The sequence below is a fragment of the Paraburkholderia acidicola genome (genome assembly GCF_002362315.1).
GTDB lineage: Bacteria > Pseudomonadota > Gammaproteobacteria > Burkholderiales > Burkholderiaceae > Paraburkholderia > Paraburkholderia acidicola.
The window spans coordinates 1,310,937-1,368,607 of sequence record NZ_MTZV01000004.1 but is presented as its reverse complement, the minus strand read 5'-3'; the positions used below and the strand labels follow the sequence as shown (position 1 = coordinate 1,368,607).

Here is a 57,671-nt window from a genome sequence, read left to right as displayed (position 1 = left end):
CGTCGCAGCAATCAGAAACGCCAACATCACGCCCTTCAAAATGGACTATTCGGGCGTGACTCACGTGCACGTCATCAACGGAATGGGCGTCGCGTTAGGCGATTCGATCATGGGGCTCACCGCGCTGGCCGCCATCAAGAAGCAGCATCCGGGCTTGTCTTTCACGATCTATCGTCCCAACCAGGCGCCGACGTACGTGAAGCAGCTATACGAACTCGCAGCGCCGGTTTTCGGTTCGGTAGTCGATCTTCCGGTTCCCCTCGCATCGCTTCCCAAGGACGAACTCCAGCTCGACATCGGCAATCATCTGTTCTGGGTGAACTTCGCGTCGATGCCGATGATCGACTTCTTCTTGTGGGCACTCGGCATCGAGCCGGGAGATATCGCCGCACAAGACAAATCGAATGACTGGCTCAAGCAGGCCGCTGTGCCCGCACTGAAAAGCGCATGGGCGCCGCAAGAGTACGTGCTGCTATGCCCGACAGCCAGCACACCGGTACGCAGCATTCCCGATTCATTCCGCGCTGAAGCGGTAGATCGTCTGTGGGAAAAATTTCATCTTCCGGTGCTGGGGTTCGGCGCGATCGCGCATGAGCGCTACACCGACATCACATCGCTATCGCCCGACACGGCGCACTTCCTGACGTGGGTAAAGAATGCGCGTTTCCTCCTCACGTCGGACACCGCGGCTGTCCACATTGCAGCTGGATTCGATGTCCCCACCGCGGCCTTCTTCACGACGATCCCCGCCGACATGCGCGTTCGCGACTATCGGCACTGCACGTCCGTCGATCTCGATCTCCCCGAGCTTCAAGGCATGCACGCGAGCGGTCGCGCGCACGACCTGGAGACCGTCGATCGCGCCTATGCCAGGTTGAAGGCGACAAAATGGGCTGAGCGGATGCTCGTCGGTTAGAGCCGATCATCCCGCAAGCATAGGCAGGAAAAATAACCCGCCCCGATTGAGCCGATACCGCAGAATCGACCGATACCGGCCGCCGCCTCTACGAGCGGCCAGATTGGCCGAACTAGCCAGAAACATTGCCGATTTTCGATAACACCTCGATTTATGGCTCTCTACCATCGGTAAAAGCCTGTCTGCTGGCCCGCCTCGTGCGGCCGCGATGGGCTGCCTACCTCAGGAGAGTCCGGTGAAATCAGAGTCGAAGGGTCAGCATGTCGGCAAGGTGACGCACCACGAGTTGCAGCAGACGCTCGGCACCTGGCAGTTATGGGGCATTGCGGTGGGTCTCGTCATTTCCGGCGAGTATTTCGGCTGGAGTTACGGTTGGGCGACCGCCGGCACACTCGGTTTCGTCGCGACGGCGGTCTTCATCGCGGCGATGTACACGACCTTCATCTTCAGTTTCACCGAACTCACCACCTCGATTCCGCAGGCCGGCGGCCCGTTCGCCTATGCGCGGCGTGCGTTCGGCCCGACCGGCGGCTTTATCGCCGGCGCGGCGACGCTCGTCGAGTTCGTGTTCGCGCCGCCCGCCATCGCACTTGCCATCGGTGCCTATCTGCATGTGCAGTTTCCCGGGCTCGAACCCAAACACGCGGCGATGGGCGCGTATCTCGTGTTCATGGCGCTCAACATCGTCGGTGTGCAGGTCGCAGCGACGTTCGAGCTTTGCGTGACGCTACTCGCAATCTTCGAGTTGCTGGTGTTCATGGGCGTCGTGTCGCCGGGCTTCGAGTGGGCGCATTTCACGAAAGGCGGGTGGTCCGGGTCCGATCATTTCAGCTTTGGCTCATTCCACGGCATGTTCGCGGCGATTCCGTTCGCGATCTGGTTCTTCCTCGCGATCGAAGGCGTCGCGATGGCCGCCGAGGAAGCAAAGAACCCGAAACGCTCGATCCCGATCGCCTACGTGACGGGCATCCTGACGCTGGTCGCGCTCGCGGTCGGCGTGATGGTGTTCGCGGGCGGCGCTGGCGACTGGACCAAGCTGGCCAACATCAACGACCCGTTGCCGCAAGCGATGAAGTACATCGTCGGCGAGAACAGCGGCTGGATGCACATGCTCGTGTGGCTCGGGCTGTTCGGCCTCGTCGCATCGTTTCACGGCATCATCCTCGGCTATTCGCGGCAGATCTTCGCGCTGGCGCGTGCCGGCTATCTGCCCGAATGGCTCGCCAAGGTTCATCCGCGCTTCAAGACACCGCATCGCGCGATTCTCGCGGGCGGCGTGATCGGCATCGCGGCGATCTATAGCGATGAGCTGATCCAGTTCGGCGGCCAGACGCTGACTGCGAACATCGTGACGATGTCGGTATTCGGCGCGATCGTGATGTACATCATCAGCATGCTGGCGCTGTTCAAGCTGCGTCGCTCGGAGCCGCAGATGGAGCGGCCGTTCCGCGCGCCACTGTTCCCGTACTTTCCGGCATTCGCATTGGTGGCCGCGGTGATCTCGCTTGCGACGATGGTCTACTTCAATTTCCTGGTCGCCGTGGTGTTCGCCATCTTCGTGGCGCTCGGCTACGTCTACTTCCTGTTGACGCGTCATCAGCGCGAGATCGCGCCCGCCGATGCGTTGCTCGAAGAGTGACGCAACCGTGATAGACGCACACAGGACGGCAGCCGGAACACGCTCATGAGCTACGCCGAAACCATTGGTAGCCGCGTCTACCGCTTCGCCGACCTCAAGGCGTTGCTGGCGAAGGCCAGCCCGCTGCGCTCGGGCGATCAGCTCGCGGGTGTCGCCGCAGCGAGCGAGGAAGAGCGCGTTGCCGCGAAAATGGCGCTCGCACAGGTGCCGTTGCGCGCATTTCTCAACGACGCGTTGATTCCGTATGAAAGCGACGAAGTCACGCGTCTGATCGTCGACAGTCATTCGCTCGGAGCGTTTGCCGAAATCGCCCATCTGACGGTGGGCGATTTTCGCAACTGGTTGCTGACCAGCTCAACCGATGCGGCCGCGCTCACGCGCATTACCGCGGGATTGACGCCGGAAATGGTCGCGGCCGTATCGAAGTTGATGCGCAATCAGGATCTGGTTGCGGTCGCACGCAAGCGACCGGTGGTCACGCGTTTTCGCAACACGGTCGGATTGCCGGGCCACATGTCGGTGCGGCTGCAACCGAACCATCCCACCGACGACGTCAAAGGCATCGCCGCATCGATGCTCGACGGTCTGATGTACGGCTGCGGCGACGCGATGATCGGCATCAACCCGGCCACCGACAGCCTCGCCGCCATCACATTGCTGCTGCGGATGATCGACGATTTCCGCGAACGCTACCAGGTGCCGACGCAGTCGTGTGTTCTGACACACGTCACGAACACCATCGCCGCGATCGAGAAAGGCGCACCCGTCGATCTCGTGTTCCAGTCGATCGCCGGCACGGAACAGGCGAACGCGGGCTTCGGCATCTCGCTCGCGCTGCTGCAGGAAGCACACGAGGCCGCGTTGTCGCTCAAGCGCGGCACCGTGGGCAACAACGTGATGTATTTCGAAACCGGGCAGGGCAGCGCACTGTCCGCGAACGCGCATCACGGCGTCGACCAGCAGACCTGCGAGGTGCGCGCGTATGCCGTCGCGCGCCGCTTCGATCCGTTTCTCGTCAATACGGTGGTTGGCTTCATTGGCCCGGAGTATCTGTACGACGGCAAGCAGATCACCCGCGCGGGACTCGAAGACCACTTTTGCGGCAAGCTGCTCGGCGTGCCGATGGGTTGCGACATCTGCTACACGAATCATGCAGAAGCCGATCAGGACGATATGGACAACCTGCTGACGTTGCTCGGCGTCGCGGGGATCAACTTCATCATGGGCGTACCGGGTGCCGACGACGTGATGCTGAACTACCAGAGCACGTCGTTTCATGACGCGCTCTATGTGCGCGACGTGCTTGGCCTGCGACGTGCGCCGGAATTCGAAGAGTGGCTGGAATCGATGCAGATCGCCGATGCGCGCGGCGTGCTGCTGAGTGCATCGGCGGCGCGGCAACCGTTGCTCGAAGGAGCACGCGAATGGATGGATTTCCCATGAACGCCACAAACGATTCAATCGAAAAGAACCCATGGCACACGTTGCGTCAATTCACCGACGCGCGGATCGCGTTGGGCCGCGCCGGCAACAGCCTGCCGACTGCACCGTTGCTGGCGTTCAATCTCTCGCACGCGCAGGCGCGCGACGCCGTGCATCAGCCGCTCGATGCCGACGCGCTGCATGCGCAGTTGTACGCGAACGGCTATACGACGCTCGATGTACATAGCGCAGCACCGGATCGCGAGCACTATCTGCGGCGGCCGGACCTCGGGCGGCGGCTGTCGGACGATAGTCGCGAGGTGCTGTCGCGCGTCGATATCGAGCCGCCCGACGTCGTGTTCGTGATCGGCGACGGGCTATCGGCTTTTGCCGCATCGAAACAGGCGATACCGCTGCTGCAGGCGGTGTGCCCGCGGCTGGCGGACTGGCAGATCGGACCGGTGGTGGTGGCACGGCAGGCGCGTGTCGCGCTCGGTGACGAGATTGGCGAGCTGCTTGGAACGAAGCTCGTCGTGATGTTGATCGGCGAGCGTCCGGGGCTCAGTTCGCCGGATAGTCTCGGCGTTTATCTGACGTATGCGCCGAAGGTCGGGTGTAGCGACGCGCAGCGTAACTGCATTTCGAATGTGCGGCCGGAAGGGCTTGGTTACGACGCGGCGGCGCACAAGCTGCACTATCTGCTGACGCATGCGCGAAGGTTGGGGCTGACGGGCGTGGGGCTGAAGGACGATAGCGATGCGTTGCTAGAGGCGCCTGTCGCTAGTGTGCCGCTGACGGTGGAATAACGACCGACGCGGTACAGACAAACACGCAGGTTCACCCCGCCCGCTCCACCGGATGCGCATCCAGCCACACATTCTCGGCATCCTCGAAAAGCCGTGACCGCGTCAGAAAACGCAACCCTGTCGGCCGTTCAAGCGAAAACATGCCGCCGTTGCCCGGCACAGCATCGATGATGAGTTGCGTGTGCTGCCAGTATTCGAACTGCGATTCGCTCATATAGAACGGCACGCCCGCGATCGTGCCGAGCCGCACGTCCGAGCCACCCACCATGAATTCGCCGGCCGGGAAACACATCGGCGCACTGCCATCGCAGCATCCCCCCGATTGATGAAAGATCATTGGCCCATGTTGTGCCGCGAGCTGCTGGATCAACGCCACTGCCGCAGGCGTCGCGATAACGCGCGCTACATTGGGTTCTGTCATATGAGCATGCCTCGCTTAAAAAGCGGGCGAGCCGCGTACTGCGACCCGCCCGGCAGGAACAACTGGAACAAGGGAAGCAAAAACCTCAGGCTCAGAAGAAGCCCAGCGGTTTCTGACCATAGCTGACGAGCAGGTTCTTCGTCTGCTGATAGTGGTCGAGCATCATCTTGTGATTCTCGCGGCCGATCCCCGATTGCTTGTAGCCACCGAACGCCGCATGCGCCGGGTACGCGTGATAGCAATTGGTCCACACGCGGCCTGCCTGGATCTGCCGACCGAAGCGATAGGCGCGTGTGCCATCGCGTGTCCAGACACCGGCGCCGAGGCCGTAGAGCGTGTCGTTAGCGATCTCGAGCGCTTCGTCTTCATTCTTGAAGGTCGTCACCGATACCACCGGCCCGAAGATCTCTTCCTGGAAGATGCGCATCTTGTTGTGTCCGCGGAACACGGTCGGCTTCACGTAGTAGCCCTTGCTCAATTCACCGGTCAGCGTGTTGCGCTCGCCGCCGATCAGGCATTGCGCGCCTTCCTGCTTGCCGAGATCCACATACGACAGAATCTTTTCGAGCTGTTCCTGCGATGCCTGTGCACCGATCATCGTCGACGTGTCGAGCGGATGGCCCTGCTTGATTGCGCCCACACGCTTGATGGCGCGTTCGATGAACCGGTCGTAGATCTTCTCCTCGATCAATACACGCGACGGGCACGTGCACACTTCCCCCTGATTCAACGCGAACATCGCGAAGCCTTCGAGCGCCTTGTCGAAGTAGCTGTCGTCGGCATCCATCACGTCGGCGAAAAAAATGTTCGGGCTCTTGCCGCCCAGTTCGAGCGTGACGGGGATGATGTTCTGGCTCGCGTACTGCATGATCAGGCGGCCAGTTGTCGTCTCACCGGTGAACGCGATCTTCGCGATGCGCTTGTTCGATGCAAGCGGCTTGCCGGCTTCGAGGCCGAAGCCGTTCACGACGTTCACCACGCCAGCCGGCAGTAGATCGTGAATCAGTTCGAGCAGCACGAGGATCGAGGCGGGCGTTTGCTCGGCCGGTTTCAGCACGACGCAGTTGCCGGCCGCGAGCGCGGGTGCGAGCTTCCACGTCGCCATCAGGATCGGGAAATTCCACGGAATGATCTGGCCCACCACGCCGAGCGGCTCGTGAAAGTGATACGCGACCGTGTCGTCGTCGATCTCGGAGATCGAACCTTCCTGGGCGCGTATGCAGCCGGCGAAATAGCGGAAGTGATCGATGGCGAGCGGGATGTCGGCGGCCATCGTTTCGCGTAGTGGCTTGCCGTTGTCGATGGTTTCGGCGACCGCGAGACGTTGCAGGTTCGCTTCCATCCGGTCGGCGATGCGGTTCAGGATATTCGCGCGCTCCGCGGCCGGGGTCTTGCCCCATGCGGTTTTCGCGCGATGTGCAGCGTCGAGCGCCAGTTCGATGTCGGCTTCGCGCGAACGCGGAATCGAGGTGAACGGCTCGCCGGTAATCGGCGACACGTTGTCGAAGTATTCGCCGCTTACCGGCTTCACCCATTCGCCGCCGATGAAATTCGCATACTGCTTTTTGTACGGGAATTCAGTGGTCAGGAATTGCATCTCCGCGTGATTCATCTGTGTGCTCCTCACATGTGTCGAATGGTGTCGAATGATCGGTTGTCGGCGCGATGCTGACGCTCCGCAGGCCGTCTGATGCATACGCCAGAAGCGTGCCAATCCGCAGCGCCGATGACACGTCACGGTGCAGCGGGCACAGCGGTGAGGCATCGGTTGCCGATGTGTTCAATATTGTTCAGCGCGGGCGCGCCGTTTCTGCACAGGGCGTGCGAAGCTGTTCAGGATTTGAACAGGGCGGGTTGGCGCCGCGCGGGTTTGCGGTGCGGTGATCCGATCGGCATGGGACTTGCGTTGGGTTTGTGTCCTTTCTGTGTTTTGTTCCAGCGCGCGCGACGTGCTCCACCGGACTCACCGTTTTCTGGCCGATCCCGTATGACGAGCAATTCCTCCCGCATGGCGGCGCCCGCTGAGCGCGTCGCGCGCACCGCGACGCCGGGCCAGCCGCGCGGTTTCAGCGTGCAAACCTGCGTTGCGCACGATGCCGACGAGCAGGCGCGCAACCTGCACGGCTGGCGCCAGACTTACGATCAACTCACGGCGGGCCGCTTCGTCGGCACGTTGACCGAGCTGCGGCTCGATCACATGCAGGTCTTCTGCGAGACCACGAGCCATTCGCTGCGGCAGACCTGCGAAGTGCAGGCGGACGCGTACTGGTTCGGCATTCCAGTGCGGGTTGACGGCACGGGCCGGATCGATGCGCAACCGATCTTCGGCGACGCGCTGGCGTTTCGTCCCGGCGGTATCGAATTCGAATTGCTGACGCCGGCCGGCTATGAAATTCTCGGTGTCGTCGTGAAGGGTACGGTGCTGCGTCGTTACGCAGCGGATGTCGAACAGATCGGTCTCGCCGATCACGTGCCACGCACGGAGGTCGTGCCGATCGACAGCATGCGCAAGGCGCGACTCTGTGCGTCGTTGCGGCAGATTCTCGATGACGGTGCGCACGGTACTGACGGCGCCGACCATGCCGGCGATGGCGCGACACCCACTCGTGCACCGTTGTCCGCATTCGCACGCAACAACCTGCAGGCATCGGTGCTGGCGTCGCTATTCGACGTGGCGCCGTGGCCCGCCGAACCGGTGGCGATGCCGTCCCGGCCGCGCCGGCAATGGATCGTCTCCGAAGCGCGCGACTACGTGCTCGCCAACCGCGAGCGCCCGGTCAACGTGCCGGAGCTGTGTGAGCGTCTGCATGTGAGCCGGCGCACGCTGCAATACTGCTTTCAGGACGTGCTCGGCATGGCGCCGGCCGCCTATCTGCGCGCGATCCGTCTGAACGGCGCGCGCCGCGAACTCGGCGAAGCGGGCCGCAGCCCGTGTTCAGTTCAGGACGTTGCGGCCGCGTGGGGTTTCTGGCATCTGAGCCAGTTCGCTACCGACTACCGGAAGCTCTTCGGTATTCGTCCGTCGGAGACGTTGAAGGCTGCGCTCAGTAGCTACGACGAACACGTTATTGCGCATTGACGCGGATCGGTGCTGAGAAAGCTCCTTCGCTTACGTGTGCCGCTACTGAGCAAGCCCCCCGCTTACGCGGACCGGTACTGCGCAAGCCCCTTCCGTTTCACGCGGCCGCTTTCCCACATTGCGCACAGAACTTCGCACCAACTGGTCGCGCCGTTCCGCAGCCGTCGCACGCAGCCGGTGTCAAAGCGCCGCCGCATTGCTGGCAGAAACGCGCCCCGGGTGCGCCGAGCGTGCCGCAGGCCGCGCAGGCAATGCTCGCGGCTGGTGCTGCCGGCGGATTGCGATAGCGGCTGCCATCGTCGCGTGAATCGTGATGGTTGCGACTGCCCCAGCCGTCGTGGCTGCGTCCATGGCTGCTGCCTCGACCGCCGTGATGACCGCCGAGCATTTTTTCCCAGATTCCCATTTCGTTGCTCCTCAGTTGCGTGGGCGAGTACGCCGTCGCCCGAGCGGGGTGTTATTTACGCAGCAGCCTCAAACCGTTCGCGACAACCAGCAGACTCGCGCCTGCATCGGCGAATACGGCCATCCACATCGTGCCGAGCCCCATCACCGTCAGCGCGAGAAACACGGCTTTCACACCGAGTGCGAGCGCGATGTTCTGCACGAGCACCGAATGCGTTGCCTTCGATAACCGGATAAACAGCGGAATCTTGCGCAGGTCGTCGTCCATCAGCGCGACGTCCGCGGTTTCGATGGCGGTGCCGGTGCCCATCGCACCCATCGCGAAGCCGATGTCAGCGCGTGCGAGCGCGGGCGCATCGTTGATGCCGTCGCCGACCATCCCGACCACCGAGCCCTTCGCCGCCAGCCGGCCGATCGCGTCGAGCTTGTCTTGCGGCAACTGGTTGCCGTGCGCTTCGTCGATGCCGACCTGCTGTGCGATCGCTTCGGCGGTGTGGGGGTTGTCGCCGGTCAGCATCGCGGTCTGCACGCCGAGTTCGTGCAGCCCCATGATTGCCGCGCGGCTGCTGTCCTTCACGGTATCGGCGACTGCGAAGAGTTCGAGTACGCGTGCTTCGTCGATCAGCATCACGACTGTCTTGCCTTGCCGTTCGAGCGCATCGAGCCGCGCTTCGAGGGCCGGCGAGCAGCGTTCGAGTTCTTCGACCAGGCGGTGATTGCCGAGCGAATACGTGATTCCGTCGATCGAGCCGCGCACGCCACGCCCCGGCAGCGCCGTGAAATCGTCGACGCTCAGATGCGCGAGGCCATCCGCATCCGCGGCGGCCGCAACTGCCAGCGACACCGGATGATCCGAGCGCCCAGCCAGGCTCGCCGCAAGACGGCGGCAATACGTGCCGTCGACATCGGCAAACGATTCGAAGTCGGTCTGCACCGGCTTGCCGTGCGTGATCGTGCCGGTCTTGTCGAGCGCGAGCCAGCTCAGCTTGCGGCCGAGTTCCAGATACGCGCCGCCCTTGATCAGGATGCCGCGCCGCGCCGCCGCTGCGAGACCGCTGACGATCGTCACCGGCGTCGAGATCACCAGTGCGCACGGGCACGCGATCACCAGCATCACGAGCGCCTTGTAGACCCAGTCGTGCCACACGCCGCCGAACAGCAGCGGCGGAATCACCGCGACCGCGACGGCGATCGCGAAGACGATCGGTGTGTAGACGCGCGCGAACTGGTCGACGAAGCGCTGGGTTGGAGCCTTTGCGCCCTGTGCTTCCTCGACTGCGTGGATGATGCGCGCGAGTGTCGTGTTGTTGGCCGCAGCCGTCACGCGATAGTCGAATGAGCCTGACTCGTTGACGGTGCCTGCAAACACGAGGTCGCCTTCGGCTTTGTCGACGGGCAGGCTTTCGCCAGTGATCGGTGCCTGATTTACGCTGGAGCGCCCGGCAACGATCGTTCCGTCGAGAGCAATCCGCTCGCCCGGTTTCACACGCACGATGCTGTCCGGCGCGACGCCAGCGACCGGCACCGCGAGCCAGGTTCCGTCGTTCTGCTGCACGGTGGCCTGCTCGGGCGTGAGCTGCATCAAACCCTTGATCGCGTTGCGCGCGCGGTCGAGCGACTTCGCTTCGATCAGCTCGGCGATCGTGAACAGCACCATCACCATCGCTGCTTCGGGCCACTGGCCGAGAATCAGCGCGCCGGTTACGGCGATGCTCATTAGCGCGTTGATGTTCAGGTTGCCGTGACGAATCGCGAGCCAGCCTTTCTTGTAAGTGCCGAGCCCGCAACCGACCACCGCCGCAATCGCAAGTGCCGCGGCGAGCCACGACGGCGCGCCGAGCCAGCCAGCCGCTTCCGAGCCGATTGCGGCCGCGCCGGCCAGGGCGAGCGGCCACCAAGGCTTGTGCTGCTCCGGTACCGGAGCAGCAGGTGCGCCGCTGGCGTCGGGCAGTTCCGGTGAGAAATCGAGCGAGCGCAGTGCGGCGACGATCGGGCCCAGCGCGTCGGCGGCATGCTCGACGGTCAGCGTGCGTTGCATCAGGTTGAAGTCCATGCCATACACCGACGACATGCCGCCGAGGCGCTTGCGGATCAGGGCTTCTTCGGTTGGGCAGTCCATCTGCAGGATGCGGATGGGTGTGCGTACGCGGTCGCCGATTGTTTCGGCGCGCGAGAGCGGTGCGGTAATGGTGGGTGCGGGGGTGCAGCAGGCGGTGCTGGAGTCGGCGCCGTGAGCATGGCTGTGCGCGTGCGGTTTCGGGTTGTGACTGTGATCGCACGATGCGCCGTGTGCATGTTCGCCGGCACTGCCGTGGTCGTGGTCATGTTCGCGGGCGTGGGCGTGGTCGCACGACGCGCCATGCTCATGTTCGCCGGCACTGCCGTGATCGTGGTCATGTTCGCGCGCGTGGTCGTGATCGCACGACGTACCGTGTTCGTGCCCGTCGGCATGGTCGCGATCATGTTCATGGGCGTGGCTGTGATCGCACGGCCCGCCGTGCTCGTGCCCATCGACATGATCGTGATCACGCACATGCGGCGTGGCATGGCCAGCGCGAAGCCCCGTTTCATCGGCTTCCTGGCGGTGTGCAGCGTGGGTTTGACGCATGATAGTGGCTTCCGTGGAGGATTTGTGGTCTAGTAAACACCTTGAAGCCACTACAAGGTCAAGGCTTTCATTCGCCCTGCAATCCGGAGGCCCCATGAAGATCGGCGAACTCGCGAAGATTGCTCACTGCACGACGGAAACCATCCGTTTCTACGAAAAGGAAGGCTTGTTGCCCGAAGCCGACCGGACCGAGGCGAATTACCGCAGTTACACCGCCCAGCACGTCGAGCGTTTGCGTTTCATCCGCAACTGCCGTGCGCTCGACATGACCCACGACGAGATCCGCGCGCTACTCCAGCTCACCGATGCACCGGCCGACCAGTGCGGTGCGGTCAATTCGCTGGTCGACGAGCACATCGCGCATGTCGAAGCGCGGATCGACGAACTGAAGCAGTTGAAGACGCAACTGACCACGCTGCGCGAGCAATGCCGCGTCGAGCAGTCGGTTGAAGATTGCGGAATCGTTCAGGGGCTGACCGACATGCAGATGACGGCGCCGCGCTCGCGGCACACGCATCTGGGCTGAGCGGTCCATCGAATCAGCGCCTCGTACCGCGTGACACACGCGGTACGAGGCGTAATCCATCACAGCATCGAGCTGGAGAATCAACGTGTTCACATGTAGAAATCAACCCTGCAGCGCATCGTGGGAACAGTCGGAAGTCGTCATCAAGAACGAAGGCCAGGGCCTGTTGTTCCGCTGCCCGATGTGCGGCGCGCGCAATTACGTCGACCGCATCGAAGCGGAAGACGGCTCGGTCGTCTACGAGCAGCTCGACGGTCGTCCGTTCCTGTGAGCACCCGTTCCACTAACGCCACAGATATGAACAAACCCACCCCCGCCCCCTTCAGCCAGCTCGCGCTGCCGCCCGCCACGCTCGAGAACCTCACCCGTCTCGGCTATGTGGAGATGACACCGATTCAGGCAGCAAGCCTGCCGATCGCGCTGGCGGGTCACGACCTGATCGCCCAGGCGAAGACCGGCAGCGGCAAGACAGCCGCGTTCGCGCTCGCATTGCTTGCACGGCTCGATACGCGCAACTTCGCCGTCCAGTCGATGGTGCTGTGCCCGACCCGCGAACTGGCCGACCAGGTCACGCAGGAAATCCGCCGTCTTGCGCGCGCCGAAGAGAACATCAAGGTGCTGACGCTGTGCGGCGGCACGCCGATGCGCCCGCAAACGGCGAGTCTCGAGCATGGCGCGCATATCGTCGTCGGTACGCCGGGGCGGATCATGGATCACCTCGAACGCGGCAGCCTCGCGTTGCCGTCGCTGAATACGCTGGTGCTCGACGAAGCGGACCGCATGCTCGACATGGGCTTCTTCGATGACATCGCGACCGTTGCGCGGCAATGTCCCAAAGAGCGGCAGACGTTGCTGTTCTCGGCGACCTATCCCGACGGCATCGCGAAGCTGAGCCAGCAGTTCCTGCGCAACCCGAAGCAGGTGACGCTCGAAGAGCGGCATGACAACACGAAGATCCGTCAGCGGTTCTACGAGGTGACGGAGAACGAGCGGTTGCACGCTGTCGGGCAACTGCTCGAACACTACCGGCCGGTCAGCACGCTCGCGTTCTGCAACACCAAGCAGCAATGCCGCGATCTGCTCGACGTGCTGCGTGCGCAGGGCTTTCATGCGCTCGCGCTGCATGGCGAACTCGATCAGCGCGAGCGCGACCAGGTGCTGATCCGTTTCGCGAATCGCAGCTGCTCGGTACTCGTTGCCACCGATGTCGCCGCGCGCGGCCTCGACATCGCGCAACTCGAAGCCGTGATCAACGTCGACGTGACGCCGGACCCGGAGGTGCATACGCATCGGATCGGCCGCACGGGCCGGGCGGATCAGGAAGGTTGGGCGCTCAGTCTCGCGAGCATGAACGAGATGGGACGCGTCGGTAGTCTCGAGCAGGCGCAGGGGCGCGAAGTGGAATGGCATCCGCTCGCCGAGCTGAAAGCGACGAGCCGCGAGCCGCTGCTGCCGCCGATGGAAACGCTGCAGATTCTCGGTGGCCGCAAGGAAAAGATCCGTCCCGGCGACGTGCTCGGCGCACTGACTGGCGATCTGGGTTTCAGCGGTGCGCAGGTCGGCAAGATCAACGTGACCGAGTTCTCGACCTACGTGGCCGTCGAGCGCAGCATCGTGCAGGATGCGCTGCGCAAGCTCAATGCGGGCAAGGTGAAGGGTAAGAAGGTCAAGGTCCGGTTGATGGACGAGTAGGCTGTTTGGTGTGGACGCTCGCGCCGTTACCGCAGCCGTCGCATGACATAAACGCATGCCGCGCATGACAAACTTTCGATTGTGAGCGCCCGCCGGTTGATGCCTAATCGCCAGACCGGACGGGACCGCCATGTACATGGTGGCCCGCAGACCCGCCAGTTGGAGGACTACTCATGCAGAGCGCGATGCAGGCCCGCTCGAAACTGCCCGACGTCGGCACGACGATCTTCACCGTAATCGGTCAGCTCGCGGCCGAACACGATGCACTAAATCTCTCCCAGGGCGCGCCGAACTTTGCGCCGGACCCGAAGTTGATCGACGGTGTGGCGCGCGCGATGCGCGACGGACACAACCAGTACGCGCCGATGGCCGGCATCGACACGTTGCGCGAAGCACTCGCGCAGAAGATGGAGATGCTATACGGCACGCGCTACGACCCCGCCGACGAAGTCACGGTGATCGCGAGCGCGAGCGAAGGGCTGTATTCGACCATCAGCGCACTCGTGCATCCCGGCGACGAAGTGATCTACTTCGAACCTTCGTTCGACAGCTATGCACCGATCGTACGGTTGCAGGGCGCAACGCCGGTCGCGATCAAACTGTCGCTGGATGATTTCCGGGTGGACTGGGACGAAGTCGCCGCGAAGATCACGCCGAAAACGCGGATGATCATCATCAACACCCCGCACAACCCGACCGCGACCGTATTCGATGCAGCGGACGTCGAGCGCCTGAAAGCGCTGACGCGCAACACCGATATCGTGATCCTCGCCGACGAGGTCTACGAGCACGTCGTATTCGACGGCGCGCAACATCAAAGCATGGCGTGCTATCGCGAGCTGGCGGAGCGCAGCGTGATCGTGTCGTCGTTTGGCAAGTCGTATCACGTGACAGGTTGGCGCATCGGCTATTGCCTGGCACCCGCGGCGTTGATGAACGAGATTCGCAAGGTGCACCAGTTCATGGTGTTCTCCGCCGATACGCCGATGCAATACGCGTTCGTCGAGGCGCTCGCGCAACCGCAAAGCTATCTCGGCCTTGCGGCGTTCTATCAGAAGAAGCGCGATCTGCTCGCGCATGCGCTGCGCGAATCGCGCTTCGAACTATTGCCGAGCGAAGGCAGCTTCTTCATGCTCGCGCGCTTTCGCGGCTTCTCCGACGAACGCGACAGTGACTTCGTGCTGCGCCTGATTCGCGACGCGCAGGTGGCGACGATTCCGCTTTCCGCGTTCTATACGGACGGCACCGATTCGGGGCTGATACGGCTGAGTTTTTCGAAGGACGATGCGACGCTGATCGAAGGCGCGCGCCGTTTGTGTTCGATCTGAGGGATACGAAGCCGACGGCTTCGATGAGTTGAAATCACAGGGTAAGGGGATCGGTCATGAAGATAGTCAGAAGCCTGCTGGTGGCGGCGTGTGCGGTCGCGGCAGTATCCGCAGCGACAGTGTCAGCGTTTGCGGCCGATGTATCGACGTTGCGCTTTGGCCTCGAAGCGCAGTACCCGCCGTTCGAATCGAAAGCGGCCAACGGCGATCTGCAGGGCTTCGATATCGACATCGGCAACGCGGTCTGCGCAAACGCGCATCTCACCTGCAAGTGGGTCGAGACCTCGTTCGACGGATTGATTCCCGCGCTGCAGGGTCGTAAGTTCGACGCGATCAATTCAGCGATGAACGCGACCGAACAACGTCGTCAGGCGATCGACTTCACGAACATCATCTACCGTGTGCCGACCCAGTTGATTGCGCGCAGCGGCAGCGGTCTGCTGCCGACGCCCGAGTCGTTAAAGGGCAAGCGTGTGGGTGTGCTGCAGGCGTCGATTCAGGAGACGTTCGCGAAAGCGCATTGGGAAAACGCGGGCGTGAATATCGTCGCGTATCAGGATCAGAACCAGGTCTATACCGACCTCGTGGCGGGGCGTCTCGATGCGACGCTCGTGCTGGCGCCGGCCGGACAGACGGGGTTTCTGTCGCGACCGGATGGCAAGAACTTCGGGTTCGTTGGGCAGCCGGTGCGCGACGACCGGATTCTCGGTGGCGGTGTGGCGTTCGGTATCCGCAAGGGCGATAGCGCGCTGCGCGACCGCTTGAATGCGGCGATCGTGAAGATTCAGAGTGACGGCACGGTGAAGACGCTTGGGCAGAAGTACTTTGGCAGCATCGACGTGTCGCCGAAGTAGATCGCACGCCTCGGTTACTGCGTCTGCGCGGCGCGGTCGGTGCCATTACTGCTATCGCTGTCGCTGCCGCGAAACTGGTTTTCCGCGTCGATCATCCGGCGCTTCAACAACGGAACGTTGTTGACTACGCGCAAGCCCGTGCGCATCGCACCCAGCGCGATGCGCCCAACCACCGGTCGATGAATCGGATCGTGTTCGTCGAACCGCTTGCGCGATGCCGCGACTTCATCGAAGCCGTAGCGAAGCATCTGCGCCTCGTAACCCGCCACGGCATCGTGACCGGACATCGTGCCGCGATGCGCATCGGCGAGTCGTGCGGTGAGCAGCGCTGCATCGCGCAGCGCGGTGTTCGCGCCGACGCCCCTGCCCGGCGTCATCAGATGAATCGCATCGCCGAGCACCGTGACGTTAGTGGTCGGCCATGCGTCGACCGGCACGGAGGTGCGGACGTCGACGGCGAACGCAGTGGATGGGTCCGATGCGCGGATCAGCGCGCGCAGGTTCGGATGCCAGCCGTCGGTGATCTGTGTGGCGAGCGCGAGCAGCGCGGGTTGGCCGAGTGTCATCGGATTGGCCGGCAGATTGCGCAGTGCACCCCACACGCCCCAGATCAGATGGTCGCGGCTGTTGTCGAAGAGCAGACCTGGCCAGCGCGCGAGCAGTTCAGCATCGCTGCTGCCGATGCCTTCCTTAAGCCCATCGTCGCGCCACGGAAACTCCATCACATGGATGATCGCGCCGAAGCCCTTCGGCGCATTGACGAGCGTGATGCCATCGAGCACCTTCGACGACAGCAGCGCACGCGCAGCCTCGGTCATCGGCACCTTCGCGGCGATGCTGACGATGCCGGTGTTCTCCAGCTTCGCATCAGGCAGCAACTGACGCCGCACCTTGGAGCGCGCGCCATCCGCGCCGACCAGCAGGTCCGCAGTGGCGTGTGTGCCGTCAGCGAAATGGGCGGTCACGCTGCCGTCCGCGTTCTGCTCATAAGCGGTGAACGTCTTGTCGAAATGCACACAGTCTTCGAGCCCGCTCAACAGTACCTGTCGCAACGTCATGCGGCTGACCGACTTGCCGCCGCTCATCGATTCGTCGGCGAGCGTGACGGACAGCAACTCCGTCATGTGCTCCGTGAGGATGTTGAAATGACCCGGAGTACGTGCACAGGTCGCGACGAACGTCGCGAACAGATCGGGCGGCAGACATGCCTTCAGCGACGCGATGCCATGCGCGTCAATGCCAACCCGATAGCCTTGCAGACCGTCGCTGCGCGTGCGGTCGCGCTCGTACACGGCAACATCGATGCCGGCCTGCCGCAAGCCGTGCGCGAGACACAGACCGCCGGTACCGGCGCCGATGACGATGACGCTCAACGGATTGCTGTTCATTTCCTGCTTCCTTTTTTTGTCGCAGGTTTCGTGGATTTTGCGGGTTTGTTCGGCTGATACGTCGTGGAATCGGCGGCGAGCGTGAAGCGCTGCGCGATTTCTTCGAGCCACGCGGCGCTCCACGTGATCACACCACTTTGCAGATCCGCGACGACACCGCGCACCCAGTCGAGTTCGGCGACGAGTTGCGCACGAATCAGCTCGCTTTCGAGCAGGAAGAGACGCGGGACATCGATGGCTTGCGCCTCTGCCGTCCCAGCATCGAGACGCTCCAGTTCACGCTCCAGCGCGCCGACGCGGATCCCGAGTTGCCGGCATACGTCGTCGGGCGCCAGCAACGGCAAGAACGACAACGCGGCAGGAAACGCCGGGAATTCACGCGCCGGTTGAGCGAGTTGCTCGCGCAGCCAGAGCCGTCCTGTATCGCGGCCGGCGTCGGTGATGGCGTAGACGGTGCGCTCAGGGAAGGCGCCATCGCGCTCGATTTCGTGCACCGCGATCAGATCGTTGCGCAGGAGGCGATCGATGGTCTGGTACAGGCTGTTGCGCTGACCGACGTTGATGACCTCATCCTTGCCGCGCGCCTTGATCAGCTGCAGCATCCGGTACGGGTGCATGGGGGATTCGGAGAGCATCGCCAGGACGGCGAGGGCCAACGGGGAATGACGGACCATAAAAATGCCTAGTCGATTAATATCTAGTTATTTTATGACTAGCGCGATAGGATTTGCAAGGGGAGACGTACAGTGCGGTGCGGCTGAGCCCGGAATGCAGGCGCGCGGATCGGCATCGTGAGATCCGCTTGCCGGTGGTTCCGCCGACACCGCGCCGCTACCTGGCTAACCTGTTTGAACCGCGCGGCCGTGCTGGAAAGTGACGTTGTTCAAGGCGATTCTCACGCTGCGGCAACCAGCGCACGGCTGCTCGACTCAGCAATGAGCGTCTGCCGGATACCTTCCACATACGACGTTTTATGGATCGGCCCGAGCAGCTTCTGCAGCGCTGAGTCGTCCATGATGAGCGGATTGGTCATCAGGTAATTCATCTCGACCATCTCGCGGATCAGCGGTTTGAACAGCCCGATCAAACGCAACATCGTCTTGCCGGCTACCCGCAACTTGAGCTGCCTGCCCGTCTGACGCTCCATCTCCGACACGATCTCGCGCTGTGTCGTCACACCCGCGCCGGCGAAGTGCCAGATCTTCCCGAATGCGGCGGGCGTATCGACCAGCCGCGCCACCACCGGCCCCACGTCCGGTACGAAGACGAATTCGTGGGGACGGTCGAGCGGTCCGATCATATCGGCGGTGCCGCCGTTCACCGCGGCGTGCGCCGCGCCGTGGAGCAGACTCGCTGTCACGCCCGGGCCGTAGAAGTCCGGCAGGCGCAACACCGTTGCATTGATGCGGCCGTCGTTGTGCGCCTGCATCAGCAAGTCCTCTTGCGCCTTGCGCATACGCCCCTTGAAGGTGTGCGGCTCACGCGGATGATCTTCTCGCACCCGACTCGCGTTCGCCATGCCGTACGGGTACACGGTACCGATCAGGATGATGTTCTTGACGCCGGCGGCGACCGCGCCGTCGATCGTCTTGCGCATCAGTTCGGGATGCAGTTCGAACTGCCAGTAGTTCACGCCTACCAGATAGATCAGCGTTTCGATGCCTTCGGCCGCGGCGATGACGGAGGCGGGCGAGTCCGGGTTCCACGTGACGATTTCCGCGAGCGGATCGGTGCCGAAGGTGTCGCGCAAGCTTGCTTCAGTACGACCGACGACGCGATAGGGGCGCCCCTTGCTGCTGAGAGCGGTGGCGATGCTTTGACCGATGGCGCCTGCGGCACCGAACAGAGCGACTTTAGACATGACGATTCTCCAGGGGATAAGAATTCAGAACGAGCGACGGCGAAAGGTCGCAGCGGAAACCAACGAGACGCGCGAGAGAACCGCACCGAGGTACCCGTCGAGAATCGGCCGAACCGGCGCCTGCAGCCAGGCTTCGAGCGCGGAGATCGCGGTGTCGACGACGACCTCGCCAGCCTTGATTGCCAATACACCTGCAGGGCAGTCGTGTTGCCGGGATGCCGGGTCGGCGAGGGTGGCGAGGTTCATGTCGGGCTCCGTGCGTTTCGGTGGATTGCGTTGCTGGAGACCGTAGATTGCCAAATAGACCGTCAAACGAAAATTGCCTAGAATCGCATTGTCTCTATAGAAAAATGCATACCATCATGAAACGCGAGCCTAACTGGGAGTGGTACCGCACTTTTCTGAGCGTCATGGAAACGGGTTCACTGTCGGCGGCCGGGCGGTTCATGGGGCTGACCCAACCGACTGTCGGCCGCCACATCGACAGCCTTGAAGAAGCCCTGTCGCTCAAGCTCTTCACACGTTCGTTCGACGGCTTCGCGCCCACCGATGCCGCGCTCGAACTGAAGCCTTATGCGGCCGGCGTGGCGGCGACGTCGGCGGCACTGCTGCGGGTGGCCAGCAGTTACGGGAGCGGGGTTCGCGGTAGCGTGCGTGTGACGGCCAGCGAGGTGATCGGCGTCGAGGTGCTTCCGCCGATCGTCGCGGCATTGCGCGACGAGCACCCGGAGCTGACTATCGAACTCGTGCTGTCGAACAAGGCCGACGACTTACTGCATCGCGAGGCGGACATCGCAGTGCGCGGATTCAGGCCGACCCAGGATGCGCTAGTGGCGACGCGCGTTGGGAATATCGAACTCGGTTTGTTTGCTCACGAACGCTATCTGGCCGCGCACGGCACGCCGACATCGCTGGATGAACTGCATCGTCACGCCATCGTCGGTTACGACCGCGGGACCGCTTTCACCCGTCAGTTCGAGGATCAATATCCGATGTTCACGCGTGCTGCACTGGGGTTTCGCACCGATAGCGACCTGGCGCAACTGGCCGCCATTCACGCGGGCGTTGGCATTGGGGGATGTCAGTCGGGATTGGCGGCGCGTAACAAGTCGCTTGTCCGGGTACTACCGGACGCGTTTTCGTACGCCATGGATACCTGGATCGCCATGCATGAGGACCTGCGCGAGAGTGCGCGTTGTGCGGTGACGTTTGCGGCGATTGTGGCGGGGTTGAAGGCTTATATACGGGGTGAGTAAGAGAAGCGTTGCTTCAGTTTGAAACGGCGATTGGGATGAACCTCTCCGGGTCGTTATGAGCAAACAAATAATGCTCGCCGTGCGGATGGGAAACGGCTCCCAACCGGACACATGATCGCTTCGACGATATAGCGCGGTCTGAAAGCCAGGTCATCGTTACTGAACTTAAGATAACCGGTACAAATACCCTGTTTTCTGGGTTTTTTTACATCCGGAGACTCCGTAATGATTTTGAAATTTTAAATTCCAGAAATACAGGCTGAACCGGTCGTTTTCAGAATCTTGCAATTTATGATGATTTTCCGATTGCGTTTGCATAATCGTCATACGTAGAATCGCGCGAGGTGAACGAATAATCAGACCGAGAAAAACATGGGTGCGCAGAATATTATTGGGGCGATAACGGGGGGACTGTCGCAGCAAGACCGTCTTCTGAAGCTGGATACTCCCGCGGGCAATAACGTATTGCTGCCGCACCGGGTGACCGGGCGCTCGCGTATTGGCCGCGATTTTCTCTTTACGCTCGATTGCGTGTCGAAGTCGGGCGACGTCCAGCTCAAGACCCTGATCGCCCAGCCGGTCACCCTCTGGATACAGCAGACGGACAGCTCGTATCTCCCCCATCACGGCTACGTGCATATGGCACGCCGGCTGGGGAGCGACGGCACGCTGACGACTTATCAACTGGCATTTTCGTCATGGATGCATTTCCTGAAGTTCCGTCGCGACCAGCGGCACTGGCAGGATGAGCCCGCCGACCAGATCATCTCGGACGTATTCAACCAGCACCCGCAGGCCCAGGGGATGTTCCGCTTCGCGCTGTCGAAGCCGCTGCCAGCGCGCTCGTACAGCCGGCAGGATGAGACCGACTGGAATTTCGTTCATCGCCTCCTCGAGACCGAAGGGCTCTACGGCGTGTGGCAACAGGCCGCCGACGGCAAATCACACACCCTGACGATCACCGACCGTCTTGAAACACTCGAACCGCTCACGCCTGAGACGCTCGACTTCTATCGCGCGGGTACGGACAGCGAGGCGAATGCGCTTACTCAGTGGTCGGGCTCACGCACGCTGCAATCCGCGACGCTGTCGACCCGAACGTTCGACTACAAGAATCCATCCACGCCGGTCAATCCGAAAGCAACCTCGGTACCGACGATGGGCAATCAAGGCACCCTGCCCGCACAGGCAGAAGTCTACGAATACACCGGTGGCTACACCTATCCGGAGCAGGCGCGCGGGGATCATCTGTCGAAGATCCGCATGGAGGAATGGGAGTCGCAGGCCAAGCGCTTTCATGGCGCAGGCGGCGTGCGCGCAATCGATGCAGGTCGACGCTTCACGATAACGGGTCACCCCGTTCACGATGAGGACGCCGACAGCCAGCGCGAATTCGCGAGTATCGAAGTCGAATGGATCATCGAAAACAATCTGCCGCTCTCCGGACACGAAGCGAGCTTCCCGCACAGTCTGCGCGGCGAGGTGGCACAGGCCCGCAGCGACGGTCCTGGCAAACTGTTCAGCGTTCCGCATGCGGATGGTTCCACCGGCTACTACCGGGTATCCGTCGAGGCGCAGCGCACCACCGTGCCCTACCGCAGCCCGTTCGAGCATCACAAGCCCAAAGCGAAGCTGGAAACGGCGATCGTCGCTGGACCGAAGGGCCAGGAGGCTTATACCGATGATCTGAACCGGATCAAGGTGCTATTCATCTGGGACCGGGTCAATCAAGGCGATGAGCGCGCTTCGTGCTGGGTGCGTGTCGCGCAGTCCGATACCGGCAGTGGCTATGGCGGCGTACACATGCCGCGCGCGGGTGAAGAACTGCTGATTGGCCACGTCGGTGACGACATCGACCGGCCGATCGCGCTGCACCGTGTCTACAACGGCGCCGCGAAACCACAGTGGCATTCGAATTCGCTGCTCTCGGGGTACCGGTCAAAGGAGTTCTCGGGCGCCGGCTTCAACCAGATGGTGATGGATGACGCAACTGGCCAGAACCGGGTACAGCTCTACAGCAGCAATACGAATGCGCAGCTCCACCTCGGCTATCTGATCGACCAGACCGGCAACACACGAGGCAATTTTCTTGGCAGCGGGTTCGACCTGAGTTCGGAAGCGTACGGTGCATTGCGTGCGGGCCAGGGGCTGTATGTGTCGACGCATCCTATTGCCAGCCAGCAGCTCGATGCGCGTGCAGCCAGCAACCAGCTTGTCGGTTCGGAGGGCGTGCTCGAGGCATCGTCGCAGGCGAGCGAAGCCTCGCAGGCCGAAAGCCTGAAGGAAGGGCACGACGCATTGAAGAGCTTCACCGATGCGACGCAGTACAGCGCGACGGGTGCCACGAGCAATGGCGGCAATACGGCCGGCGGTGGCACGGGCAACGCGAATGCGTTCAAGGAACCGGTGATGCTGTTCGCAGCGCCCGCCGGCATCGCGCTGTCGACGCAGAAATCGGCGCACGTTGCGAGCCTTGAGCACATCAACCTGGTGAGCGGCCAGAGCGTGCACATCGCGACAGGCAAGTCATTGATCGCGAGCATTGGCCAGAAACTCAGCCTGTTCGTGCAGAACGCCGGCATGAAGTTCTTCGCAGCGAAGGGGAAAATCCAGATCCAGGCGCAGTCGGATAACGTCGAACTGACCGCGCAGAAAAGCATGATCCTGCAGTCCGCGACCGAGAAAATCACGATCGCCGCCGATCAGGGCATCCTGCTGACGAGTGGTGGCGGATACATCCGGATTGCGGGCGGCAACATCGAGATCCATACGCCTGGGAAGGTCGATGTGAAGGGGGCGCAGCATGCATTTAGCGGACCGGCGAGTATGGGATACCCGTTACCGTCACCGCGATCTGATCAGCCGGGGCAGCTCGAACTGCTGCACAAGTATGCGAATGGCGAGCCTTTTAAGGGCGCACCGTTTTCCGTGCTCGATGCGAATGGCAGCGTGCTCCGCAAAGGCGCGCTCGATGCTAACGGACATACGGTGGTGAGCGGTTTGCCCGTGGGTGCGGTGCAGGTGCAGTTCGGTGAAGACCCGCGCAATCAATACGATCAGTCGAGCGTATTCAAGAACACGCCGTGGCCTGCGCAACCGGCGCAGCCAGGTGGGTCGGCGCAGGCATCTGCCTTGTCGCAACTGGGTGGGTTGTTGCCTTCTGCTGCGGGGGCGGCCGGTGCGGGTGGCGCGGGCGGTGGCCTGGCAGGTGCGCTGTCGGGGGCATCGAAACTGGCGGGTATGGCAGGAGCCGTTGGGGCCGGCGGTGGCTTGGGCAGCGCGCTGTCGTCTGCGTCAAAGCTGGCTGGCGTTGCGGGTCAGGCGACGCAAGGTGCTGCCGGGCTGGGGCAGGCATTGAGCGGTCAGGCAATGGGGCTCGCGCAAGGTGCTTTGGGGCATGTGTTGCCTGCGGGCGCTAGTGCGGCGCTGTCGCAGGCGAGCCAGCTCGGTGCCGCTGCGAAGCAGATCGGTTCGCTTGCGCAAGCTGCACGGGGTGCCGTTCCTGCGCTGACTTCTCTCTGATCTTCGCTCTCTCGCTCGGGCGAATTCTCATTCTTCTAGAAAAGAACTGCTATGGCTGAATCTTCGGGTGTTTTGCTTCCTAAGCCGACGGAGATATTCGTTGGTCCACTGGCGGGAATCGGAAAGATTGATGTCGGCGCGGGCATCAAAGCCTGCGACGGTTGGCTGCGTGGCATCAGTGATGGCTTCATCACCATCGAGCGGCTCAAGATGGTGGCCAACGCGTTGCCGGTGGTGGCGAACATCATGTCGGCGGTCGACCTCGTGCTCGATATCAAGGACATGATCGAGCACCACCAGCAGGGGCACAATCCCGATCTGTTCGACTGGATGAATCTCACGCTGGATCTGATCGGCATTATCCCGATGCCGCCCGACATGGCGGAGTTCCGCATGGGCGGACGTCCGGTCATGAAAATGATCCGCGAGGAACTCGTCAAAGCGGGCAAGACGGTTGCAGAAGCATCCTGGCAAGTGATCGAGGGTGCGGTGATGCAGGCGGTCATCGATAGCTTGAGTGAACAGTTTGCGGGGAAGATCCAGAGCTTCGTGGACGGCATGAAGAAGGGACTCGACACAATGCTCAAGCACTGTGCCGAGTACATCGAGAAATTCATGTTGGGTTTTGCCGATCTGTTTGCCGAGGTGGCGGGCGACAAGGCACTTAGCGTTGAGGGCAATCTCAGTGCAGCCGGAAAGCATGCGGACCAGGCTGCTGCGGGGTTTGCTTCACACGATGCGCGCAAGACCATCAATGGTATCGGCAACTTCATCGTCGACTTCTGGAAGGTCGAGGTGAAGGAGGCGGTCAATCTTGGTACGGCGGTTGCGAAGAAGCTGGATCTGCCTTATCAGAAGCTGTTGCGTGAGATGGCTGACACGTTGCGCAAGATGGTGCCGGTGGTGAAGCAACGCATCCTCGAGATGGGTGGAGCGGATTTTGGGAAGATCGGCTTTCTGATTAACTTCTTTCAGACTGTGCTTGACAAGAAACATGCTGCTTTGGAGCACATGCGTTTGCATGGGTCTGGTGTTAAGGCGCACGGTACGACGAAGGTGCATCGGGAAGAAGGTGAAGGGCGTAAGGAAACGGTTCGGCATACCGCGGAGGCGGAGCATCCGGGTGCTAATGACTGCAAGACCCGCTGCCCAGTGCCTTCGCCGGCCGGCGCGTCGGGTCATTCGGTTGGCTTTGCGCTGGGTGACGAACGGCTGAACCATCACGATTTCGTATTGCCCGGGGCAATGCCGATCAACTGGACGCGGACTTATCGCTCATTCTTCGATGCGAACGACGAAAGCGGCGAACTGGGGGCACGCTGGATTACCCCCTACACCACACGTATCGACATACACGCAGCCAAGCTGGTTTATCACGATGGTACTGGCAGAAGCGTGGAATATCCGCTGCTCGCGGCCGGTGACGCACACGACGATCAAGGCGAAGGACTCACGCTGCTGCGACTCGACGAGCAATGGCTTACTCTCACGCGTGGTCCCGAACTGCTTGAGGCCTACGAGAAGCGGGGTTCTGCATTCCGTCTCGCGTTTGTGAAGGACCGCGCCGGCAACCAGGTGACGCTGGACTACGATCAGCAGCATCATCTACACCGGCTCATCACGCCGCACGCGATCGTGGCTTTCACACACGACGGCCGTGGCCGCATCGTCGAGGCGGTCCATCACGACGGGGAAGGCAAGCGCGTGGCGACGTTGGCGCGCTATACGTACGGTTCCGACGGCGACTTGGTGGTTGCCACCGATCGCTACGGCAACCGTCGCGAGTACGCATATCGACACCACTTGATCACGCGCTACACGGACCGGACCGGTCGTGCGATGAACCTCGAGTGGAATGGAACTGGGCCGAAGGCAAAGTGCATCCACGAGTACGCGGACGACGGCAGCGACGAGATACGTCTTGCATGGCACCCGGATTTCCGGCTCGTCAGCCTGACGGATGGATTGGGCAACGTTACAAAACACTACTACGACCTTCACGGCTATACCTTCCGCATCGTGCATCCAGGTGGTCGAGAGGAGTGGATGTATCGCGATGCGAACCACAATCTGATACAGCACACGTATCCGGACGGCAGCAGCGAACGGATGACGTACGACGCACGCAGCAATCTGATCCGGCACGCGCGTCGTGATGGCAGCGTTGTCGAAATGGCGTATGACGGTAAGGATCAGATGGTCAGCATGACGGATCCGCATGGCTATGTGTGGAAGCTGGAATACGATTCTGCGGGCAACATCACTACCCGTATCGATCCGCTTGGCCGCAAGACCGAATACAGCTACAACGACCAGGGGCTTGTCACCAAGATCAAGGATGCGAAAGGAGGCACCTCGGCGATAGCATACGATGACGCCGGCCAGGTGATCGCACAGACCGATTGCTCAGGCAAGACAACAACGTGGGCATACGACAGTGACGGTCGACTACTCAAAAGCGGAGACCCGGCAGGTGGCTCGACCGTATTCAGTTACGGCACGAACGGACGTCCGATTGAAGTGAGAACGCCCGCAGGGCTCGAGCGAATTGCCTACGATGCTGAAGGCCGCCTGCTCAGTCATATCGATTCGCTGAACCGGACGACCCGCTTCGACTACAACGCGGCAGGCCGTATTGGAAGACGCGTCGATGCGCTTGGGCAAACAACCTCATACCGCTACGACCAACTCGGCCGGATGGTAACGCTGGTCGACGCCAATTCAGCAACGTACAGTTTCCAATACGATTCGCTGGGTAAGCTGATTCAGGAGAGTGGCTTCGACGGACGAACAACACGCTACACATATGGCGGGTCGGACGGTCGGCTGCAATCGATCGACGAAGCCGGACAGTCGGTTACGGTGGAATATGACTGTGGCGGCCGTCCGACGGGTCGTGTGGCGGGCGACGAGACAGAACGCTTCAGCTATGACGCTGGAGGGCGCTGGATCGAAGCCCAGAATCGTTACAGCCGGTTGCAGCGCTTTTTCGATCCGGTTGGCAATCTGGTACGCGAGCATCATGCGTACAGCTTGTTCGGTGAATCGCGGAGCTACGTCTGGCACCACGAATATGACGAGCTTGGCAACCGCATTAAGACCATTCGCCCGGATGGCCACACGATTGACTGGCTCACGTATGGCTCCGGACACGTGCATGGCATGCTGCTCGATGGCGAAGAGCGGGTGCAGTTCGAACGTGACGATCTATACCGCGAAACATTACGCACGCTCCCCAGTCGCATAAGGGAGCGCACCACATACGATCAGTCAGGCTGGTTGACCCGACGTACGGTTCAGCGGGAAAAGGCACCGGCGCCGTTCCTTGCTCGCAACTATCGTTATGACGCCGCGGGACAAGCAATCGAGATCGAAGACAGTAGCAAAGGGTTGATCGCCCATCGATACGATGTGATTGGGCGATTGATCGAAACGAATGGACCACTCGGTCGTGAGCGGTTTGCGTTCGATCCGGCAAGTAACATCTTAGATGCAAGGCGCCCGGAGAGCACGCTACCCTTAGACGTACCGAGGGCGCTTGGCAATCTGCTCACACAATACGCTGGCACACGTTTCGAGTACGACGCGAGCGGAAATCTGTCTCATTCGCGGTCGTCGCACGGGGAACAGCACTACGAGTGGGATGCGTTCCACCGCCTGCGCGTTGCTCGTGTGTCTAGGCCGGAGCGGCGATTCGAAGCACGGTATTACTACGATGCGCTCGGTCGCCGTATTGCCAAAGAGGTGAACGGCGAGCGCACGGTATTCGGATGGGACGGCGACCGGCTGGCCTACGAAACCAACGCGAGTAGCAGTGCGCATTACATCTATGAGGTTGGCTCATTTGTTCCGCTCGCACAGTTCGTAACTGCTGCAGTGGAGGGAATTCCGACGCCGGTGGCCGGCGAGACGGATCGCTATATGCCGGAAGACGATCCTTTACAAAGGATTCCGCAGCGATCAACGTCTGCTCGTCTGTTCCATTACCACTGCGACCCAACCGGCACGCCGCTGTCGATGACGGACGAAGCGGGCGAAGTGGTGTGGGATGCTACATACAGAGCTTGGGGAGAGGCCGGGGAGGTAATTGCGCGTGTGTCCAAGGTAGCCGGAATCACGCCGTGCAATCCGCTACGTTTCCAGGGGCAGCAGTTTGATGAGGAAACGGGGCTTCATTACAACCGCTTCCGGTACTACGATCCTCAGCACGGGCGATTTGTTAGCCAGGATCCGATTGGATTATGGGGCGGTGCCAATCTGTACCAGTACGCACCGAATCCGATCGGGTACATCGATCCGCTTGGGCTTGCCAAGGGTAAATGCACCATATACTGGTACAACAATATCGGTGGACGCACTGGCCATTACACCGTTAAGACAATGGCCGGTACGGGGAACATGCATACTGAGCAGCAAAATACGGGCGATACAACATGGATTGCGCGCGTAAATAGCGCCGACGCGGGCGAGCCCGCGAATAGCGCGACGTTCGACGTGCCGGATGTTGGTGCAGCCCAAACATTCCAGCGCGATAAGGTTAGGGCCGGTGACAGACAAGAATCGAACGGCGCCTATAACGTCATGAGCAACAGTTGTATGACACACGTGATGGACGTACTCAACGCAGGGGGCGTAGAGGCGCCGTCCGGTGGACGCGCTGCATGGGATTTCCTTAACAATGCCGGTGTCGGTCCGCGTGCAAAGTGAGCTGAGCCGCAATCGAGGTATGAATAAATGATGTCTTCAACGTTGTGTTCGCGGCACGGTACTCGCCCTCCCACGATGGCATCAAAACGAATTGTGGCTTGTATCAATACAAGAGGACAATTTGCGCCCGGTGAACTGGTCAAGGTGTCGTTCGACCGGCCAAAGCGTAGTTCGGTGGCCTGGATGACCCGGGGCGAACTAGGGGAGCATGCTGCTTCTGCGACTTATGTCGACAAGATTGCTCATATTACGGACCGGCACGCGTTCGCCGTACTTGAGCGCCAGTTGGTCTTCGTTTGCCCGAATTGCCTCGATGAGTTGCTGGTACGCTCTGGCGAGCAGCCATTTGCGCCGACGTCGAAAGAGCAGGCGTTCGACACGTCAGTTGTCGCCAAGGGTGTAGAACCTCGTGGACCGATCATTAAGTGCGATATCCACGGGATGGTATTCGGAAGACCAACCTCGCCACGAATCGCTGGTGCAATTCAGAGGGGGGATACGTTACCGGATGCTCGTCTGATCAGGGTGATTACTGTTTCATCAACGAAGCACGAGAATGAATTCTGGTTTGATGAAGCGTTTCTTCATCAGGTGCTGGGATCGAAAATCGAAATTGCAGCATCGGTGTGTCGCCTGGAAGATCGACAATATGTAGATGCGCTTCTGGATGTGGCAACGGGGGTGTGTCCGCATGAGATGCAAGACTTCCTGAAGCGGAGTGGTGTCGAGCTCTGAATGTGGTTGCTGGCGTTTCTGCACACGTGAAATAAGATGCCTCAAGCGATGTGCGATAAGCACGGTTCTCAACCAGCAGAGTTGGTGACGCGAAACGCCTTGGACGTTATTCGCGGTCGCGTTGCTGACCATTCCATATCTATACATCCCGTCATATTGGTCTACGAGGAGCTTGAGTACAGTGGTTTCGCGACCAATGTAGATCTCATCATGCTCCAACGAGTCAGTAGTGTCAGAAATTCGGTGCGACTTTTCAGATTTGAAAAGGAAGATGCAATGTTAGACGCTCTTGGCTTGTTCACAGCTATCTGCGCGCGGTGCTTAGCCGAAGCATTCTAGGGGCACAAGCATTGACGCAATGCTCGAACTGATCGAAGTGAAGGAGTTCTCGGGAGAAGTACGACCAATGAAGATGCCGCAGAATGAAACGATTGTTCTTGATGTGGCCGGGAACACTTGTGCCGTCTGGACGGACATTCCTGACCATTTCGAGGTTCTACAGTCACTGGGTTTTGTGCGTAGCGACGATCGTTGGATGCGTCAGATCGCAGACGCAACCGATCGGCTGCGGCTCATCCAAGTCCTGATCGAAATGAAGGCTCTTTTCTCGGCGGGGCGCGATTGGAGCCCGCAAGAGCTTGTTAACCACTTTCGAGAGACCGGGGCTATAAGCGGTGCGTATCGCTCGATATCATGGCAGGCGTCGGATCACTACCTCATAGAAGAGAATCAGTGAGGCATGTACGGTGTGTACCACTCGCTGGGCCTGTCAGGAATTTCGTGTTTAAGGCATAACATGCTCTCAAGGAGAGACTATGCCTCGCAAACCGAAAGCCAAACCGGCAGATCTGCCGGTGATTCCGGCTGAACTGCTTGAACAGTTTGGTAACGGCCCGATGACGGCCGAAGCCATCAATGCGGCCACGATGGCCCTCAAGAAGGCGCTGATCGAGCGGGCGCTGGGCGGCGAGATGAATCACCATCTCGGTTATCCGTCAGGCGCCAGCAAACCGGTCACCGTCACCAACCAGCGTAATGGTCGTGGCGCCAAGACGGTGCTGACCGAGGACGGTCCGATGCGGATCGAGGTGCCGCGCGACCGCGACGGCAGTTTCGAACCACTGCTGATTCCCAAACACGAGCGACGCTTCACGGGCTTCGACGACAAGATCGTTGCCATGTACGCCCGGGGCATGACCGTGCGCGAGATTCAGGGTTTTCTGCTGGAGCAGTACGGTACGGAGGTTTCGCCCGACTTCATCAGCTCCGTGACCGATGAGGTCATGGCCGAGGTAACTGCCTGGCAAGCCCGACCGCTCGAGCCGATGTACCCGGTCGTATTCTTCGACGCACTGCGCGTGAAGATCCGCGAAGATGCCGTCGTGCGCAACAAGGCAGTCTATCTGGCGCTGGGCGTGCTACCGGACGGCACACGCGACATTCTCGGGCTCTGGATCGAAGGTACAGAAGGTGCCAAATTCTGGATGAAGGTCTTCAACGATCTGAAGACGCGCGGTGTCAACGACATCCTGATCGCCGTCACTGACGGCCTCAAGGGCATGCCCGAAGCGCTGGCCGCCGTATTCCCCAGGACTACGCTGCAGACCTGCATCGTCCATCTGATTCGCAACAGCCTGGATTATTCGAGCTGGAAGGATCGTCGGGCGCTGGCAGCCGCCATTCGCCCGATCTACACGGCACCCAGTGCAGAGGCCGCCGAAGCCGAGCTCAATACGTTTGCTGACGGCCCCTGGGGCGAGAAACTCCCGATGATCAGCATGGCCTGGCGCAGTGCATGGGATCGCGTGATCTCGTTTTTTGCGTTTCCGCCCGAGATACGCAAGATCATCAAGACCCGCGGCCACTTCCCGAGCGATGAAGCGGCTACGAAGCTTATCTGGCTGGCCTTGCGTAATATCACCGCCAACTGGGGGCATGCCGCTCACGACTGGAAGACCGCCATGAACCAGTTCGCTATTCTTTATCAGGATCGCTTCTTCAGATCATCCGTGTAATTCTCAACTCGCCTTGAACACGGAAATTCTGACACCCCCAACCTTATGAGGACACGCTGGAGATAAGCTTCGCACCACATTCCGTGGGGTCGCCGTCATAGGCCACCGCCTTGCCGTGATGCATGCGGGTACTGTCTCTCGGGGTAATCGCGAATGTACCCTGACATTTGGGGCACCAGGTCTTGTCTCCTTCAAGAGCCACAGGCACTCCCAAAACCTTGAAGTCATCGCTCGCGGTGGTCACTTGACCGCCGTGGGTCGTCTTGTCGTTCAAGCGAATTACGCCACGTTCAGCTTCGTCCTTCATGAAATATTCCCGTCAGGCACCGGACAGATTTTTCGGAGGTTGGTCCGTCAGCCATAGCCGCGCATTGACCACCCCATCCTGTTCGCCGCCCCAGTGATCGACTTTACCCTGCGGATCGTTCGGATACTCGCCGCGCTGTTGTGCCAGGACCGTTTCTGCCCAACCAACCGGTGTGCCCGCTCGTGGTTCTGCATACGGATCGTCCGGCGAAATCTCGCTTACTTTCCCGATCGATTCCGGCCATTGTGGGTCACGACAGCTCGCATTGGCTACGATACGACCCGCCGCGAAGACCAGGACAAGTGGCATTGTGATAATTCGCCAGAACGGGGACGCTCGCATGCCCAGCCCATAGAGCGCGAAAAGGAACGACTCGCGCGGCGTCTCGTGTTCTGTATGAAACAGCATGGGTTTCGGCAGACCGTTCGGGCCACCGTTCATGTACTTGCACCAATAATTCCATTGCACCAGCACCAGTTCCACCTCGGGCGATCCCGTCCACTCGCGGCCTATCGAAAATACCCTTGTCACCTTACCGTTCTCGTCTACCGCGTAGTGACGGATGTGATACACGGTGTTGAACTGTGTTACTTCCTTGTGCAGGCAGAAAATCGAGTCTTTTGCCCATGGTGCCTCCCATACAATATCGCCTTGGCCACGCCTCATGAAGAAGCGTCGCGAGCGGATTGCGTACAGCTTAAGCTCGCTACGGTGGAAGCGGATAGGCCTGCGCCGCAGGCCAAAGAAGAACCCGCGGCCCATTCTCCAAACAATGGTGCCGAAAAGCACGACTGCAGCAAGTGCAAGGCAATCAAAAACAAACAACCAGAAGGCGGGAGCGGGTGGGCCGCTGTGCGTGAAGTTATAGATGTATGGGCCAATCCCCATAAATACGAACGCCAGCACTACGCCTGTGATAAACCACTGCTTTTCCAGAAACGATGGTTCTGTCACGTCCATGTACGTCGAGTTCATCCTGAAGATCGTGCCCGTATCCCACATGTCGGGGCCAACTGGCCGATCTATCGGCAACCGATGCATCATGTCCCACTCCGGCACCGGTTGGCCGATACATTTCTTCATCAAGCGCTCATCCATGCCTAACCTCCTGCGGCCGAGTTATACGCATCTAGCTCCTCGTTGAGCGTGTGGTACTCGCTTTTGCTAAATTTGCACCGCGAAATCCATGCTTTCAGTTCCGCTCCCTTGTATAGGGCGATTGCAATTCCGATCAGGATTGAAGCTACCAACACTGGCCAGAAGAACGGAATCGTGCCGAAGAACGCTGCGACCGCGACATAGGCGCCCAGAATTCCACTTGCTACGTAGAGAGCGGACAAGCCATATTCCTGAGCGTGAAACGCTTCAGGTGCATTTTTGAAAAGATCGTAGCCTGCGAGCACAAGGCCGGCGATTGAACCGATCGCCCGGCCGCCGTATTTGCCAATCTCCGAGTAGCGCTCTGCATTGGCCCATTGCTTGAGAATATATGCCGAAAGTGGATGTGTCTCGGCTTTCGCGACAGTTTCGGCCGCCGTTTCGATGATATTTCCCACAATTGAGACGATGCATGCAGCAAGCTTCCGCTCGTTTTCGTCTTTGTTGAACCGATCGCTGCCTGAGAGGTCCTTCGTCGCGAAGACAAGCGCTACCATCTGGAAGATAGCGGTGGCAACGCCCTGATGAAATGCAGCTGGTGCGGACGATCCGAGCCACTCTCGTGTAGTTGCTGCGCCAGGCAGTTTAATACCTTTAACCGTTCCTTCCAGCTTACCGGTACGCTGCAATGCATCAGTGTCCAATTCGTACACCACAACATCCGGATCGGATACCGGAGTGGTTTTCAAGGTTTGTTTGGCAACCTGCGTGGCGTTCTCTCGCCTCTCAGTCCGGGTGCCATCGAGGTCCACTCCCAGGTCTTTTGCGTTCTGGAGCATCCAATCTCTCAACGCAAGCTTGCTGACCTTGGACTGTTTGATCGTTTCGCCAGAATGCAGGGCAAGTCGGATAGTTACCACTCCCCACGCGACGCCTCGAGCCGCCTTGGTCAAAGTCTCAACGATCACATTGCCGGTAGTGAGCACGAGGCGGTCAAAAAGCTTGTCTGCCTGGCCGTTCTTCGGCAACCGCTGGAATGCTTTTTTGTAGATCTGAATGAAATTTTCATATTGGATGTCCGACCCATGCACTTGGGAAGCCGCTGCACTCATCAGATCCTGCTGGTTAAACATCAGCGCACGCGCATAAATGTTGCGCGTATCCGATAGGGTGCCTTGATTCAGCCAGTCGTTTAACACCTTCGTACATTGGTCTGTTCCTGCCGCTGCTCCGATAGATTGTGCGCAAGATTCGCTATATGCAAAGCCGCTGCGCATATCTGCGTCATCGTGCACGCCGGCCATCCAGTCAGCGAGTAATTTGGAATTCAGCCAGCCCGCATGCGCCTGCACAAGCGGTTGCCAGCTGGGTTTGAACGCATCCAGAGCGCTTTGGTACTCTTTCGGAAAACCCTCCAATGCCTTCTGGTTAATGACGCTGACACGTTTGCCATCCGCACCGACCGTCGTCGAAGCGTCTTCCCATGCCGCGTCTTCGGCGGCTTTCTGCGTGCCTGGTACGTCGTTCTCCCGCTGGTCTTCGTCCTGCATGGCCTTGGTCACACTGCCAGACTGGAAGGTACCTTTGACCACCCTCCATAGCAGACCAATATCCGCGACTCCTTCGCCACCCATCGGGTTTTCGTTGGCCACCTGAATATCTTTCGTAACGGCATAGTCAACGCGTACGGATTCCCGCGCACGCGCACGAATTCCCTGTTCGGCTCGTCCGAGTAGTTGCGCGGACATCCATTTCCAATAGATTCCTTCGTTGAAACCGTTGTTGAGATTGGGTACGGTCAGCTCGGCGAGATCGTTGGTCAACCCCACTGGATCGTTAACCGCAACGATGAAACCTTTCCTGTTTGGCGATTGCGCCATCGCGTCACTAATGCGCGGGACATCACCATGCTGGTCGATTTCATATTTTGGTGGCGTATTGCTGAATTCGAACGCCGCCTTCATCTCATCCTTGCTCATCTTGAAATGAGCAATCTGCTCATGATTTGCGAAGAATTCTCCCGTGTCGGCAGCACCACCACCCATCATCTTTGGAATGTTGATGCATTGCATGTGCTTCTTGCGCCAGTCCTCTTTAGTTACATTGCCGACCAGGGTCTTCGTCCACTGGACGTTCGACCAGCCAATCCAGAGATTCGTCGCTTCATCGACACCAGGCGTATGCTCGATGTCGACGCAACGGCCCAGGGCCATCCATTTGTAATCGGTGCACTGTTTGCCAGCCCATTCCGCGTCTTGCGGGGGCGGCGCCGATCCCGGCGTAAAGCTCCACATCAAACCGTCGGGAAATATCAGATAGGCTTTCAAACGGTTGCGCTTTTCGTCCCATGTATACAGATATCCTGGTCGTATGGCGCGCAGCGTATATTTCGCGGCTCCGACCGATTGCGGCGCACGTCCGTCAATCTTGAAGTTTCCACCAAGTGCGGGCGCTTTAGCGGCGCCACGCGGACATGCCACTGCGTACCGGACCGGATACATCAGCAGGGATTTTCGATCGCACATCGAACACGAGGCCATGTTCAGATCCTTTCGGCAATAGGGTGAGACGCACGCTCCGCGAGCCCACGATAGTCGGCATCCGTCAAACAGGTCTTCGCTTCCGCCCATGACACTTCATGACGGGCGAGTGCAGGCCAGACCTCCTGTAGTTTGGGATGGTCAGCAAAGGCTTGCCCGTAATGCAGACAACATAGGCTGTAGTCAGTCAGGTCATCCAAATTGCTCAAGCCGCCGCGGACAGCGACATCGGCAAGTATCCGGTCAAGCAGTCCCGGCAGATTGCGCACCTCTTCTGGCGATAGGACCGGGAGTCGATGAAGCACCTTCGTCACAATCTCACTTCGATCAATCCGCACCCATTGTTCCGGGGTCGGCCAGCCGGATGCAGGGTCCCCGGCTTCTGGAACCGGAAGTGCCGGGCCGGCGATCTGCCATTTGTGGCCGCCCCAGGCGAACTGCCAGGTGCGCATTGGCTGCAGCAACGCGTTGCGTTGTGATGGCTTTAGTACGACCAGCGCCAGACTCAACACACGCGGATCGTAGTATCTCCACAGGACCGGACGGCCGTCGGCACCTGGACCAATCAGATAATGGGCGATGTGCCGGACCAGCTCAGCGAGCGGCCAGTCACTGTCGATCCACGCGCAGACAACCGGTGGCCGGTCTGGGTCGGGCTCTTCACGCCAGAGTTCGGTCAGTGCGACTTGCTGATCGGGTTCAAGCGATGCAACGTCGATCAGCTTTGGCATCAACTCGTCACGATGGGCGAGAATCAACGGCGTGCACGAATGCAGCGTGAGTGTGCGTAGGTAAGGGGCAAATCCGATCGTCGTGGGTTCGATCAGAGCGTACCCATGCGTAAATGGGCCATCAGGGTCCGCGGCCGCCTGCATGTCCAAGTGTGCTGCTGTCGTCATGAGTACCTCATGACAGCGGTACGGATGCGCTGCCCGCCTGTCCTGCAGAGGCCGTTAAGGATGAGCACAGATCCGAGCCCGGAAATTTCGCCGGAATGCTCTGCGGCCCCATCGTGCCGTGACTGGCCGCATGAAACTGATTACCGCCCGGTGTGAAACCGTTGATACCTTCCGCGCTGATCACCAGCTGACTGTTGCCAGCGTTCAACTTGATGCCTTGCTTGGCGGTGATATTGATCCAGTCCGACGTGCTGATAATCGACACGACTTTTTTTGCCAGAAGTTCAAGCTCGTCGTTTTGCGCCTGAACCTGCACCTTGCCGGCGGCTGCGATCAGCTTGATGCCCATACGGTGTACGAACAGTGAAAATTTCTCCGACACGCTGGCGAGCATCGATTTGCCGGCCGCGATGGACACGTTCGAACTGGCAGTAACAGCTACATGCTCGCCGCTCGAAATGTGGGTCGAACCTGGTGCAGTGGTGACGATCCCTGAGGCGCTAGCGAGCAGCAGATAGGGATCGCGCAACTCCGGGAAAGAATCGTCGCCACCAGTTCCTCCGCCCTTGATCGAATCGTTTTGACTTTTGAGCGTATCGGCAACCTTGCCTTGATCGCTGCCACTATCCTGCGCCTGGGACTGCTGGGCCAGTTTCTCCAGTTGCGCATGCAGGGTCTGCGACTTCGCCAGCCGCCCTGCCGGTTCGCTGATATCGGCCAGGTGGGATTTCGCCTGTGGCCGCGCGTCCGTGCTGATCAGCATGCCTCTTGCGGACCGGATTGCACCCACTGCATCGGTGCGCAACTCGAAACCCTCACCGCGAGCGTCCTGCCGGCCGGACGTATCCTCGACACGTGTAACGTACCCTAGCGATAACTGGGAGTGCTCATGATCGCTCCGTAGCTGGGTCTGGATCTGGTTCGCAGTATCGTCAAATATCAGCTGGCTGCTGCGGCCGCCCGCGGCGTTGCCGCTCGCCCCATTCAGTTCACGGCTGCGGAACCCCATCAATGCACCTTGCTCAGGCAGCTTCCACGGCGGCATGTTGGTCTCGTTCGCCACGCGCCCAGTGATGATCGGACGGTCCGGGTTGCCATCCAGGTGCTGCACGATGACTTCGGAGCCCGCTCGGGGTAACGCAGACATGCCGTTCTCCCCACCAGCCCATGATGACGACGCACGCACCCACGTGGAGCTCGCTTCGTTGCCGCGTGCTTCGCGATCCCAGTGAAACTGGATGCGGACCCGTCCGTACTCGTCGGTGAAGATGCTCTGGCCAGACGGCCCGACTACGATCGCGGTTTGCGGTGCGAGAATTTTCGTATCGACACTGTTGAACCCACGTCCTGGCCGCCACGGGACGTTGCGGCGGATACAGGTCAGTTCGTTGCTGTATTCCGTGGCGCCATTTGTACCCTGCAGGTAGTTGTTGGTGACCGAATGGCGAACTGCAACAATCAGGAACGTGCTTTTCTCACCATCGCCATACAACGATTGTCCGTACTGATTGATCAGCTCGAATTGCCGCCCGGGCATCACATAGCGGTTGTTGCCCTGACCTTCGAAGGTCTCGGCGGTAGCCTCGATCTCCTCAAGCCGGCGTTTCGCGAGATCCTCACCGGCCTGACCCAGCCCAAAACCGTAGGCGCCAGTGTATTCGTACTGCTCCAGCTCGGCGGGTACCGTGCCGTGGTTGTTCAGCGTAGGCAATCCGGTCGACACAGGGCGGGGGTTCTTGAAATCGAAGCGGCCAACGGTATAGGAGGTCGGCGCCGCGCGACCGGCAAGCGACCAGCTTCTGATCCCGTCTTCCCCCTGAAAATCCGCCACGCCATGGAAGGGAATTTGAGGATTTGAGCCATCGATCGCCGCGGCGTCACCCGACGTGTCGGTTACGATCAGCTTGTGACTTCCAGCCGTGTGCTCATACCAGTACAGATACCCGGCCGCCTCCAGGCGGCGGTGCAGGTAGTTGTGGTCGTGTTCCTCGAACTGGCACGCCATCGTCATGACGGGGTCATTGCCACGTACACGCCAGTCCCAGTCCGGCAACGTGAGATAGTCCTGCAGGATCGTGGACGCTTGGGTGTGTAGATCCTTTTCCTGAAAGAGGCGGCTGTTTCGTCTCAGCGTAAGGTAACGTAACCATGGACCGATTGTGGCTTCGTAAAACGCAATCGAACCATCCATCCTGACGAGTCGAAACGCAAATACATAACCGCTGAAGTGCCGCAAACTACCATCTGGACGAACGAACTGAATATCAACCAGTTTGCCCAGAAAATCCTTCGGGGCAAGCTGCGTGTCATCTGACAGGATTTCGGCGCAAAACTCGAAATCACGAGACAGAGATTCGACACCTTCAAACCGATTCAGCAATAGCACAGACGACGGCGCGTCGTTGTGGGGAAACGCCAATCGCAAATCACGATTCTGTTGCCGGTCTCCCCAAACTGCTTTCAAAGTCTGTTCTATGGTCGACATGATTTTTCGGTTTCGAATTTTTCCAGTCCGTTAATTCTACGAAATTATCAAGTGAAAAACATAAAGAAATATCAAATCACGATTTGGTTTTTGGGTGTCAGGCCAAAAAATGGCAGCGTTTGGCCGCTTGGATACTCGTAAGTGTCGTGCTGCGAATTCGCCCCCCGCCCGTGGACTCCGCTTGTGCGAGAGGGTTGGGTGCATTGGGCGAAGGTGCCGCTCCATGCGACGGGCCGCCTAAGAGAAATCCTGATGCATGACGGCGAGGCATCTCGAGGCGCAACGACGCATCTGTGATGAAGGGCGGAATGTCATAAGGAGAAAGCGGCGCGGTATGGGTTCAGTGCGATTCTTTGGAAGCGCAGTCGGAAAGATAACAGTAGTAATCAAGGCTCGAGGCGAAACCCAACTGCACCACTTCCAAGGTGCATTCCAGTTACTCGAAAAGGCAATTTTAAGTAACCTAAGCGGTAAACGATTGGGGAATCTTTAATTTTAAAGGAACGGAGTTTGAGGAAGCTGTAAACCTTGCTGGACAAGGCTTCGCCGTTGACTGTATTTGTCCGGTCGCCCTTTTTCGGAGGCTGAATTTCTTGGCGACCACAGCGCGGCTGGTGGCCGCCGTGATCACCGCGCAGGAACGATATTGGTGACGTTGATCGCCACAAGCGCCGAGGAAATATTAGACGCCGTCTAATACCAACGCGAAATAGAATGAAAAAAGGACCTAGCATCGCTGCTAAGTCCTTGAATTTCTTGGTGGGGCGTGAGTGACTCGAACACTCGACCTACGGATTAAGAGTCCGCTGCTCTACCAACTGAGCTAACGCCCCCAACAGACTGCAAATTATGCAGCATTCCGGACGCCTTGCCTAGCCCCCTCAAGCAGATTTTTTGAGAAAACTCGCCTTAAACCCATCCAGGACGGCAAAGCGAACCTCGCCAACCAACCGCCCATAAACCCGCTTCTTGCACCATCCCGGTATCATGTCGCGACATCATGCTGCGCGAAACGTCGCGCGGCCCGAACGGGGGCATACGATGGACGAAACCGCAATCCGTGAACTGCTTGATCGCGTGCTGGCACCGTGGGTCAAGACGCTCGCGCTTACGTCCGTGGCAGTCGACGACCAGAGCGCCACGATGCGCCTGCCGTTTTCCGGCGAGCTACGGCATTCGGGCGGCGTGATCTGCGGCCAGGTATTCATGGCCGCGGCCGACACCGTCATGATCGTCGCGATTTCCGCCGCACTGGGCGGTTTCAAGCCGATGACCACCGTATCGCTGAACATCAGCTTCATGCGCGCGGTGCGCAAAGGCGATGTGCTCATCACCGCGCGCGTTCTGCGGATGGGCCGCAATCTCGTGTTCGGCGAAGTCGAATTGTTCGACGAGGACGGCAAGATGGCCGTTCACGCGACGACGACCTACGCGCTGCTCGACTAACGCGGCCGTCGCGGCGCGACGAACGTTAGCCTTCAAGGAAAAATCAATCGATGTTCGATCAGGTCGTATTTGCAGGCGGTGGTAACCGTTGCTGGTGGCAGGCAGGTTTCTGGGATGTCGTACAGCCCGAACTGAATATCCGGCCGCGCGTCATCACCGGTATTTCGGCGGGCGCCGCGACGGCATGCATGCTGTACACGCGGGACGCCGATTGGGTCATGCGCTATTACGAAGAAGCACTGCGCCACAATCGCAAGAACGCTTATTGGGGCAACTTGCTGCGCGGCGAGTCGGTATTTCCGCATTACCGGATTTACCGGCAGGCGCTGCTGGATATCTATAGCGATAAATTCAGCGCGCTCGCCCATGCGCCGGAAATCCGCATCGGCGTTTCGCACCTGCCGCGCTGGCTCGGCGCGCGTAGCGCAGTCGCAGCCGGGCTGATCGCGTACAACATCGAGAAGTACGTCCGCAAGACGCTGCATCCGACGCTCGGTCAGTCGCTTGGGTTTCATCCGGAGTTCGTGCGCGCGCAGGATTGCGCGACCGTCGAGGATCTTGCCGACCTGATCCTGCAATCGTCAAGCACGCCGCCGTTCACGCCCGTCCTGCGGCGCAACGGCCGGCCGGTGCTGGATGGCGGGATGGTGGACAACGTGCCGGTCGGCGCACTCGACAGCACGCCAGGCAACGTCCTCGTCATGGTGACGCGGCTCTATCCGCGGCCGCAGATGTTCGTCGTCCCGCACGGCACGCAGCAGCGCATCTACGTGCAGCCGTCACGCAAGGTACCGATCTCGAGCTGGGACTACACGAGCCCGTCGCAGATGGTGCACGCCTATAACCTCGGACGAGGCGACGGCGAACAGTTCCTGCAACGCGTGCCGGATCTGCTGGCAGCCGGCGCACGCGACTGAGCGGTTGAGTCGCGGCGCCGCTCAAGCAGTTCAGCGCCGCCGACCACCCTGTAACGCATCCGGATTGGCGACACTCGACAGGTCGCCCCCATCGAACGCAAGAATATTCCTGAACGCCGCGCCGAAATACAGTTCGTAGCTTTCCCGCTCGACGTAACCGATGTGCGGCGTGCAGATCACGTTTTCCATGCGCAGCAGGCTGTAGCCCTGCAGGATCGGTTCGCTTTCGTAGACATCGATGGCGACCATGCCGGGCCGGTTTTTCGACAGCGCGTTGACCAGCGCATTTTCCTCGAGCAGTTCCGCGCGACTCGTGTTGACGAGCAGGGCTGTCGGTTTCATCCGCAGCAGATCTTCCTGCCTGACGATGCCACGCGTGTCGTCATGTAACCGCAGATGCAGCGACAGCACGTCGCTTTGCTCGAACAGTGCCTCGCGGTTTTCCGCGGTGCCGTAGCCGTCAGCCCGCGCCGCTTCGAGCGAATGCTCGCGCCCCCAGACCAGCACGTTCATGCCGAACGCCTTGCCGTAGCCGGCCACGAGCTTGCCGATCTTGCCGTATCCCCAGAGGCCGAGCGTCTGGCCCCGCAGCACCTGGCCGAGCCCGAAATTCGGCGGCAACGCCGAGGTTTTTAATCCCGACTGCTGCCAGGCGCCCTGCTTGAGGTTCGCCACGTACTGCGGGATGCGCCGCTGCGCCGCCATGATGAGCGCCCAGGTCAGTTCGGCCGGGGCGGTCGGTGAGCCGCTTCCTTCGAGAACCGCAATGCCGCGCTCGGTGCAGGCCGGGAGATCAATGTGGCTCGACACCTTGCCGGTCTGGCTGATCATCCGCAGGTGCGGCAATTTGTCGAGCAACTGCGAATTGATGCGGGTCCGCTCGCGGATCAGCACCAGCGCGTCGATTTCGGAAAGCCGGCTGGCCAGCTGGCCTAATCCGCGCACGCTGTTGTTGAAGACCTTGACCTCGTGGTCGGCCAGCAAATGGAAGCAATCGAGCTTGCGGACGGCGTCCTGATAGTCGTCGAGGATGGCAATCTTCATGGCATTAGTGTTTTGCGGCGCACCACGGAGGCGCGGAACAGAGTGTTATGCTGGCTGTCCCAACATGTGACTTACGACACACGTGGGACCGATGGGATGCCTCACGATACAAGGCGCCACCACGGCAAATGGCGCCAGACTGTAAGACAGATTCACTAGGTTTTTATCAGCTTGTTGCTTGTCGACGCAAGCCGCTTTACAGACGGTTTCAGACCACCGCAGGCAAGGCGGTCAGGGTAACCGCAAAGCGGGCGGCGCGGCGCAACAGGCTGAGCGGCCCTTCACGACATACCACGGCCGCGGCGGGCCGGATCGTTTGGGCACCGCCGGGCTGGATGCCTCTCGCACGCAGTGTGTCTGCTGGGCTTGTACCGTTTTTCTAATAGCTTGTACAAAACGGAGACAGCTCGATGAATCATCCCGCTTTCGCAGGAAACACGGCCATTGAGGCGCCCGCCTGGGTCAAACACCGAAAATTGATCGACTGGGTGCAGCGCGTCGCGGCGCAGACTAGACCGGCGCGTGTGGTCTGGTGCGACGGCTCGCAGGAGGAATACGACCGGCTCTGCGCACAGATGGTCGAAGCCGGCACGATGAAGAAACTCAATCCCGCAAAGCGACCGAACTCTTATCTGGCGTGGTCCGATCCGTCCGACGTCGCGCGCGTCGAGGATCGGACCTTCATCTGCTCGCAGCGCCGCGAGGACGCGGGGCCGACCAACAACTGGATCGCGCCCGCCGAAATGCGCTCGACCCTCGATGGCCTGTTCGAAGGTTCGATGAGCGGCCGCACGATGTACGTCGTACCGTTCTCGATGGGGCCGCTCGGTTCCCCCATTGCCCATATCGGCGTCGAACTGTCCGACAGCCCCTACGTTGCCACCAACATGCGGATCATGACCCGCATGGGCCGCAAGGTGTACGACGTCCTCGGTGAAGACGGCGAGTTCGTGCCGTGCGTGCATTCGGTCGGCGCACCGTTGGCCGCTGGCCAGCAGGACGTGCCGTGGCCGTGCGACGACACGAAGTACATCGTCCACTTCCCCGAAACCCGCGAGATCTGGAGTTACGGCTCGGGCTACGGCGGCAACGCACTGCTCGGCAAGAAATGCTTCGCGTTGCGCATCGCATCGACGATGGGGCGCGACGAAGGCTGGCTCGCCGAACACATGCTGATTCTCGGCGTGACGTCGCCGGAAGGGCGCAAGCATCACGTGGCGGCGGCGTTTCCGTCGGCCTGCGGCAAGACCAATTTCGCCATGCTGATCCCGCCCGAGGGCATGAACGGCTGGCAGATCTCGACGATCGGCGACGATATCGCGTGGATCAAGCCGGGCAAGGATGGCCGTCTGTATGCGATCAATCCGGAAGCAGGCTATTTCGGAGTCGCGCCGGGCACCAGTGAGAAGACCAACTTCAACGCCATGGCGACGCTGAAGGAAAACGTGATCTTCACCAACGTCGCCCTGACCGACGATGGCGACGTCTGGTGGGAAGGCATGACCGACGAGCCGCCCGCCCATCTGATCGACTGGCAGGGTCACGACTGGACGCCCGCTAGCGCGAAAGAAAGCGGGCGCAAGGCCGCCCACCCGAATGCACGCTTCACCGCACCGGCGGCCCAGTGCCCATCGATCGACGCAAACTGGGAGAATCCGGCCGGCGTGCCGATCGATGCGTTTATCTTCGGTGGCCGTCGTTCGACCACGGTGCCGCTCGTCACCGAAGCGCGCAACTGGACCGAAGGCGTCTACATGGCCGCGACCATGGGCTCCGAAACGACGGCGGCGGCCGCGGGCAAGCAGGGCGTGGTACGGCGCGATCCGTTCGCGATGCTGCCGTTCTGCGGCTACAACATGAGCGATTACTTCGATCACTGGCTGAATACCGGCGAGCGTCTGCAGCAACTGGGCGCGAAGCTGCCGCGCATCTTCTGCGTCAACTGGTTCCGCAAGGGCGCTGACGGCAAGTTCGCGTGGCCGGGCTTCGGCGAGAACATGCGGGTGCTGCGCTGGATGGTCGGCCGGATCGAGGGCGCCGCGCGTGGCGACGAGCATGCGCTTGGTGTGTCGCCGCGCTATGAGGACATCGACTGGCGCGGCCTCGACTTTACGCAGCAGCAGTTCGACGAAGTGATCTCCGTCGACGACGCGGCATGGCGCGAGGAGCTCGCATTGCATGCGGAACTATTTGACACACTGCAGCAAGGCTTGCCCGAGGCACTGGAGCGCACTCGCACGACATTGGAGAGTCGCCTCGCCGCTTGACCATGTGAGTATCCACTTCGCATAAAGGCCGCCCTCGGGCGGCTTTTATGTTTTCTGGAGGCCGCTTTGACACTTTCTTCGGCCTTTCTCTTTATGCGACAGAGATTCTCGCTGTTCTAGCAATGCACGTAATGCTAGCTGCGATGCAGCAGATTGTTTCCATTGAGGGAATAATCGAGTGCGATGCACTACGCTGGGGAATACAGTCGCACGAATTTCAATCAAAAATGCTGCAACTTAGGCAACTTCTGCAGGAATTTGGGAGTCGTAGGAGAATTACGAGATTGCTTCATAGTTATTCAAGAAGCTGTAACACGGCAGGAGTTGTCCCATGGATCATTTGCAGTCGATGCGAGTATTCGTCCGCGTGTCGGACCTCGGCAGTTTCGCCCGCGCAGCCAGCGCGATGGATATTTCCAACGCAGTAGCGACTCGCCACGTAGCCGATCTCGAAAGCCGGCTTGGCACGCGTCTCCTCAATCGTACAACCCGCAGCCTTTCGCTGACCGAATCCGGTCAGGTGTATCTCGAGCGTGCGCGCCAGATTCTCGACGAGCTCGAAGACGTCGAGCAGATGGTCGTCGCGCGCAATCATGAACCGGTCGGTACCTTGCGGATTGTGGCTCCGGTGGTGTTCGGGCTGCACAATCTCGCGCCGGTCCTGCAAACCTACGCAGAACGTTACCCGAAGGTGGTGCCGGATGTGACGCTGGTCGACCGGCAGGTCGATCTGGTCGAAGAAGGATTCGACGTCGGTATCGTGATCGCGCGGCAGATGCGCAGCGCCAGCATCGTGACGCGGCGCCTGACCACCGGTTGCATGACTGTTTGCGCGACGCCCGCCTACCTGGAAAAGCACGGCACGCCGACGCGCCCCGAGCATCTGCTCGAGCACCCGTGCCTGTCGCTGCCGTCCGAATACTGGGGCGACGAGCGGGTTTTCACCGGGCCGGAAGGCGAAGTCCGGGTGCGTCCGACCAACGTGATCGTCGCGAACAACACCGAAATGCTGCGACAGTTCTCGCTGCTCGGCATGGGCATCGCGATCCTGCCCAGCTACCTGATCGGGCGCGACAGCACGCGCGGCCGGCTTGTCAGGCTGCTGCGCGACTACCGGTTGCCGCAGGTCGAAATCAACATTGCTTATCCGAGCCGGCGTCACTTGCCCGCCAAGGTGCGCACGTTCATCGATCATCTGGTCGAGCATTTCAGCCAGACGCCGAACAGCCTGCTCGGCGAGCAGTGGATCAAGGACGGCATTGGCAACCCGGCGCACGATTCGGCGCACATGCTCGCACCGGAAGCCTTCGACGGTGCCGAACCGCTGTCCAGTCTGCTCGATAACGAGATCTCGCCGCCCACCAGCCAGTCGAAGTCGTCGCCTGCGCGTACGCGGTCGACGGTGTTGTCGACGTTGTGAGTGAGGTTCCGGGCGGGCGCTTGAAGGCCCGCAAGCGCAAGCGGTAACGCGCAGTCAAACGAAGCACAAAGAAAAGAGCGCAGTCACATCAAGTGGCTGCGCTCTTTTGTCGTTTGCTGGCTCCCGCCCGGCCGTCAAAGCCGGGCAGCTAGGCTACAACGGACTACGAACCCGTTTTGCGCGCGGCAGTCTTCTTCGCCGGTGCTTTCCGGGCCGCAGTGGTTTTGACCGCGGCCTTCTTGCTGGCCGGCGTCGCCTTCACCGGTGCGCTTTCGTCTTCATCATCGTCACCGCCAGCCGTCGCCTTTACTGCCGATTTCGCCGCCGCAGTTTTAGCCGCTGTCTTCGCCGACGGTTCTTTCTTCTCGAACTCGAAGCCGATCTTGCCGTCGCTCTGCTTGACGAGGAACGCCTTGAAGTTGCGGCCCGTCCGCGATGACTTGAAGTTCGTCAGCAGGTCGGTGCGCCCTTCTTCGAGCAGCTTCGCCATCTGTTCGCGCGTGATCTCCTGCTGGAGAATCACCTTGCCCGAACGGAAGTCGCAGGTCTTCGGATTGGCCACCGAGTTCTCGCAGACATAGCTCATCCCGTGCTCATAGATGCGCGCCTTGCATTTCGGACAGGCACCGACTGGCTGCTGATCCGAGAAGTCAGGCACTTCGCCGTCTTCGCCACCCGAGTCCTGGCCGAAATCGAACTCGAGCTTGTAGTTCTTCGTGTCTTCGTCGAACGACAGCTTCAGGATCGCCGAGAACGGCCGCCCCATCTTGCTGCGGAAGCCCGATAGCGGACCAATCACCTTCTTCTGCAGCAACTCCTCGACCTCTTCGATTTCGAATTGCCGGCTACCCGGAATCTTCGAAATCGAGAACTCGCACTTCGTGCAGGCAAAGCGCCGGTAGTTTTCCTTCACCTGACCGCCGCAGTTCGGACACGGTGTTTGCAGCGTTGCGTAGTCGCCAGGGATCGTGTCCGAGTCGTACTCTTTCGCGCGCTTGACGATGGTTTGCGTCATGCGGGCGATTTCCTGCATGAACGCATCGCGCGGCAGATTGCCCCGCTCCATCTGCGAGAGCTTGTATTCCCATTCGCCGGTCAGCTCCGGCGCGGTCAGTTCCTTGACGTCGAGGCCGCGCAGCAGCGTCATCAACTGGAACGCCTTGGCGGTCGGAATCATGTCGCGGCCTTCGCGAATCAGATACTTTTCGCCGAGTAGCCCTTCGATGATCGCCGCCCGCGTGGCCGGCGTACCGAGCCCCTTCGCGGCCATCGCCTCGCGCAGATCGTCGTCTTCGACGAGCTTGCCCGCGCCTTCCATGGCCGAGAGCAGCGTTGCTTCGTTGTAGCGTGCCGGCGGTTTGGTCACGAGCGCCTGGGCCGCGATCTTGTCGGTCTTGACTTTCTCGTCCTTCTGCACCGGCACGAGGTTCGCGTCTTCACCGCTCGTTTCGCGTCCGTAGATCTGCAGCCAGCCCGGCTCGACCAGCACCTTGCCTTCGGTCTTGAAATGATGGCCGACCACTTCGGTGATGCGTGTGGTCACCCGGGATTCGGCGGCCGGGAAGAACACCGCCAGGAAGCGCTTGACGACAAGGTCGTACAGCTTCTGCTCGGGCTCGGACAGCGCCTTCGGCGCTTGCAGCGTCGGGATGATAGCGAAGTGATCGCTGATCTTCGAATTGTCGAAGATGCGCTTGTTCGGCTTCACCCAGCCCTTGTCGAGCACCTGCTTGGCGAACGGCAGGTAGTTGTTGCTCTCCTTGAGCATGGTGAGCGTGTCTTTCACCGTGTCGATGTAGTCTTCCGGCAGCGCGCGTGCATCGGTACGCGGGTAGGTCAGCACCTTGTGCCGTTCATACAGTGCCTGGGCGAGACCGAGTGTGTTCTTGGCGGAGAAACCAAAGCGCCCGTTTGCTTCGCGCTGCAGGCTGGTCAGGTCGAACAGCGCCGGAGAAAGCTGCGTGGACGGCTTCGATTCTTCGGTGACAGTGCCGAGCTGGCCGCGGCAGGCGGCGACGATCGTCTCGGCGGCCGGCACGCTCCACAGGCGCGAGTCGCGCTTCTCGGGGTCGAACTCGTCACGCTTGAACTTCGTATCGAACCAGCGGCCTTCGTAGAAGCCCCCGGCGCACACGAATTCCGCCTTCACTTCCCAGTAATCGCGCGGCACGAAACGGCGAATCTTTTCTTCGCGTTCGACGACGATCGACAGCGTCGGCGTCTGCACCCGCCCGACGGTCGTCAGGAAGAAGCCGCCGCCCTTGCTGTTAAACGCCGTCATCGCACGCGTACCGTTGATGCCGACCAGCCAGTCCGCTTCCGACCGGCAGCGCGCCGCATCGGCGAGCGGCTGCATGTCCTCGTCGCTGCGCAGATGCGCAAACCCGTCGCGAATCGCGGCAGGCGTCATCGATTGCAGCCACAGGCGCTGAACCGGCTGCTTCGACTTGGAGTGCTGCGCGATCAAACGAAAAATCAGCTCGCCTTCGCGTCCTGCATCGCATGCATTGATCAGGCGCTCGACGTCCTTGCGCTTAATCAGCTTCATCAGCACCTTCAGGCGCGACTCGCTTTTTGCAATCGGGTTGAGGTCAAAATGCGGGGGGATAACGGGAAGATTGGCGAAACTCCATTTCCCGCGCTTGACTTCATAATCTTCCGGTGCCGCGATCTCCAGCAGGTGGCCGACCGCCGACGAGAGCACGAATTCGTCGCTCTCGAAGTACTCGTCATGCTTGGTAAACCCGCCCAAAGCGCGCGCGATGTCGTTCGCGACGGAAGGCTTTTCGGCGATGATCAGTGCTTTGGACATGACTGGATGTGAGTTGGTGGATTCGGGCATGGACCCTTCGGTCTATCGCCCTGGCTTATAGACCAGGGACGACCCGGGGTGGCGACCCATTAACGACCGCTTTATAGCACACGCTGAAGCAACAGCGATTCTGTGGCTGAAAAAAGCGAGCCATCATAATTGCGTGTCTACTTATTGAGCAAGTGTCGGCAGCTCTCGCTGCCACCGGCGCGCAACGCCCGTGCCGGCTCGCTTTCAGCCAGCGGGCATCGGCTCAGGTAACAGATCAGGCAACCGCCAGCGCCGGCCTCAACTTCGGTGCGCCGGTCACGCCGGGCAACGCAGTGAGATCAGCGAGCATCCGCTCTACGATGGCCGTCTGCGGCAATACGGTCCCGAAGAATCGTGTCGTCACCGCGTCTTCGATCAGGATGGTCGGAAAATTCTCCACATCGAGGTCGTCGAAGCGGTCGGCATGATTTTCGATGTCGATCCACGCAAAGCAGACTTCCGGATGCCGGTCGGCGAGTGCATCGAAGGCCGCCCGGTAATCCCGGCAGGTACCGCACCACTCGGCGCACAGACACGCGACGAACAGCGTGCCGGGGTGATTGACGTGCTCGGCGATCCGGTCCTGGTCGGTGTCGAGGTTCAGCGCGGGCATGTCGGTTCCTTGGGTGCTGGAGGCGGGAGCTTTTGGCGCGAATGTAGCATGGCGGGTCATTGTCCGTGATGGGCCCGGATGAACCGGCCGCCCTGCAGAACCGTCAGATGCCCCGCCAACTCGAGCTGTAGCAGCATGCTCTGCAGCGTCGTGTCGTCCATTTCGGTGCGGGCGGCCAGAATTTCAAGTGTCGCTGGCGCGTGACCGAGTGCGTCGAGCAGCCGTTGCGCGTCTGGTGCGAGGCTGGATCCGGCCGGTGCCGCGCCTTGCGGCGACCCCTCGGGTTGATCGGCGGTTACCGCGGTTACTGCCGTTGCCGCGTTCAACGCCAGTTCCTCCAGCACCTCCTCCGGGGTTTCGACGAGCTTGGCGCCCTGCTTGATCATTCGGTGGCTGCCGCGCGACAGCGGCGCGTGAATCGAGCCCGGCAACGCAAAAACATCCCGCCCCATTTCGTTCGCGAGCCGCGCGGTGATCAGCGAGCCGGAGCGCATCGCGGCCTCGACGATCAGTACGCCGCGGACCAGCCCCGCGATCAGCCGGTTGCGCTGCGGGAAATGGGCGGAGCGCGCGGGTGTACCGAGTGGCCATTCGGTCATGATCGCGCCCGACTGCACGATCTGGTGCGCGAGCGCATGGTGGGCCGCCGGATACACGAGATCGGCGCCGGTACCGATCACGGCGACGGTGCCGGCAGACCCGGCAAGTGCCCCGCGATGCGCCGCCCCGTCGATACCGAGCGCCAGCCCCGACACGACGACCACGCCGGCCGCGGAAAACGTGCGCGCGAAGCGCTCCGCGTCCTCGATACCCTGCGGCGTGGCACTACGGCTGCCGACCACAGCAATGCCCGGCACGTGCAACCGGTCGATTCGCCCTTTTACATATAGCAGCGGCGGCGGATCGGGCATGGTCAGCAGCATGGGTGGGTAGGCTGGATCGGCGAGTGTCACGAGCGCGTTGTCAGGCCCCTCGCACCACGCGCCCACGGTATCGACATAGGCGGGAAAATCCGCACCGGGGGCCGCGAGCGCCGCACGGGCCGCGGCCTCGCCGGCGATCACGACAAGCGACGCGTACGGCTGCCCCAGCACCGCGTCCGGCAGACCAAACGTGTCGAGCAACAGGCGCAGCGCGGTGGGACTCAACCCCTTTGCCATGGCGAGCCGGAGCCAGCCGGCGAGCTCATCGCCGGTCATCGGCAGTGCGTGCATTAGCGGCCCTCCCACGGGTGCGTCGGGCGGTCGGTGAAGGGCCATGTTAAAATTTTCATCATCCGAAATAATCTCCGGCAAAGAATTTCCGAAACTGCGTGCGGCGGCGCGTGCATGCATGAAGCGGTGCTTTGAACCGAACTGGTTCACCCGCATATCCTCTGCGTACCGCGATGGGCTCACAAGCTGGCCGAACGGTCAGCGCAGCCCCACGCCGCAGAACCGCATCGAAACGCACCGCATCGCAGAGCCGGATCACTCACTTCACGAATATGGCTTTACTCAACATCCTCAATTACCCGGACAAGCGGCTCTACAAGGTCGCGAAGCCCGTCGAGACGGTCAACGACCGCATCCGCCGGCTGGTCGCCGACATGGCCGAAACGATGTACGCCGCGCCCGGCGTCGGTCTCGCCGCAACCCAGGTCGACGTGCATGAGCGCGTCGTCGTGATCGACGTGTCCGAGACGCACGACGAACTGCGCGTGTTCATCAATCCGGAAATCGTCTGGAAGAGCGACGAGAAGAAACTCTCCGAAGAAGGCTGTCTGTCGGTGCCGGGCATCTACGACGACGTCGAACGTGCCGAGAAGGTGCGGGTGCGGGCGTTGAACGAGAAGAGCGAGAGCTTCGAGGTCGACTGCGAGGGCTTGCTTGCGGTGTGCATCCAGCACGAGATGGATCACCTGCTGGGCCACGTGTTCGTCGAGTATCTGTCGCCGCTGAAGCAGAGCCGCATCAAGACGCGAATGAAGAAACTCGCTCACGCGATGTGATGCGCGCCCACCCCGTCTTTTGCTTCCACTCATGAGTCATACGCTGCGCGTCGTCTTTGCCGGTACCCCTGAATTTGCCGCAGCGGCGCTCGCTGCGATCCATGCGGCGGGTTTTCCGGTGCCGCTCGTGCTGACCCAGCCGGACCGGCCCGCGGGCCGTGGGATGAAACTGCAGGCCAGCCCCGTCAAGCGCTTCGCCGAAGAACACGGGCTCGCCGTTGCACAGCCGCCATCGCTGCGGCGTACCGGCAAATTTCCCGCCGAAGCCACTGCGGCCATCGAGCAGCTACAGGCAACGCCTCACGACGTGATGGTGGTCGCCGCCTACGGCCTGATACTGCCGCAGGAAGTGCTCGATATCGCACCGCACGGCTGCATCAATATTCACGCGTCGCTGTTGCCGCGCTGGCGCGGCGCCGCGCCGATCCATCGCGCGATCGAAGCCGGCGACACGCAGACCGGCATCACGCTGATGCAGATGGATGCCGGCCTCGATACTGGCGCGATGATCTCCGAGGCGCGCACGCCGATCCATCCCGACGATACGACCGCGACCCTGCACGACCGGCTCGCGCAGGCGGGCGCGACGCTGATCGTCGAGGCGCTGGCCGAACTCGAACGTAGCGGCCGGTTGCACACCGTGCCGCAGCCTGCAGACGGCGCCACCTATGCCGCGAAGATCGGCAAGCACGAAGCGACACTCGACTGGCGCCGCCCCGCTGCGGTGCTGGCCCGCCAGGTGCGCGCTTTCGATCCGTTCCCCGGCGGTGTGGCGACGCTCGACGGCACGGCGCTGAAGATCTGGGCTGCTGCGCCGGTCGAGATGCGCAGCGACGCCACACCGGGCACGATCGTCGAGGTTGCGCCGGAAGGCGTCGCGGTAGCGTGCGGCGAAGGCGTGCTGCGACTCACGCAACTGCAGAAGCCAGGCGGCAAGCGCCTGCCTGCACGCGAATTTCTCGCCGGCTCCACGTTGGCTGCGGGACAACGTTTCCAGCTTCCCGACGAGCAATAAGCAGGACAGTAAGCGCCTGCGCGCCCGCCTCTGAGGTTTTCATGCTCGGCATCACCCATTTCGGATTTTTCGTCGTCGCCGTTTTCCTGCTGAACGTGACGCCCGGCCCCGATACGGCTTATATCGTTGGGCGCAGCGTTGCTCAAGGCCGTGGCGCTGGGTTGATTTCGGCACTCGGTATATCGGCGGGTTGCTGCGTGCATTCGCTTGCCTGTGCGTTCGGGCTGACGGCGCTACTGGCGGCATCGGCGACCGCGTTCACGGTGATCAAGTTCGTCGGCGCGATGTATCTGATCTACCTCGGTGTGCGCCTGATCCTCACCAAAGCGGACTCGAAACCGGTAGCGGGAACCGCAGCGCAGGCCGCCGGCGCGCCGAAATCGCTGCGGCAACTGTTCCTGCAAGGCTTCTGGACCAACGTGCTGAACCCGAAGGTCGTGCTGTTCTTCGTCTCGTTCTTCCCGCAGTTCGTCACGACCGCGAGCGATCACAAGGCATGGGCCTTTCTCACGCTCGGGCTCGTGTTCGTCGCGATGAGCATGGTGTGGAACAGCTTCGTCGCGTGGATTGCCGGCAGCGTCACGCAGCGTTTTTCCGGTAAGCCGGGCGTGAAGCGCTGGCTGGACCGTGGGGTCGGCAGTGCGTTCGTCGGTCTTGGCGTTAAGCTCGCTACTGCAACACGATGATTGAATTATCCTTGCGCGCCCATATCTAACAGAAAGCTTACAATCGGGCGTCCCCAGCATATTGCCTGGAAGACGGCGCGAGATATGAGCCTGTGTCCAGGCAAGGAGTAACGAACATGTTCAATTGGGTCAAAACCACGGTGTTGATGGCCGCGATCACGGCCCTTTTTGTTGTTATCGGCGGGATGATCGGCGGCCAGCGCGGCATGATGCTCGCGCTGCTGATCGCGCTCGGTATGAATTTCTTTTCCTACTGGTTCTCGGACAAGATGGTCCTGCGTATGTACAACGCGCAGGAAGTCGACGAGGCCAGCGCGCCGCAGTTCTACCGCATGGTCCGCGAACTCGCGACGCGCGCCAACCTGCCGATGCCACGTGTCTACCTGATCAACGAAGACGCACCGAACGCGTTTGCGACCGGCCGCAACCCCGAGCATGCGGCGGTAGCGGCTACGACCGGCATCCTGCGGGTGCTGTCCGAGCGCGAAATGCGCGGCGTGATGGCACACGAACTCGCGCACGTGAAGCACCGCGACATTCTGATCTCGACGATCTCCGCGACCATGGCCGGCGCGATCTCCGCGTTGGCTAACTTCGCGATGTTCTTCGGCGGTCGTGACGAGAACGGTCGTGCGACCAACCCGATCGCGAGCATCGCTGTTGCGCTGCTGGCGCCGATTGCCGGCGCGCTGATCCAGATGGCGATCTCGCGTGCGCGTGAATTCGAAGCGGACCGCGGCGGTGCGCAGATTTCGGGCGATCCGCAGGCGCTTGCCAGCGCGCTCGATAAAATCCATCGCTACGCGAGCGGCGTCCCGTTCCCGACCGCCGAAGCACACCCGGCCACGGCGCAGATGATGATCATGAATCCGCTCGCAAGCGGCGGTATCGCGAACCTGTTTTCGACGCACCCCGCCACCGAAGAACGCGTCGCCCGGCTCATGGAGATGGCGCGCACCGGGCGCTTCGACTAGGGTGCCGGTCGACGGGCGGCGCGACACGCCGCGCCTGCCTCATTAGAGAAAGCGAGCCTTCAGGGTTCGCTTTTTCATTGGCCAACGTTGTCTGCCGCCGTTTGCATGCTGCCTGTGTCTGCAACGGCATCGGGCGGCTGCCCAGGCTCGCCACGTTACAATGTCCCGTTTGTGTCGCGCGCACTGCGCGGCCTGCCCGCGCATTCTCCATGACCCGAAAGCCTTCCCAGCATTCCCCTTCCCAACCGGCGTCGCGTGAGCGCGAACACCGCCTGTCGGCATTGCATCTCGCCCCCGACTCGCTCGGCTTCGCGCTCGACAGCGCTGCTCAGGCAATCGGCGCCGTACGCGCCGGTTCTGCGCTGCCAGCGGCCGTGCAGAGTCTTTTTTCGTCTGCAAAGGACAGTGGCGCCGCTGTCGCGCGCGGCGCGGTGCAGGACATCGCCTACACGACGATGCGCCGTCTCGCGAGCGCCGACTGGCTGATCGCACAACGGCTGCACAAGGCCCCGCCGCCGCATGTGGCCGACGTGCTCGCCTGTGCGTTCGCGCTCCTTATCGACGAGGGCGCCGCCGCGGCCTATGCCCCGTTCACGGTGGTCGATCAGGCGGTGAGCGCGATCGGCGCGCGGCGTGAGTTCGTGTTCGCAAAGGGGCTCGTCAACGCGGTGCTGCGCGGCTTTCTGCGCGAGCGGGCAGCGCTTCTCGACGCGTTGCAGGCCGACGAGGTAGCGCGCTGGAATTACCCGTCGTGGTGGCTCGATGCAGTCCGGCGCGCGTGGCCCGACGCATGGCAGGAGGTGCTCGCAGCCGGTAACGTGCAGGGTCCGCTGACGCTGCGGGTCAATCCGCGCCGCTCCACCGTCGATGCCTATCTACAGATGCTGCGCGACCAGGGCATCGCCGCGACCCACGTGGGCGCCTATGCGGTGCGACTCGCCACGCCGACCCCGGTCGAACGCATTCCCGGTTTCGCCGATGGCGTGGTATCCGTGCAGGACGCCGGCGCGCAACTCGCCGCGCCGCTACTCGACGCGCGCGACGGCATGCGCGTGCTCGACGCCTGCGCGGCGCCCGGCGGCAAGACCGGACATCTGCTCGAACTTGCCGATGTCGACGTCGTCGCGCTCGAAAGCGACGCGTCACGGGCACGCCGCATCGGCGAAAACCTGCAGCGTTTGCAGCTCGACGCGGAAATCCGCATCGGCGATGCAGGCGACGCCACCGCGTGGCACGACGGCGAACCGTTCGACCGGATTCTTGCCGACGTTCCGTGCTCGGCTTCGGGCATCGTGCGCCGGCATCCGGACATCCGCTGGCTGCGCCGCCCATCCGACATCTCCGCGCTCGTGGCCGAACAGCGCCGCATCCTGCAGGCACTCTGGCCGCTGCTGAAAACGGGCGGAGAACTGCTCTACGTCACGTGTTCGATCTTCCCCGAAGAGGGCGAGCTGCAGGCACAGTGGTTTGGAAACCTCTACCCGGATGCGGTACGATTGGACGCGCCGGGGCAACTGCTGCCCGCGGCTGCCCGCGTGCCCGCCGACGCATCGGCCGGTTCCCTGGCTGGGCATTCCACCGGCCAGCACGCTGACCACGACGGATTCTTCTACGCGCGCTTTCAGAAACGGTGATCATCAAACGCTTCTTTCCGCTTCGGCTTGCGGCCGTGCTCTGGTTTGCGCTGGCCGTTTGCCTGACCGCAGCCGGTCAGGCGCGCGCCGATTCGATCGCCGTACAACGTGCGTCGCTGCAATCTGACGGCAATGGCTGGGCGCTCGATGCCCGGTTCGACTTCGAGCTGAACAGCAGCCTCGAAGACGCGGTCAATCGCGGCATTCCGCTGTACTTCACCACCGATTTCGAATTGAGCCGCCCACGCTGGTACTGGTTCGACGAGCAGCCCGTGAGCGTGTCGCAGAGCATCCGGCTGTCGTTCCAGCCGCTCACGCGCGAATATCGCGTGTCGAGTGGCGGCCTGCAGCAGGGCTTCCCGACGCTCAGCGACGCGCTCGCCGTGATCAAGCACATCACGTCCTGGCACGTGATCGAACGTAACGACGTGCATGCCGGCGAAACCTATACCGCATCGGTGCGCATGCAGCTTGATGTCGCACTGATGCCCAAGCCGTTCCAGATCGACGCGGTCAACAACCGCGACTGGAATCTCGTTTCCGACTGGAAACGCTTTACCTTCACGGTGACCGAACGTGCTAAATAGCGTACGCCGCGTCACCAGTGTGAGCAGCATCGTCGCGCGCGTGCTGGTGTCGACGGTCGGCGTAACGGCCGTGCTGCTACTCGTGCTGCTGGCCGCCGCCAGCGCGAACACCGAATTCTTCGATCGCTACTACGGCTGGCTTTACGCGGCCAACATCGCAGTCGCGCTGATCTTCATGCTGATCGTGACGGTGCTGGTCGGCATCATCATCGTGCGGTTGCGCAGAGGGAAATTCGGCACGCGGCTGCTCGCGAAGCTCGCATTCTTCTTTGCGCTCGTCGGCGTGGTGCCGGGCGGCATCATCTATGTCGTGTCGTACCAGTTCGTGTCGCGCAGTATCGAGTCGTGGTTCGACGTCAACGTCGAGACTGCGCTGACGTCGGGCCTGAATCTCGGGCGCGGCATGCTCGACGCATCGCTGTCCGATCTGCAGACGAAGGCCCGGTTGATGGCCGAACAGATCGCGAGCGCCGATGCGCCAGGCACGACGCTCACACTGCTGCGGTTGCGCGACCAGTTCAGCGTGCAGGACGCGACCATCGTCGCGCCTGCGCCGCCCAGTATGTCGGGCGCGACGCCAGGCATGCGCGTCGTCGCGCAGGCGTCGAGCAATTACTCGACGCTGCTGCCAAGCGACGTGCCGACCCAGATGATGATCGATCAGGCGCGCGGTCACGGTTACGCGGCTATCGAAGGCGAAGTGGACGGCGACCCGGCCGCGCACGGTCCGAAAGGCGCGCTGCGGCTGCGCGTCGTGACGCTCATTCCGGATTCGAACGCGGCGCTGCTGCAGCCCGTCGAGCGTTTCCTGCAGCTTACACAGCCGGTCTCGCCGACGCTTGCGCGCAATGCCGATGCAGTGCAGCGCGCGTATCGCGAGTATCAGGAGAAGTCGCTCGGCCGCACGGGTCTGCGCAAGATGTACATCGGTACGCTGACGCTCGCGCTGTTTCTCGCGACCTTCATCGCGATGATGATCGCGCTCGCGCTCGGCAATCAGCTCGCGCGGCCGCTGTTCCTGCTCGCGCAGGGGACGAAGGAAGTGACCGAGGGCGACTACACGCCCAAACGTGAAATCAAGTCGCGCGATGAACTCGGCTTCCTGACCCAGTCGTTCAACGCGATGACCCGGCAGCTCTCCGAGGCGCGCGCCGCGGTCGAGAACAACCGCATCGCGCTCGAGCATTCGAAGGCCTACCTCGAAAGTATTCTCGCGAACCTCACGGCCGGGGTGTTCGTGTTCGACCGGCAGTTCCGGTTGACCACCGCGAACCGCGGCGCCGAGCGGATTTTCCGCCAGCAGTTCCAGGCGGTACTCGGTTCGGCGCTCGATCGCATCGGCGTGCTGGCCGACTTCGGCGCGATGGTGCGCAAGGCGTTCGCGGACCGCGAAGCGGCGAGCCGCGACGGCGACGACCGCGGCCACTGGCAGCAGCAGTTTTCGGTGGAAGTGCCCGGCGAAACCGATCCGTTGACGTTGCTCGTGCGCGGTGCCCGGCTCTTCGCCGCGACCGAAGGCGATGTAGCCGATGTGCAAACGTCGGGCTATGTGGTCGTCTTTGACGATATCTCCGACGTGATTTCCGCGCAGCGTTCGATTGCGTGGGGCGAAGTGGCACGACGTCTGGCGCATGAAATCAAGAATCCGCTCACACCGATCCAGCTGTCGGCGGAACGGTTGCAGATGAAGCTCGCGGACAAGCTCGGGCCATCGGATGCGGATGTGT

The 57,671-nt window shown here is 61.2% G+C and carries 45 protein-coding genes and 1 tRNA gene (2 of these 46 cut by a window edge); 28 read left to right on the top strand and 18 right to left on the bottom strand.

Annotated elements, in window-relative coordinates; all coding sequences use genetic code 11:
• The 4 genes from BWP39_RS16440 to eutC all read left to right on the top strand — a co-directional run.
• Window positions 1-916, top strand: partial view of a glycosyltransferase family 9 protein gene (locus BWP39_RS16440; protein ID WP_096721858.1) — the 3' portion only. 131 nt of this gene lie to the left of the window's left edge; 916 of the gene's 1,047 nt are visible here — the last part of the coding sequence; the start codon falls outside the window, past its left edge; it ends in the stop codon at window positions 914-916.
• Window positions 917-1,151: 235 nt separating this feature from the next.
• Window positions 1,152-2,555 (top strand): ethanolamine permease, encoded by a 1,404-nt coding sequence (eat, locus tag BWP39_RS16435; RefSeq protein WP_096721856.1) that lies wholly within the window; start codon window positions 1,152-1,154, stop codon window positions 2,553-2,555.
• A gap of 45 nt (window positions 2,556-2,600) precedes the next feature.
• Window positions 2,601-3,998: an ethanolamine ammonia-lyase subunit EutB gene (locus tag BWP39_RS16430; RefSeq protein WP_096721854.1), complete on the top strand. Its 1,398-nt coding sequence runs from the start codon at window positions 2,601-2,603 to the stop codon at window positions 3,996-3,998.
• Complete coding sequence (gene eutC, locus BWP39_RS16425) at window positions 3,995-4,783, top strand: ethanolamine ammonia-lyase subunit EutC (protein ID WP_207556853.1); 789 nt, start codon at window positions 3,995-3,997, stop codon at window positions 4,781-4,783. The genes BWP39_RS16430 and eutC overlap by 4 nt, the downstream gene beginning before the upstream one ends.
• A gap of 31 nt (window positions 4,784-4,814) precedes the next feature.
• Here the strand turns inward: eutC and BWP39_RS16420 are convergent, their stop codons facing one another.
• Both BWP39_RS16420 and adh read right to left on the bottom strand, forming a co-directional pair.
• Window positions 4,815-5,204 (bottom strand): DUF779 domain-containing protein, encoded by a 390-nt coding sequence (locus tag BWP39_RS16420; protein WP_096721850.1) that lies wholly within the window; start codon window positions 5,202-5,204, stop codon window positions 4,815-4,817.
• 91 nt (window positions 5,205-5,295) lie between these two features.
• Entirely contained in the window at window positions 5,296-6,816 is a 1,521-nt protein-coding gene (gene adh / locus BWP39_RS16415) for an aldehyde dehydrogenase (RefSeq protein ID WP_096721848.1), read from the bottom strand.
• A gap of 375 nt (window positions 6,817-7,191) precedes the next feature.
• On the opposite strand from adh, the gene BWP39_RS16410 reads away from it, so the two are divergent.
• Window positions 7,192-8,283 (top strand): helix-turn-helix domain-containing protein, encoded by a 1,092-nt coding sequence (locus BWP39_RS16410; protein ID WP_096721846.1) that lies wholly within the window; start codon window positions 7,192-7,194, stop codon window positions 8,281-8,283.
• Window positions 8,284-8,380: 97 nt separating this feature from the next.
• Here the strand turns inward: BWP39_RS16410 and BWP39_RS16405 are convergent, their stop codons facing one another.
• Complete coding sequence (locus tag BWP39_RS16405) at window positions 8,381-8,689, bottom strand: zinc ribbon domain-containing protein (protein WP_096721844.1); 309 nt, start codon at window positions 8,687-8,689, stop codon at window positions 8,381-8,383.
• A gap of 51 nt (window positions 8,690-8,740) precedes the next feature.
• Window positions 8,741-10,807 (bottom strand): heavy metal translocating P-type ATPase, encoded by a 2,067-nt coding sequence (locus tag BWP39_RS16400; RefSeq protein WP_235851430.1) that lies wholly within the window; start codon window positions 10,805-10,807, stop codon window positions 8,741-8,743.
• A gap of 174 nt (window positions 10,808-10,981) precedes the next feature.
• Between BWP39_RS16400 and BWP39_RS32345 the strand changes: the two genes are divergently transcribed.
• From BWP39_RS32345 to BWP39_RS16375, 6 genes are all read left to right on the top strand, one after another.
• Window positions 10,982-11,329 (top strand): hypothetical protein, encoded by a 348-nt coding sequence (locus tag BWP39_RS32345; protein WP_235851429.1) that lies wholly within the window; start codon window positions 10,982-10,984, stop codon window positions 11,327-11,329.
• 61 nt (window positions 11,330-11,390) lie between these two features.
• The gene (gene cadR, locus BWP39_RS16395) at window positions 11,391-11,822 is read left to right on the top strand and encodes a Cd(II)/Pb(II)-responsive transcriptional regulator (RefSeq protein ID WP_096721840.1); all 432 of its coding nucleotides are present in this window, start codon (window positions 11,391-11,393) and stop codon (window positions 11,820-11,822) included.
• A gap of 85 nt (window positions 11,823-11,907) precedes the next feature.
• A complete protein-coding gene (locus BWP39_RS16390; RefSeq protein ID WP_096721838.1) occupies window positions 11,908-12,093 on the top strand; it encodes a hypothetical protein in 186 nt (61 codons plus the stop codon).
• 26 nt (window positions 12,094-12,119) lie between these two features.
• Complete coding sequence (gene dbpA, locus BWP39_RS16385; RefSeq protein ID WP_096721836.1) at window positions 12,120-13,514, top strand: ATP-dependent RNA helicase DbpA; 1,395 nt, start codon at window positions 12,120-12,122, stop codon at window positions 13,512-13,514.
• Between the two features lie 173 nt (window positions 13,515-13,687).
• The gene (locus tag BWP39_RS16380) at window positions 13,688-14,842 is read left to right on the top strand and encodes a pyridoxal phosphate-dependent aminotransferase (protein ID WP_096721834.1); all 1,155 of its coding nucleotides are present in this window, start codon (window positions 13,688-13,690) and stop codon (window positions 14,840-14,842) included.
• Between the two features lie 56 nt (window positions 14,843-14,898).
• Entirely contained in the window at window positions 14,899-15,696 is a 798-nt protein-coding gene (locus BWP39_RS16375) for an ABC transporter substrate-binding protein (protein ID WP_096721832.1), read from the top strand.
• Between the two features lie 14 nt (window positions 15,697-15,710).
• On the opposite strand, the gene BWP39_RS16370 is transcribed toward BWP39_RS16375, so the two are convergent.
• The 4 genes from BWP39_RS16370 to BWP39_RS16355 all read right to left on the bottom strand — a co-directional run bounded on the left by BWP39_RS16370 (window position 15,711) and on the right by BWP39_RS16355 (window position 19,191).
• A complete protein-coding gene (locus BWP39_RS16370) occupies window positions 15,711-17,084 on the bottom strand; it encodes an FAD-dependent oxidoreductase (protein ID WP_096721830.1) in 1,374 nt (457 codons plus the stop codon).
• A complete protein-coding gene (locus tag BWP39_RS16365) occupies window positions 17,081-17,758 on the bottom strand; it encodes a PadR family transcriptional regulator (protein ID WP_096721827.1) in 678 nt (225 codons plus the stop codon). The genes BWP39_RS16370 and BWP39_RS16365 overlap by 4 nt, the downstream gene beginning before the upstream one ends.
• 221 nt (window positions 17,759-17,979) lie before the next feature.
• On the bottom strand, window positions 17,980-18,945 hold the full coding sequence (locus tag BWP39_RS16360; RefSeq protein ID WP_096721825.1) for an NAD-dependent epimerase/dehydratase family protein: 966 nt from the start codon (window positions 18,943-18,945) through the stop codon (window positions 17,980-17,982).
• Window positions 18,946-18,969: 24 nt separating this feature from the next.
• Window positions 18,970-19,191 (bottom strand): hypothetical protein, encoded by a 222-nt coding sequence (locus tag BWP39_RS16355; protein ID WP_133116887.1) that lies wholly within the window; start codon window positions 19,189-19,191, stop codon window positions 18,970-18,972.
• 104 nt (window positions 19,192-19,295) lie between these two features.
• Between BWP39_RS16355 and BWP39_RS16350 the strand changes: the two genes are divergently transcribed.
• The 6 genes from BWP39_RS16350 to BWP39_RS16320 all read left to right on the top strand — a co-directional run bounded on the left by BWP39_RS16350 (window position 19,296) and on the right by BWP39_RS16320 (window position 31,180).
• Complete coding sequence (locus BWP39_RS16350; protein WP_407944793.1) at window positions 19,296-20,201, top strand: LysR family transcriptional regulator; 906 nt, start codon at window positions 19,296-19,298, stop codon at window positions 20,199-20,201.
• Between the two features lie 372 nt (window positions 20,202-20,573).
• The gene (locus tag BWP39_RS16345) at window positions 20,574-23,723 is read left to right on the top strand and encodes a type VI secretion system Vgr family protein (protein ID WP_096721821.1); all 3,150 of its coding nucleotides are present in this window, start codon (window positions 20,574-20,576) and stop codon (window positions 23,721-23,723) included.
• Window positions 23,724-23,774: 51 nt separating this feature from the next.
• Window positions 23,775-28,430 (top strand): RHS repeat-associated core domain-containing protein, encoded by a 4,656-nt coding sequence (locus BWP39_RS16340; RefSeq protein ID WP_096721819.1) that lies wholly within the window; start codon window positions 23,775-23,777, stop codon window positions 28,428-28,430.
• Window positions 28,431-28,505: 75 nt separating this feature from the next.
• Window positions 28,506-29,165: a hypothetical protein gene (locus BWP39_RS16335; RefSeq protein ID WP_133116886.1), complete on the top strand. Its 660-nt coding sequence runs from the start codon at window positions 28,506-28,508 to the stop codon at window positions 29,163-29,165.
• 358 nt (window positions 29,166-29,523) lie between these two features.
• Window positions 29,524-29,901 (top strand): hypothetical protein, encoded by a 378-nt coding sequence (locus BWP39_RS16325; RefSeq protein ID WP_207556850.1) that lies wholly within the window; start codon window positions 29,524-29,526, stop codon window positions 29,899-29,901.
• A 79-nt stretch (window positions 29,902-29,980) separates the two neighbouring features.
• Entirely contained in the window at window positions 29,981-31,180 is a 1,200-nt protein-coding gene (locus BWP39_RS16320) for an IS256 family transposase (protein ID WP_096721813.1), read from the top strand.
• 43 nt (window positions 31,181-31,223) lie between these two features.
• Here BWP39_RS16320 and BWP39_RS16315 read toward each other — a convergent pair whose 3' ends face one another.
• The 6 genes from BWP39_RS16315 to BWP39_RS16290 all read right to left on the bottom strand — a co-directional run bounded on the left by BWP39_RS16315 (window position 31,224) and on the right by BWP39_RS16290 (window position 39,342).
• Window positions 31,224-31,487, bottom strand: a complete 264-nt coding sequence (locus tag BWP39_RS16315; protein ID WP_096721811.1) for a PAAR domain-containing protein — start codon at window positions 31,485-31,487, stop codon at window positions 31,224-31,226.
• A 12-nt stretch (window positions 31,488-31,499) separates the two neighbouring features.
• Window positions 31,500-32,585, bottom strand: a complete 1,086-nt coding sequence (locus BWP39_RS16310) for a DUF6708 domain-containing protein (RefSeq protein ID WP_096721809.1) — start codon at window positions 32,583-32,585, stop codon at window positions 31,500-31,502.
• 2 nt (window positions 32,586-32,587) lie between these two features.
• The gene (locus tag BWP39_RS16305; RefSeq protein WP_096721807.1) at window positions 32,588-35,125 is read right to left on the bottom strand and encodes a T6SS effector BTH_I2691 family protein; all 2,538 of its coding nucleotides are present in this window, start codon (window positions 35,123-35,125) and stop codon (window positions 32,588-32,590) included.
• Window positions 35,126-35,127: 2 nt separating this feature from the next.
• Window positions 35,128-36,024, bottom strand: a complete 897-nt coding sequence (locus tag BWP39_RS16300; protein WP_096721805.1) for a DUF4123 domain-containing protein — start codon at window positions 36,022-36,024, stop codon at window positions 35,128-35,130.
• 7 nt (window positions 36,025-36,031) lie between these two features.
• A complete protein-coding gene (locus tag BWP39_RS16295) occupies window positions 36,032-38,509 on the bottom strand; it encodes a type VI secretion system Vgr family protein (protein WP_096721803.1) in 2,478 nt (825 codons plus the stop codon).
• A 757-nt stretch (window positions 38,510-39,266) separates the two neighbouring features.
• Window positions 39,267-39,342: transfer RNA gene (locus BWP39_RS16290), tRNA-Lys, on the bottom strand.
• A gap of 208 nt (window positions 39,343-39,550) precedes the next feature.
• Here BWP39_RS16290 and BWP39_RS16285 point away from each other — a divergent pair.
• Both BWP39_RS16285 and BWP39_RS16280 read left to right on the top strand, forming a co-directional pair.
• The gene (locus BWP39_RS16285) at window positions 39,551-39,955 is read left to right on the top strand and encodes a PaaI family thioesterase (RefSeq protein WP_096722661.1); all 405 of its coding nucleotides are present in this window, start codon (window positions 39,551-39,553) and stop codon (window positions 39,953-39,955) included.
• A 50-nt stretch (window positions 39,956-40,005) separates the two neighbouring features.
• Window positions 40,006-40,872, top strand: coding sequence for a patatin-like phospholipase family protein (locus BWP39_RS16280; protein ID WP_096721801.1), 867 nt, complete (start codon window positions 40,006-40,008; stop codon window positions 40,870-40,872).
• 30 nt (window positions 40,873-40,902) lie between these two features.
• Here BWP39_RS16280 and BWP39_RS16275 read toward each other — a convergent pair whose 3' ends face one another.
• Window positions 40,903-41,916, bottom strand: coding sequence for a D-2-hydroxyacid dehydrogenase family protein (locus BWP39_RS16275; protein WP_096721799.1), 1,014 nt, complete (start codon window positions 41,914-41,916; stop codon window positions 40,903-40,905).
• Window positions 41,917-42,326: 410 nt separating this feature from the next.
• On the opposite strand from BWP39_RS16275, the gene BWP39_RS16270 reads away from it, so the two are divergent.
• The gene (locus BWP39_RS16270; protein ID WP_096721797.1) at window positions 42,327-44,183 is read left to right on the top strand and encodes a phosphoenolpyruvate carboxykinase (GTP); all 1,857 of its coding nucleotides are present in this window, start codon (window positions 42,327-42,329) and stop codon (window positions 44,181-44,183) included.
• Window positions 44,184-44,514: 331 nt separating this feature from the next.
• The gene (locus tag BWP39_RS16265; RefSeq protein WP_091019358.1) at window positions 44,515-45,603 is read left to right on the top strand and encodes a LysR family transcriptional regulator; all 1,089 of its coding nucleotides are present in this window, start codon (window positions 44,515-44,517) and stop codon (window positions 45,601-45,603) included.
• Window positions 45,604-45,766: 163 nt separating this feature from the next.
• On the opposite strand, the gene BWP39_RS16260 is transcribed toward BWP39_RS16265, so the two are convergent.
• From BWP39_RS16260 to dprA, 3 genes are all read right to left on the bottom strand, one after another.
• The gene (locus BWP39_RS16260) at window positions 45,767-48,415 is read right to left on the bottom strand and encodes a DNA topoisomerase III (protein ID WP_096721795.1); all 2,649 of its coding nucleotides are present in this window, start codon (window positions 48,413-48,415) and stop codon (window positions 45,767-45,769) included.
• A gap of 265 nt (window positions 48,416-48,680) precedes the next feature.
• On the bottom strand, window positions 48,681-49,058 hold the full coding sequence (locus BWP39_RS16255; RefSeq protein ID WP_096721793.1) for a thioredoxin family protein: 378 nt from the start codon (window positions 49,056-49,058) through the stop codon (window positions 48,681-48,683).
• A 56-nt stretch (window positions 49,059-49,114) separates the two neighbouring features.
• Window positions 49,115-50,272, bottom strand: coding sequence for a DNA-processing protein DprA (gene dprA, locus BWP39_RS16250; RefSeq protein WP_096721791.1), 1,158 nt, complete (start codon window positions 50,270-50,272; stop codon window positions 49,115-49,117).
• 272 nt (window positions 50,273-50,544) lie between these two features.
• Here dprA and def point away from each other — a divergent pair, with 272 nt between their 5' ends.
• The 7 genes from def to BWP39_RS16215 form a co-directional block, all read left to right on the top strand.
• A complete protein-coding gene (gene def / locus BWP39_RS16245; RefSeq protein WP_207556847.1) occupies window positions 50,545-51,048 on the top strand; it encodes a peptide deformylase in 504 nt (167 codons plus the stop codon).
• Between the two features lie 31 nt (window positions 51,049-51,079).
• On the top strand, window positions 51,080-52,063 hold the full coding sequence (gene fmt, locus BWP39_RS16240; protein WP_096721787.1) for a methionyl-tRNA formyltransferase: 984 nt from the start codon (window positions 51,080-51,082) through the stop codon (window positions 52,061-52,063).
• 41 nt (window positions 52,064-52,104) lie between these two features.
• On the top strand, window positions 52,105-52,749 hold the full coding sequence (locus BWP39_RS16235) for a LysE family translocator (protein WP_096721785.1): 645 nt from the start codon (window positions 52,105-52,107) through the stop codon (window positions 52,747-52,749).
• 116 nt (window positions 52,750-52,865) lie between these two features.
• Window positions 52,866-53,723 (top strand): zinc metalloprotease HtpX, encoded by an 858-nt coding sequence (htpX, locus tag BWP39_RS16230; RefSeq protein ID WP_091019371.1) that lies wholly within the window; start codon window positions 52,866-52,868, stop codon window positions 53,721-53,723.
• 209 nt (window positions 53,724-53,932) lie between these two features.
• The gene (gene rsmB, locus BWP39_RS16225) at window positions 53,933-55,357 is read left to right on the top strand and encodes a 16S rRNA (cytosine(967)-C(5))-methyltransferase RsmB (protein ID WP_096721783.1); all 1,425 of its coding nucleotides are present in this window, start codon (window positions 53,933-53,935) and stop codon (window positions 55,355-55,357) included.
• Window positions 55,354-55,944 (top strand): DUF4390 domain-containing protein, encoded by a 591-nt coding sequence (locus BWP39_RS16220; RefSeq protein WP_096721781.1) that lies wholly within the window; start codon window positions 55,354-55,356, stop codon window positions 55,942-55,944. The genes rsmB and BWP39_RS16220 overlap by 4 nt, the downstream gene beginning before the upstream one ends.
• Window positions 55,934-57,671 carry the 5' portion of a sensor histidine kinase gene (locus tag BWP39_RS16215; RefSeq protein WP_096721779.1) on the top strand. Its footprint extends 677 nt past the window's final position, so the window shows 1,738 of its 2,415 coding nt (coding positions 1-1,738); it begins with the start codon at window positions 55,934-55,936; its stop codon lies off the right edge, out of view. Before BWP39_RS16220 ends, BWP39_RS16215 begins: the two co-directional genes overlap by 11 nt.

Bases quoted from the DNA above. Each gene is read 5' to 3' on its own strand.
- BWP39_RS16430 (WP_096721854.1), top strand. From the start codon at position 2,601: ATGAGCTACGCCGAAACCATTGGTAGCCGCGTCTACCGCTTCGCCGAC.
- BWP39_RS16410 (WP_096721846.1), top strand. From the start codon at position 7,192: ATGACGAGCAATTCCTCCCGCATGGCGGCGCCCGCTGAGCGCGTCGCG.
- BWP39_RS16355 (WP_133116887.1), bottom strand. From the start codon at position 19,191: ATGAACCTCGCCACCCTCGCCGACCCGGCATCCCGGCAACACGACTGC.
- BWP39_RS16275 (WP_096721799.1), bottom strand. From the start codon at position 41,916: ATGAAGATTGCCATCCTCGACGACTATCAGGACGCCGTCCGCAAGCTC.
- cadR (WP_096721840.1), top strand. From the start codon at position 11,391: ATGAAGATCGGCGAACTCGCGAAGATTGCTCACTGCACGACGGAAACC.
- rsmB (WP_096721783.1), top strand. From the start codon at position 53,933: ATGACCCGAAAGCCTTCCCAGCATTCCCCTTCCCAACCGGCGTCGCGT.
- BWP39_RS16255 (WP_096721793.1), bottom strand. From the start codon at position 49,058: ATGCCCGCGCTGAACCTCGACACCGACCAGGACCGGATCGCCGAGCAC.
- BWP39_RS16405 (WP_096721844.1), bottom strand. From the start codon at position 8,689: ATGGGAATCTGGGAAAAAATGCTCGGCGGTCATCACGGCGGTCGAGGC.
- dbpA (WP_096721836.1), top strand. From the start codon at position 12,120: ATGAACAAACCCACCCCCGCCCCCTTCAGCCAGCTCGCGCTGCCGCCC.
- BWP39_RS16260 (WP_096721795.1), bottom strand. From the start codon at position 48,415: ATGTCCAAAGCACTGATCATCGCCGAAAAGCCTTCCGTCGCGAACGAC.
- BWP39_RS16265 (WP_091019358.1), top strand. From the start codon at position 44,515: ATGGATCATTTGCAGTCGATGCGAGTATTCGTCCGCGTGTCGGACCTC.
- BWP39_RS16380 (WP_096721834.1), top strand. From the start codon at position 13,688: ATGCAGAGCGCGATGCAGGCCCGCTCGAAACTGCCCGACGTCGGCACG.
- BWP39_RS16325 (WP_207556850.1), top strand. From the start codon at position 29,524: ATGCTCGAACTGATCGAAGTGAAGGAGTTCTCGGGAGAAGTACGACCA.
- BWP39_RS16365 (WP_096721827.1), bottom strand. From the start codon at position 17,758: ATGGTCCGTCATTCCCCGTTGGCCCTCGCCGTCCTGGCGATGCTCTCC.
- BWP39_RS16320 (WP_096721813.1), top strand. From the start codon at position 29,981: ATGCCTCGCAAACCGAAAGCCAAACCGGCAGATCTGCCGGTGATTCCG.
- BWP39_RS16235 (WP_096721785.1), top strand. From the start codon at position 52,105: ATGCTCGGCATCACCCATTTCGGATTTTTCGTCGTCGCCGTTTTCCTG.
- fmt (WP_096721787.1), top strand. From the start codon at position 51,080: ATGAGTCATACGCTGCGCGTCGTCTTTGCCGGTACCCCTGAATTTGCC.
- BWP39_RS16335 (WP_133116886.1), top strand. From the start codon at position 28,506: ATGGCATCAAAACGAATTGTGGCTTGTATCAATACAAGAGGACAATTT.
- BWP39_RS16340 (WP_096721819.1), top strand. From the start codon at position 23,775: ATGGCTGAATCTTCGGGTGTTTTGCTTCCTAAGCCGACGGAGATATTC.
- BWP39_RS16315 (WP_096721811.1), bottom strand. From the start codon at position 31,487: ATGAAGGACGAAGCTGAACGTGGCGTAATTCGCTTGAACGACAAGACG.
- BWP39_RS16305 (WP_096721807.1), bottom strand. From the start codon at position 35,125: ATGGCCTCGTGTTCGATGTGCGATCGAAAATCCCTGCTGATGTATCCG.
- BWP39_RS16375 (WP_096721832.1), top strand. From the start codon at position 14,899: ATGAAGATAGTCAGAAGCCTGCTGGTGGCGGCGTGTGCGGTCGCGGCA.
- BWP39_RS16350 (WP_407944793.1), top strand. From the start codon at position 19,296: ATGCATACCATCATGAAACGCGAGCCTAACTGGGAGTGGTACCGCACT.
- BWP39_RS16420 (WP_096721850.1), bottom strand. From the start codon at position 5,204: ATGACAGAACCCAATGTAGCGCGCGTTATCGCGACGCCTGCGGCAGTG.
- BWP39_RS16285 (WP_096722661.1), top strand. From the start codon at position 39,551: ATGGACGAAACCGCAATCCGTGAACTGCTTGATCGCGTGCTGGCACCG.
- BWP39_RS16300 (WP_096721805.1), bottom strand. From the start codon at position 36,024: ATGACGACAGCAGCACACTTGGACATGCAGGCGGCCGCGGACCCTGAT.
- BWP39_RS16295 (WP_096721803.1), bottom strand. From the start codon at position 38,509: ATGTCGACCATAGAACAGACTTTGAAAGCAGTTTGGGGAGACCGGCAA.
- BWP39_RS16400 (WP_235851430.1), bottom strand. From the start codon at position 10,807: ATGGACTGCCCAACCGAAGAAGCCCTGATCCGCAAGCGCCTCGGCGGC.
- htpX (WP_091019371.1), top strand. From the start codon at position 52,866: ATGTTCAATTGGGTCAAAACCACGGTGTTGATGGCCGCGATCACGGCC.
- BWP39_RS16280 (WP_096721801.1), top strand. From the start codon at position 40,006: ATGTTCGATCAGGTCGTATTTGCAGGCGGTGGTAACCGTTGCTGGTGG.
- BWP39_RS32345 (WP_235851429.1), top strand. From the start codon at position 10,982: ATGTTCGCCGGCACTGCCGTGGTCGTGGTCATGTTCGCGGGCGTGGGC.
- BWP39_RS16270 (WP_096721797.1), top strand. From the start codon at position 42,327: ATGAATCATCCCGCTTTCGCAGGAAACACGGCCATTGAGGCGCCCGCC.
- BWP39_RS16360 (WP_096721825.1), bottom strand. From the start codon at position 18,945: ATGTCTAAAGTCGCTCTGTTCGGTGCCGCAGGCGCCATCGGTCAAAGC.
- def (WP_207556847.1), top strand. From the start codon at position 50,545: ATGGCTTTACTCAACATCCTCAATTACCCGGACAAGCGGCTCTACAAG.
- BWP39_RS16345 (WP_096721821.1), top strand. From the start codon at position 20,574: ATGGGTGCGCAGAATATTATTGGGGCGATAACGGGGGGACTGTCGCAG.
- adh (WP_096721848.1), bottom strand. From the start codon at position 6,816: ATGAATCACGCGGAGATGCAATTCCTGACCACTGAATTCCCGTACAAA.
- dprA (WP_096721791.1), bottom strand. From the start codon at position 50,272: ATGCACGCACTGCCGATGACCGGCGATGAGCTCGCCGGCTGGCTCCGG.
- BWP39_RS16370 (WP_096721830.1), bottom strand. From the start codon at position 17,084: ATGAACAGCAATCCGTTGAGCGTCATCGTCATCGGCGCCGGTACCGGC.
- eutC (WP_207556853.1), top strand. From the start codon at position 3,995: ATGAACGCCACAAACGATTCAATCGAAAAGAACCCATGGCACACGTTG.
- BWP39_RS16310 (WP_096721809.1), bottom strand. From the start codon at position 32,585: ATGGATGAGCGCTTGATGAAGAAATGTATCGGCCAACCGGTGCCGGAG.